Source organism: Corynebacterium meridianum, from assembly GCF_016342265.1.
Lineage (GTDB): Bacteria > Actinomycetota > Actinomycetes > Mycobacteriales > Mycobacteriaceae > Corynebacterium > Corynebacterium meridianum.
Genome location: NZ_JAEIOS010000013.1, coordinates 341,218 through 398,753 on the forward strand (window position 1 = coordinate 341,218; position 57,536 = coordinate 398,753).

Annotated in this window: 54 protein-coding genes and 4 tRNA genes (2 of these 58 only partly in view); 46 read left to right on the plus strand and 12 right to left on the minus strand. The window is 65.6% G+C overall.

What is annotated here, in order from left to right; genetic code table 11:
* Both JDV75_RS09380 and JDV75_RS09385 read left to right on the plus strand, forming a co-directional pair.
* On the plus strand, positions 1-913 hold the 3' portion of the coding sequence (locus JDV75_RS09380; RefSeq protein ID WP_198738970.1) for an iron chelate uptake ABC transporter family permease subunit. Its footprint begins 152 nt before the window's first position; the window shows 913 of its 1,065 coding nt (coding positions 153-1,065); its start codon lies off the left edge, out of view; its stop codon occupies positions 911-913.
* The gene (locus JDV75_RS09385; protein WP_198738971.1) at positions 913-1,704 is read left to right on the plus strand and encodes an ABC transporter ATP-binding protein; all 792 of its coding nucleotides are present in this window, start codon (positions 913-915) and stop codon (positions 1,702-1,704) included. The genes JDV75_RS09380 and JDV75_RS09385 overlap by 1 nt, the downstream gene beginning before the upstream one ends.
* Positions 1,705-1,710: 6 nt before the next feature.
* On the opposite strand, the gene JDV75_RS09390 is transcribed toward JDV75_RS09385, so the two are convergent.
* Positions 1,711-2,757, minus strand: a complete 1,047-nt coding sequence (locus tag JDV75_RS09390) for an HAD-IB family hydrolase (RefSeq protein WP_198738972.1) — start codon at positions 2,755-2,757, stop codon at positions 1,711-1,713.
* A 145-nt stretch (positions 2,758-2,902) separates the two neighbouring features.
* On the opposite strand from JDV75_RS09390, the gene JDV75_RS09395 reads away from it, so the two are divergent.
* From JDV75_RS09395 to JDV75_RS09430, 8 genes are all read left to right on the plus strand, one after another.
* Entirely contained in the window at positions 2,903-3,118 is a 216-nt protein-coding gene (locus JDV75_RS09395; RefSeq protein WP_198739115.1) for a glutaredoxin family protein, read from the plus strand.
* Positions 3,119-3,254: 136 nt separating this feature from the next.
* Complete coding sequence (locus JDV75_RS09400) at positions 3,255-4,637, plus strand: glutamyl-tRNA reductase (RefSeq protein WP_198738973.1); 1,383 nt, start codon at positions 3,255-3,257, stop codon at positions 4,635-4,637.
* Positions 4,638-4,768: 131 nt separating this feature from the next.
* Positions 4,769-5,674 (plus strand): hydroxymethylbilane synthase, encoded by a 906-nt coding sequence (hemC, locus tag JDV75_RS09405; protein ID WP_198739116.1) that lies wholly within the window; start codon positions 4,769-4,771, stop codon positions 5,672-5,674.
* A gap of 2 nt (positions 5,675-5,676) precedes the next feature.
* Positions 5,677-6,090: a hypothetical protein gene (locus tag JDV75_RS09410; RefSeq protein WP_198738974.1), complete on the plus strand. Its 414-nt coding sequence runs from the start codon at positions 5,677-5,679 to the stop codon at positions 6,088-6,090.
* A gap of 261 nt (positions 6,091-6,351) precedes the next feature.
* Positions 6,352-8,037: a bifunctional uroporphyrinogen-III C-methyltransferase/uroporphyrinogen-III synthase gene (locus tag JDV75_RS09415; protein ID WP_198738975.1), complete on the plus strand. Its 1,686-nt coding sequence runs from the start codon at positions 6,352-6,354 to the stop codon at positions 8,035-8,037.
* A gap of 101 nt (positions 8,038-8,138) precedes the next feature.
* The gene (gene hemB / locus JDV75_RS09420) at positions 8,139-9,152 is read left to right on the plus strand and encodes a porphobilinogen synthase (protein ID WP_336244322.1); all 1,014 of its coding nucleotides are present in this window, start codon (positions 8,139-8,141) and stop codon (positions 9,150-9,152) included.
* Between the two features lie 156 nt (positions 9,153-9,308).
* Entirely contained in the window at positions 9,309-9,857 is a 549-nt protein-coding gene (locus tag JDV75_RS09425; protein ID WP_198738976.1) for a hypothetical protein, read from the plus strand.
* Positions 9,858-10,107: 250 nt separating this feature from the next.
* Positions 10,108-12,639, plus strand: a complete 2,532-nt coding sequence (locus JDV75_RS09430; protein ID WP_198739118.1) for a heavy metal translocating P-type ATPase — start codon at positions 10,108-10,110, stop codon at positions 12,637-12,639.
* 25 nt (positions 12,640-12,664) lie between these two features.
* On the opposite strand, the gene JDV75_RS09435 is transcribed toward JDV75_RS09430, so the two are convergent.
* A complete protein-coding gene (locus JDV75_RS09435; protein WP_198738977.1) occupies positions 12,665-13,831 on the minus strand; it encodes an NAD(P)-dependent malic enzyme in 1,167 nt (388 codons plus the stop codon).
* 178 nt (positions 13,832-14,009) lie between these two features.
* Here JDV75_RS09435 and hemE point away from each other — a divergent pair, with 178 nt between their 5' ends.
* Both hemE and JDV75_RS09445 read left to right on the plus strand, forming a co-directional pair.
* Positions 14,010-15,083 (plus strand): uroporphyrinogen decarboxylase, encoded by a 1,074-nt coding sequence (gene hemE, locus JDV75_RS09440; protein WP_198738978.1) that lies wholly within the window; start codon positions 14,010-14,012, stop codon positions 15,081-15,083.
* Positions 15,084-15,204: 121 nt separating this feature from the next.
* Positions 15,205-16,629 carry a protoporphyrinogen oxidase gene (locus tag JDV75_RS09445; RefSeq protein ID WP_198738979.1) on the plus strand — a complete coding sequence of 475 codons (1,425 nt, stop codon included), beginning with the start codon at positions 15,205-15,207 and terminating at the stop codon, positions 16,627-16,629.
* Here JDV75_RS09445 and JDV75_RS09450 read toward each other — a convergent pair.
* The gene (locus JDV75_RS09450) at positions 16,626-17,489 is read right to left on the minus strand and encodes an Abi family protein (protein WP_232958380.1); all 864 of its coding nucleotides are present in this window, start codon (positions 17,487-17,489) and stop codon (positions 16,626-16,628) included. The genes JDV75_RS09445 and JDV75_RS09450 overlap by 4 nt on opposite strands.
* 265 nt (positions 17,490-17,754) lie before the next feature.
* On the opposite strand from JDV75_RS09450, the gene hemL reads away from it, so the two are divergent.
* From hemL to rfbA, 14 genes are all read left to right on the plus strand, one after another.
* The gene (gene hemL / locus JDV75_RS09455; protein WP_198738980.1) at positions 17,755-19,071 is read left to right on the plus strand and encodes a glutamate-1-semialdehyde 2,1-aminomutase; all 1,317 of its coding nucleotides are present in this window, start codon (positions 17,755-17,757) and stop codon (positions 19,069-19,071) included.
* Between the two features lie 37 nt (positions 19,072-19,108).
* Positions 19,109-19,711 (plus strand): histidine phosphatase family protein, encoded by a 603-nt coding sequence (locus JDV75_RS09460; protein WP_198738981.1) that lies wholly within the window; start codon positions 19,109-19,111, stop codon positions 19,709-19,711.
* Positions 19,712-19,713: 2 nt separating this feature from the next.
* Positions 19,714-20,316, plus strand: coding sequence for a TlpA disulfide reductase family protein (locus tag JDV75_RS09465; protein ID WP_198738982.1), 603 nt, complete (start codon positions 19,714-19,716; stop codon positions 20,314-20,316).
* Positions 20,313-21,134, plus strand: coding sequence for a cytochrome c biogenesis CcdA family protein (locus JDV75_RS09470; RefSeq protein ID WP_336244324.1), 822 nt, complete (start codon positions 20,313-20,315; stop codon positions 21,132-21,134). The genes JDV75_RS09465 and JDV75_RS09470 overlap by 4 nt, the downstream gene beginning before the upstream one ends.
* Positions 21,135-21,312: 178 nt before the next feature.
* On the plus strand, positions 21,313-22,911 hold the full coding sequence (gene resB / locus JDV75_RS09475) for a cytochrome c biogenesis protein ResB (protein WP_198738983.1): 1,599 nt from the start codon (positions 21,313-21,315) through the stop codon (positions 22,909-22,911).
* Positions 22,912-23,017: 106 nt separating this feature from the next.
* Positions 23,018-24,007, plus strand: a complete 990-nt coding sequence (gene ccsB / locus JDV75_RS09480) for a c-type cytochrome biogenesis protein CcsB (protein ID WP_198738984.1) — start codon at positions 23,018-23,020, stop codon at positions 24,005-24,007.
* A gap of 439 nt (positions 24,008-24,446) precedes the next feature.
* The gene (locus tag JDV75_RS09485) at positions 24,447-25,220 is read left to right on the plus strand and encodes a Rib/alpha-like domain-containing protein (RefSeq protein WP_198738985.1); all 774 of its coding nucleotides are present in this window, start codon (positions 24,447-24,449) and stop codon (positions 25,218-25,220) included.
* A 62-nt stretch (positions 25,221-25,282) separates the two neighbouring features.
* Positions 25,283-26,440: a Rib/alpha-like domain-containing protein gene (locus JDV75_RS09490; protein WP_198738986.1), complete on the plus strand. Its 1,158-nt coding sequence runs from the start codon at positions 25,283-25,285 to the stop codon at positions 26,438-26,440.
* Positions 26,441-26,458: 18 nt separating this feature from the next.
* A complete protein-coding gene (locus JDV75_RS09495; RefSeq protein WP_198738987.1) occupies positions 26,459-27,178 on the plus strand; it encodes a hypothetical protein in 720 nt (239 codons plus the stop codon).
* Positions 27,175-30,003, plus strand: a complete 2,829-nt coding sequence (locus JDV75_RS09500; RefSeq protein WP_198738988.1) for a Rib/alpha-like domain-containing protein — start codon at positions 27,175-27,177, stop codon at positions 30,001-30,003. The genes JDV75_RS09495 and JDV75_RS09500 overlap by 4 nt, the downstream gene beginning before the upstream one ends.
* A gap of 176 nt (positions 30,004-30,179) precedes the next feature.
* Positions 30,180-30,818, plus strand: coding sequence for a LysE family transporter (locus tag JDV75_RS09505; protein WP_198738989.1), 639 nt, complete (start codon positions 30,180-30,182; stop codon positions 30,816-30,818).
* Positions 30,819-30,848: 30 nt separating this feature from the next.
* Positions 30,849-31,853, plus strand: a complete 1,005-nt coding sequence (gene rfbB, locus JDV75_RS09510) for a dTDP-glucose 4,6-dehydratase (RefSeq protein ID WP_198738990.1) — start codon at positions 30,849-30,851, stop codon at positions 31,851-31,853.
* A gap of 28 nt (positions 31,854-31,881) precedes the next feature.
* Positions 31,882-32,520 (plus strand): dTDP-4-dehydrorhamnose 3,5-epimerase, encoded by a 639-nt coding sequence (rfbC, locus tag JDV75_RS09515; RefSeq protein WP_336244325.1) that lies wholly within the window; start codon positions 31,882-31,884, stop codon positions 32,518-32,520.
* Positions 32,517-33,386 (plus strand): glucose-1-phosphate thymidylyltransferase RfbA, encoded by an 870-nt coding sequence (gene rfbA / locus JDV75_RS09520; protein ID WP_198738991.1) that lies wholly within the window; start codon positions 32,517-32,519, stop codon positions 33,384-33,386. Before rfbC ends, rfbA begins: the two co-directional genes overlap by 4 nt.
* 39 nt (positions 33,387-33,425) lie before the next feature.
* Here the strand turns inward: rfbA and JDV75_RS09525 are convergent, their stop codons facing one another.
* Both JDV75_RS09525 and JDV75_RS09530 read right to left on the minus strand, forming a co-directional pair.
* On the minus strand, positions 33,426-33,827 hold the full coding sequence (locus tag JDV75_RS09525; RefSeq protein WP_198738992.1) for an ArsR/SmtB family transcription factor: 402 nt from the start codon (positions 33,825-33,827) through the stop codon (positions 33,426-33,428).
* A gap of 288 nt (positions 33,828-34,115) precedes the next feature.
* Positions 34,116-34,421, minus strand: coding sequence for a hypothetical protein (locus JDV75_RS09530; protein ID WP_198738993.1), 306 nt, complete (start codon positions 34,419-34,421; stop codon positions 34,116-34,118).
* 75 nt (positions 34,422-34,496) lie between these two features.
* Between JDV75_RS09530 and JDV75_RS09535 the strand changes: the two genes are divergently transcribed.
* Positions 34,497-34,817, plus strand: a complete 321-nt coding sequence (locus JDV75_RS09535; RefSeq protein ID WP_248096174.1) for a DUF4229 domain-containing protein — start codon at positions 34,497-34,499, stop codon at positions 34,815-34,817.
* A 25-nt stretch (positions 34,818-34,842) separates the two neighbouring features.
* Here JDV75_RS09535 and JDV75_RS09540 read toward each other — a convergent pair whose 3' ends face one another.
* The 6 genes from JDV75_RS09540 to JDV75_RS09565 form a co-directional block, all read right to left on the minus strand.
* Entirely contained in the window at positions 34,843-35,736 is an 894-nt protein-coding gene (locus JDV75_RS09540) for a 1,4-dihydroxy-2-naphthoate polyprenyltransferase (protein WP_198738994.1), read from the minus strand.
* Between the two features lie 56 nt (positions 35,737-35,792).
* Positions 35,793-36,965 (minus strand): o-succinylbenzoate--CoA ligase, encoded by a 1,173-nt coding sequence (gene menE / locus JDV75_RS09545; protein ID WP_198738995.1) that lies wholly within the window; start codon positions 36,963-36,965, stop codon positions 35,793-35,795.
* Between the two features lie 33 nt (positions 36,966-36,998).
* Positions 36,999-37,313 carry a hypothetical protein gene (locus tag JDV75_RS09550; protein ID WP_198738996.1) on the minus strand — a complete coding sequence of 105 codons (315 nt, stop codon included), beginning with the start codon at positions 37,311-37,313 and terminating at the stop codon, positions 36,999-37,001.
* Positions 37,314-37,554: 241 nt separating this feature from the next.
* The gene (locus JDV75_RS09555; RefSeq protein ID WP_198738997.1) at positions 37,555-37,830 is read right to left on the minus strand and encodes a hypothetical protein; all 276 of its coding nucleotides are present in this window, start codon (positions 37,828-37,830) and stop codon (positions 37,555-37,557) included.
* Entirely contained in the window at positions 37,827-39,095 is a 1,269-nt protein-coding gene (locus JDV75_RS09560) for an inorganic phosphate transporter (protein ID WP_198738998.1), read from the minus strand. Before JDV75_RS09560 ends, JDV75_RS09555 begins: the two co-directional genes overlap by 4 nt.
* A gap of 313 nt (positions 39,096-39,408) precedes the next feature.
* Entirely contained in the window at positions 39,409-40,350 is a 942-nt protein-coding gene (locus tag JDV75_RS09565; RefSeq protein WP_198738999.1) for a 1,4-dihydroxy-2-naphthoyl-CoA synthase, read from the minus strand.
* Positions 40,351-40,384: 34 nt separating this feature from the next.
* On the opposite strand from JDV75_RS09565, the gene JDV75_RS09570 reads away from it, so the two are divergent.
* The 6 genes from JDV75_RS09570 to JDV75_RS09595 all read left to right on the plus strand — a co-directional run bounded on the left by JDV75_RS09570 (position 40,385) and on the right by JDV75_RS09595 (position 46,700).
* Positions 40,385-41,467 carry an o-succinylbenzoate synthase gene (locus tag JDV75_RS09570; RefSeq protein WP_198739000.1) on the plus strand — a complete coding sequence of 361 codons (1,083 nt, stop codon included), beginning with the start codon at positions 40,385-40,387 and terminating at the stop codon, positions 41,465-41,467.
* Between the two features lie 38 nt (positions 41,468-41,505).
* Positions 41,506-43,149, plus strand: a complete 1,644-nt coding sequence (menD, locus tag JDV75_RS09575; protein ID WP_232958381.1) for a 2-succinyl-5-enolpyruvyl-6-hydroxy-3-cyclohexene-1-carboxylic-acid synthase — start codon at positions 41,506-41,508, stop codon at positions 43,147-43,149.
* Entirely contained in the window at positions 43,146-43,631 is a 486-nt protein-coding gene (locus JDV75_RS09580; protein WP_198739001.1) for a DUF3592 domain-containing protein, read from the plus strand. Before menD ends, JDV75_RS09580 begins: the two co-directional genes overlap by 4 nt.
* Positions 43,624-44,751, plus strand: a complete 1,128-nt coding sequence (locus tag JDV75_RS09585) for a glycosyltransferase (RefSeq protein ID WP_198739002.1) — start codon at positions 43,624-43,626, stop codon at positions 44,749-44,751. The genes JDV75_RS09580 and JDV75_RS09585 overlap by 8 nt, the downstream gene beginning before the upstream one ends.
* Positions 44,752-44,823: 72 nt before the next feature.
* Positions 44,824-45,990 carry a glycosyltransferase family 4 protein gene (locus tag JDV75_RS09590; protein WP_198739123.1) on the plus strand — a complete coding sequence of 389 codons (1,167 nt, stop codon included), beginning with the start codon at positions 44,824-44,826 and terminating at the stop codon, positions 45,988-45,990.
* Positions 45,991-46,010: 20 nt separating this feature from the next.
* The gene (locus JDV75_RS09595) at positions 46,011-46,700 is read left to right on the plus strand and encodes a demethylmenaquinone methyltransferase (RefSeq protein WP_198739003.1); all 690 of its coding nucleotides are present in this window, start codon (positions 46,011-46,013) and stop codon (positions 46,698-46,700) included.
* A gap of 4 nt (positions 46,701-46,704) precedes the next feature.
* Here JDV75_RS09595 and JDV75_RS09600 read toward each other — a convergent pair whose 3' ends face one another.
* Entirely contained in the window at positions 46,705-47,961 is a 1,257-nt protein-coding gene (locus JDV75_RS09600; protein WP_198739124.1) for a geranylgeranyl reductase family protein, read from the minus strand.
* Positions 47,962-48,226: 265 nt separating this feature from the next.
* Between JDV75_RS09600 and JDV75_RS09605 the strand changes: the two genes are divergently transcribed.
* The 13 genes from JDV75_RS09605 to rpoB all read left to right on the plus strand — a co-directional run.
* A complete protein-coding gene (locus tag JDV75_RS09605; protein WP_198739004.1) occupies positions 48,227-49,270 on the plus strand; it encodes a polyprenyl synthetase family protein in 1,044 nt (347 codons plus the stop codon).
* A gap of 96 nt (positions 49,271-49,366) precedes the next feature.
* Positions 49,367-49,448: transfer RNA gene (locus tag JDV75_RS09610), tRNA-Tyr, on the plus strand.
* A 234-nt stretch (positions 49,449-49,682) separates the two neighbouring features.
* Positions 49,683-49,755 (plus strand) — tRNA-Thr (locus JDV75_RS09615).
* 57 nt (positions 49,756-49,812) lie between these two features.
* Positions 49,813-49,884, plus strand: a tRNA-Met gene (locus JDV75_RS09620).
* 152 nt (positions 49,885-50,036) lie between these two features.
* Positions 50,037-50,109, plus strand: a tRNA-Trp gene (locus tag JDV75_RS09625).
* Between the two features lie 42 nt (positions 50,110-50,151).
* Complete coding sequence (secE, locus tag JDV75_RS09630) at positions 50,152-50,499, plus strand: preprotein translocase subunit SecE (protein WP_198739005.1); 348 nt, start codon at positions 50,152-50,154, stop codon at positions 50,497-50,499.
* 272 nt (positions 50,500-50,771) lie between these two features.
* A complete protein-coding gene (nusG, locus tag JDV75_RS09635) occupies positions 50,772-51,575 on the plus strand; it encodes a transcription termination/antitermination protein NusG (RefSeq protein WP_418884395.1) in 804 nt (267 codons plus the stop codon).
* 381 nt (positions 51,576-51,956) lie between these two features.
* On the plus strand, positions 51,957-52,394 hold the full coding sequence (rplK, locus tag JDV75_RS09640) for a 50S ribosomal protein L11 (RefSeq protein WP_198734977.1): 438 nt from the start codon (positions 51,957-51,959) through the stop codon (positions 52,392-52,394).
* Between the two features lie 115 nt (positions 52,395-52,509).
* Positions 52,510-53,226 carry a 50S ribosomal protein L1 gene (rplA, locus tag JDV75_RS09645; RefSeq protein ID WP_198739007.1) on the plus strand — a complete coding sequence of 239 codons (717 nt, stop codon included), beginning with the start codon at positions 52,510-52,512 and terminating at the stop codon, positions 53,224-53,226.
* Between the two features lie 442 nt (positions 53,227-53,668).
* Positions 53,669-54,190, plus strand: a complete 522-nt coding sequence (gene rplJ, locus JDV75_RS09650) for a 50S ribosomal protein L10 (RefSeq protein ID WP_198739008.1) — start codon at positions 53,669-53,671, stop codon at positions 54,188-54,190.
* Positions 54,191-54,289: 99 nt separating this feature from the next.
* Complete coding sequence (gene rplL / locus JDV75_RS09655) at positions 54,290-54,676, plus strand: 50S ribosomal protein L7/L12 (protein WP_198739009.1); 387 nt, start codon at positions 54,290-54,292, stop codon at positions 54,674-54,676.
* 173 nt (positions 54,677-54,849) lie between these two features.
* Complete coding sequence (gene pgfA, locus JDV75_RS09660) at positions 54,850-55,836, plus strand: cell envelope lipid trafficking protein PgfA (protein ID WP_198739010.1); 987 nt, start codon at positions 54,850-54,852, stop codon at positions 55,834-55,836.
* A gap of 339 nt (positions 55,837-56,175) precedes the next feature.
* On the plus strand, positions 56,176-57,536 hold the start of the coding sequence (rpoB, locus tag JDV75_RS09665) for a DNA-directed RNA polymerase subunit beta (RefSeq protein WP_198739125.1). Its footprint extends 2,137 nt past the window's final position; the window shows 1,361 of its 3,498 coding nt (coding positions 1-1,361); it begins with the start codon at positions 56,176-56,178; the stop codon falls past the right edge of the window.

Sequence of the window (57,536 nt, forward strand, 5' to 3'; positions counted from 1 at the left end):
CTGGCGCATTCTCCTCGGCCGCGGAACGGAGATCGAACGCACCATCGTCTGGGATCTGCGGCTGGGCAGGGCCGTCGTCGCACTGCTCGTCGGGGCGTGCCTCGGGTTCTCCGGAGCACTGACCCAGACCCTCGCCCGGAATCCGCTGGCCAGCCCCGACATCCTCGGTGTGACCCACGGCGCGAGTTTCGCCGCGGTCAGCGTCATCGCCTTCGCCGGTACCGGTGGAGTACTCGGGCGGGGGACTAGCCTGCTCCTCGGATCCATCGGGCTGACGCTCACCGCGGTGATCGGCGCGCTCGGGACGGCGGTGCTGGTGTGGTTCCTGGTCGGCCGGGAGCGCAACAACATGCTGAGTCTCGTGCTGATCGGCGTCGCCGTCTCCATGTTCCTGGGGGCGCTGAACACCTGGATAATCGCCCGCACCACCCTGGACCGGGCGGCGGCCGCGCAGCTGTGGCTCACCGGCTCCCTGAACGGCCGGGACTTCGCCCACGCCTGGGCGCCGGCCGCGGTCCTCCTCGCGGGGACGCTGGCCGCCGGGTGGCTCGCCTTCGTCCTCGGGGCACTGGCGTTGGGGCCCGCGACGGCACACACCCTGGGCCACCACGTCACGGCCGCGCAGGCCGCGCAACTGCTCACCGCGGTCGTGCTCGCCGCCGTCGCGGTCAGTGCCGCCGGCCCCATCGGCTTCATCGCCTTCGTCACGCCCCAGATCGCCCGGATCGCCGCGGGTTCAGCGACCCCGCCGCTCGTGCTGTCGGCGCTGACCGGGGCCGTGACGGTCGCGGCCGCCGATCTCGCGGCGCGGGCGCTTCTCCCGTGGGAGGTCCCCGTCGGGATCGTGACCGCGCTGGCCGGTGCCCCGGTGCTGCTCTGGATGATCGTCTCCCTCAACCGGAAAGGACACTGATGTCCCCGAACGGCGAATCCCGACTCCGGGCCCGCGGGTTGACCGCGGGGTACGGGGGCACGGAGATCCTGCACGGCATCGACACCGACATCCCCGCGGGGAGGATCACCGCGTTGATCGGGCCGAACGGGTGCGGGAAGTCGACGCTCCTGTCCTGCTTCTCCACGCTGCTGCCCTACCGGGGCGGTGTGCTGCTCGACGACCGCGATCTGCGTTCGGTGCCCAGACGGGAACGGGCGAGACTCCTCGCCCTGCTGCCGCAGCAGCCCACCGCGCCGGACGGGCTCACCGTCGCACAGCTCGTCGCCCGCGGCAGGCACCCGCACCAGACGTGGTGGAGCCAGTGGTCCACCCGGGACGAGGCTGAGGTCGGGCGTGCGCTGGAGACCACCGGCGTACCTGATCTCGCAGACCGGACCCTCGACCAGCTGTCCGGTGGCCAGCGGCAGCGGGTGTGGATCGCGATGACCCTCGCGCAGGACACCCCCACCCTCCTGCTCGACGAGCCGACGACCTACCTCGATCTCGCGCATAGCATCGACGTGCTCTCCCTGGTGCGGCGGCTGTGCGACGAGGAGGGTAAGACGATCGTCATGGTCCTGCACGACCTGAATCTGGCGGTCCGGTACGCCGACCACCTGCTCGTGATGGGGGAGGGGCGGATCGCGGCGACGGGTACCCCGGACGAGGTGATGGACGCCGACCTGCTGCGGAACGTGTTCGGACTCGAAGCCCGCGTCGTGCCGGACCCGGTTACCGGTGGGCCGATGATCGTCCCGGAACTGGCCTAGTGGTGGTCAGCTCCGCTTGACCCACTTCCAGCCGAGGACGCTGAACCCGGCCCCCACCAGGGCCGGGACACCGAAGGCCCGGATGGCCTTGCGCAGGCTGCGGTAGTCGCGGATCTCCCACCCGCGCTTCTCCGCCTCCTTGCGGAGTGCTGAATCCGGGTTGATGGCGACGGCGGTGCCCACCATCGACAGCATCGGGACGTCGTTGATGCTGTCCGAATACGCGGCGCAGCGTTCCAGTTCGAGTCCCTCGACCGCGGCGAGCGCGGCGACGGCGTGTCTCTTACCGGGGCCGTGGAGAATGTCGCCGACGAGGCGGCCGGTGAATTTCCCGTCCTTAACCTCCGCGACGGTGCCGAGTGCTCCGGTGAAGCCGTACCGGCGGGCCAGGATCTGGGCCAGCTGCACCGGGGTGGCGGAAACCAACCACACCTGGTGTCCCGCGGCCAGGTGGGTCTCCGCGAGCTCGCGGGTGCCGGGCCAGATCTTCTCGGACATGTGGGTGTCCACTATCTCCTCGCACAGCTCCACTAGCTCGGCGACATCGCGTCCCTTGATGAATTCGAGGGCCTGCTGCCGGCCTTCGGCGACGTCCTCGGCGTTCTCCGAACCGGTCACCCGGAACTTGACCTGCTTCCAGACCACGGGCAGGACCTCACCGACCCGGAAGTAGCGCTTCCGGGCCAGACCGAGGGCGAACACGAGGATCGACGCGCCCTGGATCAGGGTGTTGTCGACGTCGAAGAACGCCGCGGTGCCGGCATCCTGCTGGATGTCGGGATCCGGGGCGTTGACGTGCTTGGATCCGGCGGCCTCGAAGGCACCGGACACCGAGGCGATCCCGGAGGTGAAGTCCTCCAGCTCGAGGTCGAAGGCCTGTGCGATGGCCGCCGCGGCTGCGGCCTCACCGGCGGCACGCTGGGTCGACTCATCGACCGGGGGGAGCGCGGTGTCCTCCAGGAAGCGTCGCAGATTGCCTCGGGAGGCGGACCAGGTGGCGAGGAAATCCTCGGGGCTGCCGGGGATGCCGTCATCGGGGGTGGGAGTGCTCACGCGCGTCGGATGCCTTTTCGTCAGTGGAACGTGCAGTAACCTCTCCAATCGTAGGGCACCCGGCGGGGTGGCCGGGTGTCCGGTCGGGACGATCGACGACTGATCTCGGGATGGAGGAGCCGTGAGTGGGCACACAGTGGAGTTGATGGTGCGTGAGGGCTGTGGGTCATGTGTGCGTGTCGCGACACAGATAGGGCCCGTTGTGGGGGCAGCGGGAGGGGTGCTCGAGCTGCGGGACGTGGACACGGATCCGGAGCTGGCCATGGAGTACGGTGACCGGGTTCCCGTCGTGGTCATCGATGGTGAGGAGTTCGCCTGCTGGGAGGTCGACGACGAGGAGTTAGCGCAGGCTTTGTTGTAGTAACGGGACAAGCGGGCTACTTTTGAGCGAAGATGACGCGGGGTGTACCGCGGGGTCAACCTTTCGATTGATACCTAATCAAACGATGGTGTCCCACCAGTGGCAACAGAGCAGCGAAAGCAGTGAGGTGTACAGCATGAGCGTCCTCGTGGTCGGCATGTCGCACCGGTCGGCCCCCGTGGCTGTCCTCGAACAGGTCAGCATGAGCGACGACGTCGCGCGCGAGCGGGCGTCCCGGGCGCTGATCCGGCGGTCGTCGCTCTCCGAGGCGATGGTCGTGTCCACCTGCAACCGCGTCGAGATCTACTGCGTCACCAACAGCTTCCACACCGGCGTCAACGATGTCGTCGAGGTACTCCACGGCCTCTCCGGCGTTGACACGGATGTCCTGCGCCGCTCCCTGTACGTCCGCTACGCCGATGCCGCCGCCGAGCACATGCTCGTTGTCACCTCCGGCCTGGATTCCATGGTCGTCGGTGAGCAGCAGATCATCGGACAGGTCCGTGCGGCGTACTCCCAGGCCCGGGAACTCGGTACAGCAGGCCCCACGCTCCACGCCCTCGCCCAGTGTGCGCTGCACACCGGGAAGCGGGTCCACACCGAGACCGACATCGATGATGCCGGTGCCTCCATGGTCTCCTTCGCCTGCGCTGAGGCGATCAACCAGCTCGGACGCGACGGCCGTGATCGTCCGTTCGCGGGTACCACCGCCATGGTCCTCGGTGCGGGCGTCATGGCTTCCCTGGCGGCGACCCACCTCGGACGCCTGGGTGTCGAGGGTCTCGTGCTGACGAACCGCACCCGCAGCCGCGCCGAGATTCTCGCGGAGCACTCCCGTGAAGCCGGGGTACCGGCCCGGGTCGTGGACTTCGACGCACGCATCCCCGCTCTCGCGGACGTCGACATCGTCATCTCCGCCACGGGGGCGGACAACTACACCGTCACCGCAGCCGACGTCCCCACCGGGCGGGACATCACCTTCGTCGATCTCTCCCTGCCGCGCGACATCGACGACGCCGTCGCCGATCTGCCGGGTGTCCGGCTCGTCAACATCGAGCGACTGCACGAGGCCCGCCGCGACACCGACGACGACAGTCAGGCCCAGGCGATGCGCATAGTCTCCGAGGAACTGGAGTCCTACTCTTCAGCGCAGCGGATCCGCGACGTCGTTCCGGCCGTGGCCGCACTGCGTCGGCACGCCTCCGAACTCGTGGAGGCCGAGATGGAACGCCTCGTACAGCGGACACCGACCATGTCGGAACCGGACCGCGAGGAGGTCTCCCGCACCGTCCGCCGTGTCGTCGACAAGCTCCTGCACCAGCCCACGGTGCGGGTGAAGGAACTCGCGGCCCACTCCGGCACGGTCTCCTACGATTCCGCGCTGCAGGAACTCTTCGGCCTCACCCCGCCGCAGCCCGCCCGACCCGTGTCGGTCGCGGCCGTCGATCTGCCGGTTGGGGACACGGGAACCATCACCTCGGTCCGGGCCACCGTCGCGGACACCGTCGCCGGGGCCTGACCGGATTCTGGCGTTGAGGCCGGCGTCGTGGAACGCTGGAGTCCGAATCGACGGTGCCGTTCTCCGCAGGCGACCCACGACGACACGACGACACGGTGGCGCCGGAACGGCGCCGCAGAAAGGCAGCGGCAGTGACATTCCGCATCGGTACCCGTGGATCCCAGCTGGCTACCACCCAGGCAGGGACCATCCGTGATGCTCTCATCGCAGCCGGCTTCGACGCCGAGCTCACCATCATCACCACCCCCGGCGACCGCTCCCAGGCGCCGGTCGAGCGCATCGGGGTCGGCGTGTTCACCCAGGCGCTGCGTGACGCAATGGCCGCCGGCGACTGCGACATGGCGGTGCACTCGTTCAAGGACCTGCCGACCGCGCCCGATCCCCGTTTCCGGCTCGTTGTCCCCCCGCGCGCTGACGCCCGTGAGGCGCTCATCGCGCGCGACGGCCTGACGCTGAGGACTCTCCCCGAAGGGGCGCGGGTCGGCACCTCCGCCCCACGGCGGGTCAGCCAGCTCCGCAGCCTGCGTCCCGACCTCGAGATTCGCCCCCTGCGCGGGAACATCGACACCCGGATGGGCCACGTCACCGACGGCCGTCTCGACGCAGTCGTCCTCGCCTATGCGGGTCTCGAACGCACTGGCATGGGGGAGCGGGCGACCGAGGTGTTCGCGCCGGACGTACTGGTCCCCGCCCCGGCGCAGGGGGCTCTCGCGGTGGAGTGCAGGCAGTCCGATCCCGGGGCGGTCACCGCCATCGAGACGCTGATCGATCCAGCCGCGTCCGCGTGCGCCGCTGCCGAACGCCGTATCCTCGCCCGCCTGGAGGCCGGGTGCACCGCCCCCGTCGCCAGCCACGCCACCATCGACGGTGACCGGATCACCCTGAACGCGGGAGTATTCGCACTCGACGGCTCCGCCCGACTCGTCGTCTCCGGAACCACTGACGCCGACCGCCACCTCGAACTCGGCGACGATCTCGCCCGGCAGCTCCTGGACCGGGGCGCGGTCGACATCATGACGGCCGCCGAGGACGCCTGACCATGGTCCGGGTGGAGCTGACCGACACGGCGCTCACGGTGCGGTTGCACTGGTGGGAGAAAGCCGTGGCGAGGCGCAGCGACCTGACCGTTCCCAGGCGGGCGATACTCTCGGCACGCCCGCTGCACAACGCCGCCGCGGCGGTGGAGAGACCCGCGGGATCGAGCCTCTCCGGAATCGCCATCAACGGAGTGACCCGCTCCGGCACACTCACCGGACCGATGGCCCCCGGCGTTCGGGGCACCACCTCAACGTTCGCCGTCTGCCACGGCTCTGAACCGGGGATAGAGATCCTGCTCGACCACCCCACGGTGCAGCGCATCGTGGTCGCCACCCCGGATGCCGACCAGCTCCTCGCCCGACTGAGCGTCGACCGGGAACCGGCGGGTGACCTGTACGGTACGCACTCCCCCTGAACGGCTCGCTGGTTTCCAACCCTGCCGCCTATGCTTTATCGTTGTCCTGGTATGCGCTCAACGCCAACGGGCCGCCACTGACGACGTGACCCGGGGTCCGCCCGGTCCACGTGTCCGTCCCACCCGACGTGGTGTCCGGCCCGGGCGTTGCGGTCGTACCGGGGTATCTGGCACCGACCCCGGACCAACAGTTTCTGTCCGTCACGTGCGGCGTCCAGCCGGGCCGCGCCCGAGAACCCGAGCCTTGAAGAAAAGACACACATGAGCATGGCCCATCCGGCCCCCGAGGCCCCGGAACCCACGACGGGAAATGTCATCTTCGTCGGCGCGGGTCCGGGTAATCCCGATCTCCTGACCGTCCGCGCCCGTGAGGTACTCAGCCACACGGCGATCGCGTTGACCGACCCAGGGGTCCTCGGAGGTGTCCGCGAGATCGTGGCCAGCGAACTCGCCGTCCCACAGGCGAAGCTCGACGCCGCGGACGAGGCCTATGCCCGGCAGTGTGCGGAGGCGAAGGCCGCCGGTGCGCGCCGCAAACCGCCGCGTCCACCTGCACCGACAGCCGCGGAGATCACCGAGATCACCGATGCCGCCCCGGAGGACGTGGCCAAGCTCCTCGCCGAAGGTGTCGCCGATGGTTCCGACGTCATCCGGCTCGTCGCCGGGAATCCGCTGACCAGTGATTCCGTACTCGCCGAGATCAACGCCGTCGCTGCAGCGGGCCTCGAGTTCCAGGTCGTCCCCGGTATGTCGGTCCCCTCGACGGTTCCCGCCTTCGCCGGTATCGCCCTGGGCTCGACCTACACGGAGACCGACATCACCCGCGGCGACGTCGACTGGGCCCAGCTCGCCACCGCGCCGCAACCGCTCGTGCTGCAGGCAACCCGGGACCAACTGGTGACCGTCGCGAACGAACTCCTCGAACGGGGCATGTCCCCGCAGACACCGGTCTCGGTCACCGTGCACGGAACGACCCGGTTGCAGCGCACCCACGACACCACCCTGTCCACCCTGGGCAAACTCGACGGAGAGCTCCCCGGCCAGCTCGTCGTCTCCCTCGGTACCTCGGTGGACGACCGCTCGAAGTACTCCTGGTGGGAGAACAGACCGCTCTACGGATGGCGGGTTCTCGTGCCCCGTGCCAAGGAGCAGGCCGCACCGATGTCGACCCGACTCGCCAGCCACGGAGCCATCCCACAGGAGGTGCCCACGATCTCCGTGGAGCCGCCCCGCAACCCGGCGCAGATGGAACGCGCCGTCAAGGGCATCGTCGAGGGCCGCTACCAGTGGATCGTGCTGACATCGGTCAACGCGGTGAAGGCACTGTGGTCGAAGATGGCTGATTTCGGTCTCGACGCCCGCTCATTCGCGGGTGTCCGGATCGCCGCCGTCGGACACAAGACCGCTGCCGCGATCCGGGACCTGGGTATCACCCCGGAGCTCACCCCGCGGGCCAACAACCAGAACGCCGCCGGTCTGGTCGAGGTGTTCCCCGACTACGACTCCGATCTCGACCCCGTCGGCAGGGTCCTGCTGCCGCGCGCCGACATCGCGACGGAGACCCTCGTCGAGGGGCTGGTGGAACTCGGATGGGAGGTCGACGACATCGTCGCCTACCGAACGGTCCGGGCTGCCCCACCCAGCGCCGAGATCCGGGAGATGATCAAGTCCGGCGGTTTCGACGCCGTCTGCTTCACCTCCTCGTCCACCGTGCGCAACCTCGTCGGCATCGCGGGCAAACCCCACCAGCGGACGATCATCGCCTGCATCGGCCCGATGGCCGCAGCCACCGCCGCGGAGATGGGGCTCCGGGTCGATGTCCAGCCGGAGGTCGCCGGGGTCGCCGAGCTCGTCGATGCACTGGCCGCCCACGTCGCGGCGCTGCGGGCCGCGGGGCAGCTGCCGCCCCCGCGCAAGAAGCGTCGCTCGCGGCGGACGAACTCCTGATCCCACCCGCACCGGGCCATGCATGGCCCGCAGGTGGGGGAGTAGGACAGTAGGTGAGTCCCCTTCCCACACCCGCAAACCCTCCGAGAGGTCTGTTTCCCGTGACTGTTTCTTCCCGTCCGGTCCGCCGCCCACGGCGCCTGCGCACGAGTCCTGCGATGCGTGAGCTGGTCGCCGAGAACACGCTCCGCCCCGCGGACTTCATTCTCCCGATGTTCATCGCCGACGGCATCGACGAACCCAACCCCATCGGTTCCATGCCCGGGGTCGTGCAGCACACCACCGGTTCGCTCCTCGACGCGGTCGCGGAGGCCCGCGACGCGGGCATCCGCTGCATCGACCTGTTCGGGGTCCCCCGACCCGGGGACAAGGATGCCACCGGCTCCGTCGCCTGGCGGGCAGACGGCATCCTCAACCGGGGGGTCACCGCGGTCCGCGAACGTTTCGGCGACGAGATCCTCGTCATGGCCGACACCTGTCTCGATGAATTCACCGACCACGGGCACTGCGGTGTCCTCGCCGAGGACCGTTCGGGGCACACGATCGTCGACAATGACGCCACCGTTGAGCTGTACCGGAGGATGGCGGTATCCCAGGCGGAGGCCGGGGCCCACATCGTCAGCCCCTCCGGGATGATGGACGGCCAGGTCGCCGCGATCCGTGAGGCTCTCGACGACGCCGGTCACGGAGATGTCGCGATCATGGCATACTCCGCGAAGTACGCCTCCGCCTTCTTCGGACCTTTCCGGGAAGCCGTCGGTTCGTCCCTCGACGGCGACCGACGCGCCTATCAGCAGGATCCCGCCAACTTCCGGGAGTCCCTCCTGGAGGTCGAGCTCGACATCGACGAGGGTGCCGACTTCGTCATGGTCAAGCCGGCGTTGCCGTACCTCGACGTCCTGCGCGCGGTGGCCGACACCTCACCGGTGCCGGTGGCCGCCTACCAGGTGTCCGGTGAGTACGCGATGATCAAGGCCGCGGGTGCGAACGGCTGGGTCGACGCGGATGCCGTCATGATGGAGTCGTTGACGTCCATCAAGCGAGCGGGGGCCGACCAGATCCTCACCTATTTCGCGGTGGACGCGGCCCGCAGACTGCAGGAAACCAGAGGCTAGGTGGGCGGATACCGTCCCCCGACGCATGTCCCGTTCCCATCGGCAACTACCGTGGGGAGCAATCGTTCCGCAGGATCCCCGGCACCGTCGGTCACCGACGGCAACCGGGTTCCACCGACCGACCCAGAACACAATCCCCGACGACAGGACACCCGTATGACGCAGCAGCCCGGGCGACCCCACGAGAAACCGTCCCCAACCATCCCGGAATCCGCGCGACTCGCGGTCCAGCTGTGGTGGGCCATGATGGTCCTCGAGATCAGCCACCAGGTGTTCAACGTTGTGATCAGTCTCATCGACCCCTCCGAGGTCAAGGCCAACGCGGATTTCGGCGACACCGCCGGAGTCCCCGTGGACGCGGTGATCACCGTCGCCATCATCATGGCCGGTGTGCTGGGTATCGGCATCATGGTCATCCTCGGGTTCGCCGTGTACGGTTACGCCCGCAACAGCGACCGGAAGTGGTTGCGTACGCTGCTGGTGTTCTTCAGCGTCTACTTCGCGATCCGGGCGGTGGTCGTGTTCACGACGAGCCCCACAGGCACCGCTGTACCGACCGCGCTGTATGTCGTCGACGGGAGTCTGCAGATACTCGCGGCGGTCGCGGGTGTCCTCGGCCTGATCTTCAGCCGCCGTCCCGATGCCGTTGAGTGGCAGGAGAAGAACGACGGTGCCGGGAAGGAGCCGGGGACTCCGGGACAGTAACCGGGAAAACCCGTGATCCGCACGCCGATCCGGGTAGATTCGAACACCGAGGACCGTTCCACCCGGCGCGCCGGGTGTGTCCACCTTCCGACCGACACCAGGGAAAACCGTGACGCCGAAAAAGGATGACCCCACGACCGCCGACAACCCGATTCCCGAGGTCTTCGTCCAGGACAGCACCCCGGAGGAACTGAAGGAATCGGAGCGGCAGGTCGCCGAGGCGATCGCCGACGCGAAAGAGGCCGCCCGCATGGCAGGCCTCGGCGCCCGCAACGGGGACGAATCACTCCAGCTGCGACTCGCCCGTCGGTCCGGTGGCGGGTGGACCTCCTTCGCCCTCGAACTCGAGGGCGTGAAGTCCGCCGTGCACGTCACCGAGATCCAGCGCGCCCTCAACGACATCGAGGGAGTTCGCGCCAGCGTGATCTACCCGACGTCGACCGCGTGGGTGACCGTCCCGGACGACGTGAACCCGGAGGAGTTGATCCGCAGGCTCTCGGAGGTGGGGGTCAAGGCTTATCTGACCCGCTCATCCCTCCGGAGGCGCGCGGAGCGCCTCGAGATAGCCAACCGGCGGAAACGCCTCGCCCAGCACCGGCACTCCCGCTCGGGGCTGTCCATCCGGGGTCTCGGTCGTCGCCCCGGCCCGCGGACCCCCCGAGAGGTCGACCAGGACTCCCGGGACAAGGGACGCCTCCGGTCGGACGTCCGGACCCTCCCGCGGGAGGCGGAGCCCACCGATGTGCTCTTCACCGCACGGGCACTGCTCACACCGCTCCGGTTCATCGTCAGCCTCGCACTGACCATCCCCGTTCTCGTGATGAACTACTACCGGGAACTGCAGTTCGACTACTGGCAGTGGGTGTGTCTCGCGCTCGCGACGCCCGTGGTGCTCTGGGGCGCATGGCCGTTCCACCGGGCGATGGTCGCCGGTCTGCGCCGGGGTATGTCGGCCCTGGACGCCGCGAGCTCTGTGGCGATCATCTCCGCCTACCTGTGGTCGATCATGATGCTTTCGTTCACGAAAGCCGGCGACGTCGGGTGGACGTCATCCCCCGAATGGCTTGCGGTCAACCACTCCATCTTCTCCTCCGGCGAACTCTTCCTCGACGTCGCGTGCGGGTCGACGGTTCTGCTTCTGGCCGGACGCCTGGCCACCAGGTCCGGCAGAAACTCCCTCCTCGACGAGGAGGGCCAGAACATCGAGTCCGCCGTGTCCGAGGTCACCGTCGTGCGGAAGAACATGCGCAGCGGAAAACCGGTGAAGAAGGCCATTCCTCTCCAGGAGATCCGTGTCGGGGACGACATCATCGTTCCCACCGGAGAGGTCATCCCGTCCGACGGGCGGGTCATCGGCGGCGCGTCGACCATCGTGCCCGGCCTCATCGGTGGCGGCCGGGAGACGCTCGACGTCAAGGTCAACAGCGACGTCTACGCCGGCGGCATGAACCTCGGTGGACCCCTGAAGATCCGCGTGCAGCGCACCGGCTCCCGGACCCGTCTGGCCAGCATGCACCGGTGGATCGCGGAGGCATCCCAGTACCAGAACCGCTCCGCGCAGCTGGCAACCCGCTCCGCATCGCTGCTCGTGCCCTGGGCACTCAGCCTCGCCACCCTGGACTTCTTCCTGTGGTGGCTGATCAGCGGAAACCTGAATGCCGCATTCGCCACGGGCCTCGCCATGCTCGCCTGCGTCGGCCCCGTCGCACTGGCGCTGTCCACCCCGATCGCCATGCGCCTGGGCATCGAGACCTCCGCCCGGCGCGGCGTACTCATGCGCAACGCCGAGACCATGCGCCAACTCGACGAGGTCACCACCGTCATCTTCAACCGGGTGGGGACCCTCGCGAAGGGTGAGATGGCGCTCGAGACCATCACCACCGAGATGGGGGAGAACCCGGAGCTGGTGCTCCGCGTCGCCGGTGCGCTCGCCATGGAGAGCGACCACCCGGTGTCCAAGGCGCTCGTCCGGGCCGCGCGTGAGGCACGTGACTCGGGTGCCGGTGGCGACGAGGTCCCGCACTGGATCGAGGTCAATCACGTCCGGATCACCGACGGCGGCAACTTCTCCGGCCAGGTCGAGATCCCGATCCCCGACTCCGACGGCAACCTCGAGATGCGGACGGTCGACGCGGTGCTGTGGCGCCCGCGGGACCTGTCGGAGCTCGACGGTCGACTGGCGACCGCCTCCGTCGCCGGCGGCACCCCGCTGGTCGTCAGCTGGAAGGGAAAGGCCCGCGGCGTCATCACCCTCTACGACAAGGTCAAGGATGACGCGATCGACGCCGTCGCGGAGCTGGAGAACCTCGGTCTGGAGACGATGATGCTGACCCGGGACACCTATCCCGTCGCGCGTCGGTTCGCCGACAACCTCGGCATCTCGAAGGTGCTGGCGGGCATCGCCCCGGGCAAGAAGGACATCGCGGTGCGCAGCGTCCACGCACGCGGGGAGACCGTCGCGATGGTCGGCGACACCTCCGTCCTCGGCTGCCTCCGGGTCGCGGACATCGGGGTGCTCATGGGGTCGGCCGACGACCTCGACCACGACGAGGCCGACGTCGTTCTCCTGCGGGACGACGTCGAGACCGTGCCCGAGATGATCGTCCTGTCCCGTCGGGTGTCGGCCCTCGCGGACCGCAACATCATCCTCGCCTGGACCTACAACGGGATCGCGATGGCCGCCGCGGCCGCGGGTGTCCTGCACCCGATGGCGGCGACCGTCCTCATGATCGCCTCCTCACTCATCATCGAGTACCGCTCACAGCGGGTGCGGAAGTTCTAGCGGCCTCACCCCACCGGCGTCGGGGTCAGCCCTCCGCGAGCGCCGCAGCCTGCACCGCGGTGCTCACAGCGGGTGCGACCCGCGCATCGAGCGGCGAGGGGACGATGTACTCGGGGTCGAGACGCTCCGCCGCGATGTCCGCGATGGCCCTCGAGGCCGCGAGTTTCATCGCCGGGGTGATCCCCGTGGCCCGGGCGGCGAGCGCCCCCTGGAAGATGCCGGGGAAGGCGAGCACGTTGTTGATCTGGTTCGGCAGGTCGCTGCGTCCGGTGGCGACAACCGCTCCGTAGCGGTACGCGAGCTCCGGGGTGATCTCCGGATCCGGGTTGGCCAGGGAGAACAGGATGGGTTCCGGAGCCATGAGTTTGAGTGCGTCCTCACCGACGTGCCCACGGGACAGTCCGATGAAGGTGTCCGCCCCGGTGAGAGCCTCGGCCACACCGCCCGAGACACGGCGGGGGTTGGTGATGCGCGCGAGCTCCTGCTTCACGGAATTCAACGGGGTGCGGTCGGGATGGATGATCCCCCTCGAATCCAGCATCACGATGTCCCGGATACCCGCGTGGATGAGCATCTTCGCGCACGCGACGCCCGCGGCGCCGGCCCCGGAGATGACGACCTTCAGGTCCCTGAGCTTCCGGTCCAGGAGCGTGCACGCGTTACGCAGTGCGGCGGTGATCACGATGGCCGTGCCGTGCTGGTCGTCGTGCATCACGGGGATGTCGAGGGCCTCGATCAGGCGACGTTCCAGCTCGAAACAGCGCGGTGCGGAGATGTCCTCCAGGTTGATCGCGCCGAACGACGGGGCGATCGCCACGATTGTGGCGAACAGCTCGTCCACGTCGGTGGTGTCCAGCACGATGGGCACCGCGTTGAGCCCGGCGAACCGCCCGAACAGCTGCGCCTTACCCTCCATGACCGGCAACGCGGCTCGCGCGCCGATGTCCCCCAACCCCAGAACCGCACTCCCGTCCGAGATCACCGCGACGTTGCGGCCGGCCCACGTGTAGTCGTGGGAGAGCTCGGGATCCTCCCGGATCGCCTCGCACACCCGGGCCACACCGGGGGTGTAGGCGATGGACAGATCGTGGACGCTGTCCAGGGGCCGGCGGGACATCGTCCCGATCTTGCCGCCCTCGTGCGCCGCGAAGATCTCGGCGTCGGTCAGTGTCGCTGGATGGTGGTCGCTCATGGCTGGGTCCTCTACGATCCTCTGGCGGGGGAAATAAACGTGACGTCACCATTTAAACCTCCCAGGGGCGTGAAGGGGGGTGTTTCCCGTGCGGAGTGTGAGCGCATTCATACCTCCGCCCGGCCGCCGGGCCGGCCCGTCTGGCCTTCGGGAGAGAGGGTCAGGCAGGATGGGACGCATGACAGCATCCACCCCGGCGGCCCGCCGCACGCTCGACAACGCCCCCTTCCTCGACGCCGCCGCCGGCCGGACCCCCTCCCGTCCGCCGGTGTGGTTCATGCGCCAGGCGGGACGCTCGCTGCCGGAGTACCGGAAGGTCCGCGAGGGCATCGCGATGCTGGACTCCTGCTTCATGCCGGATCTTCTCGCCGAGATCACCATGCAGCCCGTCCGCAGGCACGACGTCGACGCGGCGATCCTGTTCTCCGACATCGTCGTTCCGCTCAAGGCCGCCGGCGTCGACGTGGAGATCGTCCCGGGCCGTGGCCCGGTGGTGGCACACCCGATCCGCAGTCGCGCGGACGTCGACGCGCTCCCGATCCTGGACCACGAGGTCGAACCCGTCGCCGCCGGCATCGACCTCATCCTGGATGAACTGACCGACACCCAGGCACTCATCGGCTTCGTCGGTGCGCCCTTCACCCTCGCGAGCTACCTCGTCGAAGGTGGGCCCAGCAAGAACCACCAGGTCACCAAGGCGATGATGCACGCCGACCCCGACACCTGGCACGCGCTCATGCGCCGCATCGTGCCCACGGTCACCGCCTTCCTCCGCACCCAGGTCACCGCCGGAATCGACGCCATGCAGCTGTTCGACTCCTGGGCTGGATTCCTCACCGAACGCGACTACCGGGACCACGTCCTGCCGTACTCGACCGAGATCCTGGCGAGCATCGCCGGGGAGATCCCGCGCATCCACTTCGGCGTCACCACCGGCGAACTACTCGGTTCCATGGCGGAGGCCGGCAGTGAGGTCATGGGCGTCGACTGGCGTGTACCCCTCGACGAGGCCGCCCGCCGCATCCACGCCACCGCCGGACCGAAGGTCCTGCAGGGCAACCTCGACCCCGCCCTCCTGTTCGCCGGGGAGCAGGTCGTCGAACGGGAGATCACCCGAATCCGGGCCGAAGCCACCGCCGCGATCTCCGCCGGGGACGCCACCGGACACATCTTCAATCTCGGACACGGAGTGCTCCCGGACACCGACCCCGACGCGATCACCGCCGCCGTCGCCGCGATCCACGCCGGATAGAAAAGACGCTCGCTCCACACGCCACGAGCCGCGGGAACCGTGGCGCGCCGGGGTACTAGGCTTGGGCGGGAAACACCCGAACACCAACCAGCACCCTTCCCACAGGAGCACTGTCTAACCCGTGAGCACCTCGTACGCCATCATCGGAGCCGGACTCGCCGGCCTCACCGCAGCCCGGGAGATCCACACCCTGGACCCCGACGCGCACATCGACGTCTTCGAGGCCACCGACCGCATCGGCGGCAAACTGCACACCGTCGCCTTCGACGCGGGACCGACCGACATGGGCGCCGAGGCATACCTCGCGTTCCGCGCCGACGCGACGGAGTTCTTCACCGAACTCGGCCTCGCCGACCGCATCGTGCACCCCGGGCCGCACACCTCGATGATCTACTCCGGTGGGCGACTCCACCCCCTGCCGCACGACACCGTCATGGGCATCCCCTCCGCCTCGGCGTCCCTGGGGGATCTCGTCGGGCAGGACACCCGCGCCCGGATCGACGCCGAGGGCGACGCACCCGGCATCGACTGGACCGTCGGCGCGGACACCAGCGTCGGCAGTTTGGTGCGCGCGCGCTTCGGCGACGACGTCGTCGATCACGTCGTCTCAGCACTCCTCGGCGGCGTGTACTCCTGCCCCGCAGATGAACTCGGACTGCGTGCCACCGTGCCGCAGCTCGCCGCGGAACTCGACGACCTCGCCGAGGCCGGGGAGAGAGTCACCCTGAGCCGTGCGCTGAAGAGCCTCGACGAGAAGAAGCGGTCCCGCAAGACCCTCACCCCGAAAGAGAAGCTCACCCCGGAGAAGACCCCCGTGTTCGGCGCGTTCCGCGGTGGATACGCCGAGCTCTACGAGGAACTCGCCGAACAGTCCGGGGCGGACATCCACCTCGACACCTTCGTCTCCGGGATCGTGCCCGGGGACGGGCGGTACCGGATCACCGGGGCCGGCGACACCGCCTACGACCGGGTACTGATCACCGTCCCGGCCCCCACCGCAGCAGTCCTCCTGCGCGACGTCGCCCCCGATGCCGCGACCGCAGCGCGGGCCGTGAAACTGTCCTCCTCCGTCGTCGTCGGCATGCGCTTCGACTCCGGTGACAGCCTGCCCGACCACTCCGGGATCCTCATCGCCGCCGATGAACCCGACATGCACGCCAAGGCGTTCACCTTCTCCTCGAAGAAGTGGCCGCACATCGGCGAACGGGGAGGGGCCTTCGTCCGAGCCTCCTTCGGCACCTTCGGCGACGACTCCATGCTGAAGATCGGGGAGGACGAACTCGTCGATCACGCCCTCGACGACCTGCAGAAAATCACCGGGTTCGACGGGCGCGCCGCCGGACTCTCCGAGATCTACACCCAGTACTGGTGGGGCGGGCTGCCCCGATTCTCCGACACCCACCTCGACACCGTCGCCACCGTGCGCACCGCGGTCGATGCGGTTCCGACCGTCGACGTCGCGGGCGCCTGGGTCGACGGTGTGGGCGTTCCGGCGGTCATCGCCGGAGCACGTGCGGCGGCGCGGCGGCTCGCGGGAGTGAACTAGCCCGGGATCTGCCACAACGGCAGGTCCCGCCAATTCTCGGGTGCACCGGTTCGGGTGAACGGCACCAGCTCATTGTGCGGAAAAGACTCCAGTACCAGAGGGATTCGGGTTCCGTCCGACAATCCGTACTCATGGTGCAGATACTGGATCAGTGTCAGTTGTCCGAACGCTCTGTTGCCCGATTCCCGGACAGGCCGCAGTCGGTGATCATCGTTGATCTTGGGTTTGATGTCATATACCCGGTTGAACATCCGGGAATGGTGAGCGCAGTAGTTGCGGACGATATTGAGTGACTTCAACCATGAACCGAACTGTGGGCCTGTCAGGTTCACCCGGTCCGAGATCCGGTTCTGCACCGCTCTCGGGGACATTGAGTAAAGGTGTGAGAGTCCACCCCAGTCCAGAACCTCCACTGTGGCCCACACGGGAAGATCACCGCCGTACTTGTTGCGGTGGTGGGCGACGAAATCCTCCCTGGATCTCGCTACGGTGCTCCTGTACCTATCCAGCCAAATGTCGTGTCTTGTGTCTGGTTTTCTCTTTGGAATCTGTCGTGCGGACGGCCCGAGCTTCGTGGCGCTGAGGTGTATGAGTGGGTCGATACTGCCGAGCTCGTGGCCGAGAGATGCGCGAACCGCCAGTTCAACAGTGCTCAGTTCATCGAAAACAGCTGCTCTGAGACGGGAGTCAAAGTCGTAGAGCTTCACCACCGTCTCAAAGGTTGAGCCTTCCTGAAACCGGTCGAGACTTCGTCCGTTGGCGCGGTTAAAGACCCGCAGTGGGAACCAGTATCCGGACAATCTGTAGTAGCTCACCTTGCGGAGGGTTGCAATTGCCTCATCCGTGTCGTCCACGTGCATGCCCCTGGAGACCAACAGCTCGAGCTGTGCCTCGTGTGAGCGGAAGGGCTTGGGGGCTGTATGCCGGAAATGTTACCCGCGAAAAACAAAGACCGGCCCTGGGCTCCCGTATGAAGCGGGCAGCGGAACCGGTCATGTTGAGGATCATGCTACCGCTGAGGGCTCTATGCAACAAGAGTCAAGTTATCCGCTGCGGAATGGTGTACTCCTGGCCAGGGGGCCCGTGCGACGTGGAGACCACGCAGGCACCGCCTACAATGGCCCCATGACTTCACGCTTTCCGACGTCCCAGAACACCGACGGCTCCGCACGCTGGTTCGAGCGTGCCCGTGCGCTCACCCCGGGCGGGGTGAACTCGCCCGTCCGGGCCTTCGGTTCCGTCGGCGGGCAGAGCCGCTTCATCGCCTCCGCCGAGGGCAGCCACCTCACCGACGTGGACGGCAACGACTACGTCGACCTGTTCTGCTCCTGGGGCCCGATGCTCATGGGCAACGCCCACCCCGAGATCGTCGCCGCCGTGCAGGACGCCGCCACCCGCGGACTGAGCTACGGCGCCCCCACCACCACCGAGGTCGAACTCGCCGAGCTCGTCGTCGAGCGCACGAGCGTCGACGAGGTCCGCCTGGTCAACTCCGGCACCGAGGCCACTATGTCGACGGTCCGACTGGCCCGCGGGTACACCGGGCGGCCGAAGGTGCTGAAGTTCGCCGGCTGCTACCACGGACACGTCGACTCGCTGCTGGTCTCCGCCGGCTCCGGCGTCGCCACGTACTCCCTCCCCGACTCGCCAGGGGTCACCGGGGCGACCGCGCAGGACACGATCGTCGTGCCCTACAACGACCTGGACGCCGTGCGCGCCGCCTTCGCCGAGAACGCCGGTGAGATCGCCTGCATCATCACCGAGGCCGCAGCCGGAAACATGGGCACCGTCGCCCCTGCCCCCGGCTTCAATGCCGCGCTGAAGGAGATCGCCCACGACGACGGCGCACTCCTGATCATCGACGAGGTCATGACCGGCTTCCGCACCTCCTACTCCGGTTGGTACGGCGTCGACGGGGTCTCCGGAGATCTGACGACCTTCGGCAAGGTCATCTCCGGTGGTCTGCCGGCGGCGGCCTTCGGCGGCCGCCGCGACATCATGGAACGTCTGGCCCCCGGCGGACCCGTCTACCAGGCGGGAACCCTCTCCGGAAACCCCGTCGCCGTGGCCGCGGGCATGGCGTCACTGCGTCTCGCCACACCGGAGATCTACGACACGGTGAATGCCAACGCCGACCGGCTCGACGCCCTCGTGTCCGAGGCCCTGACCCGCGAGGGTGTGGTCCACCACATCCAGCGCGCCTCCAACATGCTCTCCGTCCGCTTCGCCGACGGGGAGGGCCGGAACTTCGCGGACATGCAGGCCGCGGACACCTTCCGCTTCCCGCCGTTCTTCCACGCACTGCTGGACAACGGGGTGTTCGTCTCCCCGTCCGTGTTCGAGACCTGGTTCGTCTCCTCAGCGCTCACCGACGACGACTTCGCGCGTATCGAGACCGCCCTCATTCCCGCGGCGAAGGCCGCCGCCGCGGCCACCGCCTGATCCAGCCACAGCACCACACCACGACCGAAAGCGCCCCATGAGCACCACGATCGTCCACCTCGTCCGGCACGGAGAGGTCTTCAACCCCGAACGCATCCTCTACGGAAGGATCCCCGGATACCGGCTCTCCGCCAGGGGACGCAGCCAGGCCGCCTGCACCGCGGCCAGTTTCACCGGCCACGACGTCACGGTTCTCCGCGCCTCGCCCCTGCAGCGGGCTCAGGAGACCGCGGAGCCCTTCGCCCGGATCACCGGCTGCCAAATCGACACCGACGAGAATCTGCTCGAGGCGGGGAACCGGTTCGAGGGACTGCGGACCAAGGGGTGGCGGTCCCAGCTGTGGAACCCCTCCCGGTGGCCGCTGTTGGCCCGCCCGTGGGAACCGAGCTGGGGTGAGCCCTACACCGAGATCGCCGAACGGATGATGACCGCGGTGGAGAACGCGAGGCACGACGCCGAGGGACACGAGGCCATCCTCGTCAGCCACCAGCTGCCAGTCGTCTGCGTGCAGCGTACCGTCCGGGAACTGCCGCTGGCGCACCTGTCCCGTCAGTGCAACCTCGCCTCCGTGACCTCCCTGGTGTTCCAGGACAGGGAGATCAGCGACATCTACTACACGGAACCCGCGCAGGAGATCTGACGATGCCCTCCCGCCCCAGCCGCACACTCACCGCAGCACTGGTGGCCACGGCGATCCTGATCGCAGGCTGCTCCACCGACGACGGAGACACTCCCGCTGCCACGGTGGAGACGTTCCAGTTCGCCTCACCCGGCGGCGCCCTCGAGATCACCTATCCCGAGGAGGAACGCCGCCCGGTCACCCCGTTCTCCGGGGAATCGCTGAAGAACCCGGGGGAGACCATCAACCTGTCCGACTACGACGGCCAGGTCGTCGTCCTGAACGCCTGGGGCCAGTGGTGCGGACCGTGCCGCACGGAATCCGACGACCTCCAGGTGGTACAGGAGACGCTCGAGGGTCACGGGGGCACTGTCCTCGGGATCAACGTCCGGGACTACGCCCCGGAGATCTCCCGCGACTTCATGGCGGACAACGGGCTGACATACCCCTCCATCTACGATCCGCCGTTCAAGACAGCGGCGGCCCTCGGCGGCATCCCCGCCTCCGTGATCCCCACGACGATCGTCCTCGACAGGAAACATCGTCCCGCGGCCGTGTTCCTCCGGGAGATCACCGCCGATGACATCCTCGCGGTCACCGGACCGCTCCTGGAGGAGGCCCCGTGACCGAAGGTCTCATCCTGCTCGCGGACGCCGGGTTCGGTTCCCGTGTCGCCGATGCAGCGGTGTCCGGTCCGCTGCTGCTCGGCCTGCTCGCGGCGGCCCTCGCCGGGCTGGTGTCCTTCGCCAGCCCCTGCGTCGTCCCCCTCGTTCCCGGATACATGTCCTACCTCGCCGGCGTCGTCGGCGGGGAGATGGAGTACACACCCGACAGCGGTCCCCGCGTCGCCAGACGCGGTCGGTGGCGCGTCGCGGGCGCGGCGCTCCTGTTCGTCCTGGGGTTCACCGTCATCTTCGTCCTCGCCACCGCCACCGTGTTCGGTGCGATCAGCGCCCTGACCCTCAACGCCGAACTGCTCCAACGCATCGGCGGAGTGGTCACCGTCATCATGGGTGTCGCGTTCCTCGGATTCATCCGGCCCCTCCAGACCGAGCGGCGGATCCACCCCCGCCAGTGGTCCACCTGGGTCGGCGCGCCCCTTCTCGGCGGTGTGTTCGCGCTCGGATGGACCCCGTGCCTGGGCCCGACCCTCGCCGCGATCATCTCCGTCTCCGTCGGAACGGAGGGCATGACCGCTGCGCGCGGCGTCGCGCTCATCGTCGCCTACTGCCTGGGCCTGGGACTTCCATTCATCATCGTGGCACTCGGATCAGCCTCCGCCATGCGCGGTATCGGTTGGCTGCGGAGACACTCCCGCACCATCCAAGTCATCGGCGGAGTGACCCTGATTCTCGTCGGACTCGCACTCGTCAGCGGCCAGTGGGCGCACTTCATCAACTGGGTCCGGCAGTGGACCGTCGAATACGGCGGAACACTGATCTAAACGGCCCGGAACGTTACCGGTGAGGCCCGGTCGGTGGCACCCACCCCGGATGGTGCAGGTATTCAGATCCACGAATCAGGCCGCTGGTGTCGTCACTGGTAGATTGACACGTCGATGATCCATCCGGGGCCAGTCACCCCGGCACCCGTTTCCCTGTTGGAGGACGAAGACCCCGACGATGCTGACCACCCTCTCCAGGTATCCGCTCAAGGCATGGCGCTGGCTCACCAGCATGCGCACCGCCCTGGCCCTGTTGTTCCTCCTCGCGTTCGGCGCGATCCCCGGTGCCCTGCTGCCGCAACGCCAGCTCAATGAGCAGACGGTCACGGACTACATCGAGGCGAACGGCCGGGTAGCGGAGATCTACGACCGGCTCGAACTGTTCGACGTGTTCAGTTCCAGCTGGTACACCGCAATCTACGTCCTGTTGTTCATCTCCCTGATCGGCTGCATCCTCCCGCGCTCCTTCGAGCACTACCGTTCCATGCGCAGTCGGCCCGTGCGGACACCACGCAACCTGTCTCGGCTTCCGCACCACGGTTCCGGGCGGGTGAAAGAAGCGCCCGATGAGCTGATCGCCCGTGCTCGCGTCCTGCTCCGGGGGTGGCGTGTGGCGGAATACAATGCGGAGGAGGACCGCGCAGGGGCGAGGTCACTGTCCGCAGAGCGCGGATACGCACGCGAATTCGGCAACCTCGTGTTCCACCTCGGCCTGGTCGGAATCCTGTTCACCATCGGTCTCGGCAGGCTGGTGTACTACGAGGGACAGGTCATAGTCGTGGCTGGAGCGGACAACTCCCAGTTCTGCAACACCGCCTTCGCCAACTACGACTCCTACAGGTGGGGAACGCTGGTCGACGGCACCGACCTTTCCCCGTTCTGCGTGGAGGTCGAGGATTTCACCGCCGATTACCTGGCCAACGGCCAAGCGGAGATGTTCACGTCGAACATCCGCTGGGCGAAGGGTGATGACATCTTCAGCGACCCCTCGGACTGGGAGCCCTACACCCTCCAGGTGAACCATCCCCTGCGGATTGAGGGCGACCGGATCTATCTCCAGGGCCACGGATTCGCCCCCCAGATCACGGTGACCTGGCCGAACGGGGAGTCCCGCACCCAGATGGTGCAGTTCCGACCCGATGACCTGACCTACTTCCTTTCCTCCGGGGCGATGCGCTTCGATCCTCCAGCGGGCATGTATCCCGACCTGTTCGAGCGACGCCAGAACCAGATCGGAATACAGGGGCTCTTCGCCCCCACCGCCCAGTTCACCGGTGAAAACGGGGAACTCCTGAGCTCCGCGTTCCCCGCCATGCGTGATCCCGCACTCGCGATCGACATCTACCGCGGCGACACGGGACTCGACGCGGGCCGGGGACAGAGCATCTTCAGCCTCGACTCCGGACAGATCCACAGCGGTGCGATGCAGAAGATCGAGCGCGTGAATCTGTTGCGCGGGGAATCCGTGACCCTGGATGACGGCACGCGTGTGACGTTCGACGGCGCGAATGAGTTCGTCAACCTCCAGATCAGCCACGACCCGACCCAGCGGTGGGTTCTCGTCAGCGCCATAGCGATGCTCGGCGGACTCGTGCTCTCCCTCGCCGTGAAACGGCGCCGCGTCTGGGTGCGCGTCCGCAGCGACGAGAACGGGGAGACGGTCGTCGAGACCGCCGGGCTCTCCCGCACCGACAGCGCCGGATGGGGTGAGGAACACGGTCGATTCCACCGCAGACTGCTCGGTCTCCCGGAGGATGAAGGGGACGACGACGAGTGACTTCCCGGGTGGAACCGTCTGATTGAGGTAGCGTAAGCTGGACCTTTGAACAACTGTGGCGGCTTGAGCCACGGTCAGGAACATGTGACACCGAGAGTTGGATCTGATGCCCGTCAACAGCAACCTGGCGTATTTCTCCGATCTGTCGTACCGGACCGCGTTCGTGATCTACGTCATCGGTCTCGTCATCGCGCTCGTCTACTACATCCGTCGTTCAAGCCAGGTCGCCGCAGAGACCACCGGAGTGCGTGAGCGTGAACTGGTCGGTGCCGCCGGAACCGGGACGGTCGCCGGAGATCCGCCACCGCCACCTGTCGGGAATGCGGGGCCGGTGCACGGCGTCGACAAGCTCGGTGGAATGGTCCAGTCCATGCTGTGGCTCGGACTCATCCTCCAGGGGGCGTCCATCGTGCTGCGCGGCCTGTCGGCGGGCCGGTTCCCCTGGGGCAACCTCTACGAGTACATCTCACTCGTCACCTTCCTCACCATGGCGATCGCCGCACTCGTGATCCAGCGGAAGGACCTGCGTGCCATGTGGCCCTGGCTGCTGGTACCCGTTCTCATCCTCATGTTCTACGGCGGAACGAAACTGCATGTCGCCTCGGGGCCGGTGGTTCCCGCACTCCGGTCGTTCTGGCTGCCGATCCACGTGTCGATCGTGTCCTTCGGTGCCGGAATCTGCATGCTCTCCGGTGTCGCGTCGATGCTCTACCTGTTCCGCCAGGCACAGCCCAAGGGGGAGGAACGCGGCAGGATCGGCGAGATTCTCCGGCCGCTTCCCGGTGCCGACACCCTCGATCGGATCGCCTACCGCGCCGCCACCTGGGCGGTCCCGGTATTCGGTCTCGGGGTCATCCTCGGTGCCCTCTGGGCGGAATCCGCCTGGGGGCGCTTCTGGGGCTGGGACCCGAAGGAGACGATGTCCTTCGTCACCTGGATCCTCTACGCCGCGTACCTCCACGCCCGTTCGACACCGAGCTGGCGCAAGGCAGCCCCGTGGATCAACATCGCGGGCCTCGCGGCGATGGTCTTCAACCTCTTCTTCATCAACCTGGTGACCGCCGGCCTGCACTCCTACGCGGGCCTGGCCAACTGACACCCTGATCGGATACCGAAAACCCTCCCCGTCGCGGGAGGGTTTTTCTGTGGAGGGGGATGAGACTCAAGATGAAACCAGAGACGGCGCACCTGAACGGAGGGAGATATCTGCGAATCTTGATCATGCTCTAAATAAATGGAGCTATCTATGGGTATTGGAATTGATGAAATCACCCCCAAATCCAACGGTATATATTGCGGGCGAGCGGCTCCTAATTCCCAATAGTGCACCGAAACGACATTTGAGGCACAAAAATACCAATGCACAACCTTGCCAAAAAGTGTCCTCGGAGCAGGTACTACTTTCGAGAATTAGAATCCACCCCTCCCGTTGTCATGGGTCTACTTTGGGAGGGGCAACTACCTTCGTTTGGTGTGCCCGTCACGGTATTAAGCCTCGTTAACCGGCGCACCTCGATACCCCCAGGAGAGTGCGAATGAAACGACCGAATTCAGGATTCCGGGCAATGGGGACCTCCAGGGTCAGCCGTGTGAAATACATCGCGGCAGTGGCGTCAGTAGCGCTACTGGCTCCCACCATCGTGGTGGTCCAACCTCCTTTGGTTGGTGCAATCGCGAACGCCGACGAAGTAGAGGGGAACGGTAGTCGGGCAGACCTTGTCATACCCTGGTACGGGCAGACCGTGGCGGGCGTCGGGGTTGACGTGACATCGTGCATCGGTATGGACGATCCGCTGACGCCTGAGTATCAGGAAGACTATTCGGCCAGTCGCTTCGGTGTCGTCTCCTTTAAACTTGGCGATGGCGCACCTGAAGGGGCGGAGGTCGACGACTACGGGACGGTCACACTCACCGCAACGTCTGATCAGCTGGGAACACTCGTCGAGGTTCCGGTGGTACTAACATATGATGACGGTTCAACCGGAGAGGCGGCGGCAAGTTTCGACGTCGCCAAATTCAGTGAGTACTATGATCTCCGGTACAGCGATACGCACATCGAGAATCCGATGCTTCCCAGCGGGGTGCCACTGAGGTTCCTGACCCATGACGGAACGCCCCGCTACGGTGAAGCGGCACTGGAGTCCGTTGAACTGGCTGAGCCGGTAGACGGAATAGTTGTGCACTCCAATGGGTCGATAGTGGTCCAGGCAACCTACGGCCAGTACGGGAAAACAATTGAAGTTCCCCTCAACGTCACATATGTGGACAAGTCTGCTGAGAGAATCAATGTTGCACTGACGATTGACTGACGATTGCAAGTGCGGAAGAAATCGCAGTCAGCTACCTCGGAACGAAATCGGCACTCGTCGGAATGCCGGTAACTATTCAACTCGAAGGCACCGGCACCTACGGGGGGCCGAAATACGGCTCAGAACTCGTAACCGTTTCGATCCCCGAGGATGACTCGGATATTACCCTGAATGCCGAAGATGGAACGGCCGCGCTCACGTGGACTCCCACCGCCGATGACCTAGATAAAACCAGAACTGTTCCGGTTACTTTTTCTGCTGAGAGAAGAGTAATTCGCGTAGTTGATGCCGTATTCGAAGTACGTCCCGCAACTGAAGTCTTATCGTTTGACTATTATTCTGCGGGACGGTTGATTTATGGCGGTTCCGGAGAATTTGGTCCTACATGGACCTACCTGTTTTACAGCAGTGGTTTAGATGAAGCAGGCGTCACCTATAGGCTTGACCGCGAAAAGACTACGGAGGGTATCTCAATTGATGTCCAAAGTGGGAGAGTAATGGCGGAACCGGAACTCACAGAAAAGACAAATGAAGCCACTTTTGCTGTCATCGCAACACTTCCAAATGGCGAAGAGGTCCATTCGGAAGTTAAAACGTTGACTATCTTGTCGATTGCTGAAGCAATTGACATTCGGTATCCGGATGAAGTGCTTCAGTTGGATCCGGGAAAGTCTGGAAAGCTCGAACCAAATGAGGAACCAAGCGGTTACTGGACCGGTGACCAACCCGAAAAAATCGTCGCAAGCTACAACTTGGTCGATTCGCCCGACGAGAGATTATCAATCGATGAATCCACGGGCGTCGTCACACTGGATGCCTCGGCCAGTGATGATGAGGGATTCGTTCTTGCGAACGTGGAAGTTTCCTACGTCGATGGAACAAAAGAGCGGTCCGGAGCCGCCTTCGTAGTAGGAGATCCTCCGCAAGATGCTGATCAATACCGTGTTAACACCGACGAAGTAACCGGGTATACAGGTCAAACTGTACAGATCTATGAAATTGAGGTCGAAAAAACCTACGGTCACGATCTGCAAAGGTGGCAGATATTGCAACTTCTTGAAAGTTGCGAGTTTCACGAAGGTGCTGAGTGGGAGATATCCAATCAGCCCGATAAAAGCTGCTCGGGCGGCGGAATAGAGGTACTTGGAAACGCGGAAGGAGATTTCGCTACTCCAGCTACGTTGACATTCAAAGATGGCTCAAAATTCGAATTTGAGTAATCCGTCAAAGTAACTTCAATGAAGGACGCTCTCGACCCGTATATCGGTGAAATTGAATTCGCTGTCCCGGGGGAGACTTACTCAAGGTACTTGCAATTTGAAGGTCCGTACATGAATACCCCGGATTCGGATCGTTATGTTGTCGATCTGAAAGAACCACCAGCGGGCGGTAAGAGCTACGGATTCAACAGTCTGGATTCAGTGTCTTACACTCCGAAACTGTCTGAAGCAGGCTCCGATATCGACATCCCGGTCGAGGTCATCTACGCCGATGGCACGAGTGAAGAGATTTCTTTCAAGCTCCATGTCATTGGCACAGCTGACTTGGACGGTTTTAGGATGGCCTACGGGGAGAGTAATTCCTATAGGGGCCTGGAGGCAAGTATTTCTCCACGCTTCTACAGTGGCTATGAACTTGTTGACCTGGATACAGTGCCTGAGGGTGCCGAATTTTCTCTTGAGCCGGGGTACTCGGAGGGGCTGAGGATAGACCCCAGGACTGGCATTTTTTCCTATGTTCCAAGTGGAGATGCCGAATTTGGTTCAGTGGTGGAGGGTAGTGTCATTCTCGCGATCTCGGGTCGAGATTCCAAGGTATCTTCTTTCAAATTTACCGTGAGGAAATTTGCCGGTCTCTCGTGGGGGGGGACGAGAGTGTTTCAGCGATCCTCGGGGTTCCGGCCACAACCAAGGTTGAGCCGAAGTTCTATGGAACACCGACTGATTATGATTCGATGATTCGGGAGTTGGCCCTTTCGGAGAACGCTCCGAAGAACGCGACCATCGACCCTGAAAGCGGCGAGGTGACATTCGACCCTTCGGGATTGGAAACCGGTGACTCAGCGGCGGTACCTGTGGAGGTTGTCTACGCTGATGGTTCCATTAATCGAGCGATAATCACGTTCAAATCGGTAAACCAAGCGGATTATTCGGGTTTGAACTATTCCACCCGAGAAATAGCCGTTCCCGGAGAAGTTGCTGTATCTTCTGTGCCTTCGTACACACCGATAGATTCTGCTGAAGTCCCAGTATTCTCCGTGCCTGATGCGGCTGTACCTGGGACTGAGGTGGATTCCGACGGCCGGGTTTCGATGCCCGTCCCCGACGACTATGTCGGCGGGCTCATAGGTACGATTGTCACGGCGACTTTCCCGGACGGCAGCGCCACGACAGTTCCCGTTCGATTCCGCGAAGTTCCGGACGAATCGAGGATAAGTGCTAGCTACCCCAGCAACACCGCGAGTCCCGGAGAATCGGTTCATTCCAGTGTCTCTTTCGCATTGGACTACTATCGATACATCGATGCTCCCGATGGAACCAGCTACAGGTTGGGCGGGGGCGCGCCCGAAGGAGCTACGGTCCAGGATAACGGAGACGTTGAGTTCACCGTGCCGGCTGATTCCGACAGGGGCATTGAGATTTACATTCCTGTAGTGGTCACTCTCCCCGAGGGGAGGGAGATAGAGACTCAGGTGAAGATCTCCGTTTCCTACTTCGGTGGTGCCTACGTCGCCTACAGCCCTGTCGTTGGAATCGAGCCCGGAACTACGGTTTCCACCGAGATGCCGAAAACTGTCGGAGAATATTCCGGAACCCGACGATTTGAACTGGCTGGTCGGGTTCCCGATGGCGTTTCCATCGATTCTGAGACTGGTGTCGTAAGTTTGGATGTCGGAGAAGATACTCCTAAGTTCCTCGGCGTTGATGTAAAGATTGTTTACGAGGACGGAAGTGTCGGTCGGAGTACGGCTCGTTTCTCCCGGTTGGAAGTATACAGATTTACGACTCTGTACTACCGGATTGTGGAAACGGAAGTCAAGAGAGGGCAGATTTTCCGAAGTGGTTCTCCTGTTCAAGTTTTCTCCCGTGATGCCTCCTTTGTCGATGTTCCAGCGGGTACTGTTTTCCATAAAGTGGGTCGTTGGCCATCCTGTGCGGAGCTTGACACAGATACCGGGGAGGTTACTGTTTCGCCGGACGAAGACGCTACAACCGGAAGCTACACACTCTCGGTGCGTGCTGAATATCCGTCCGGTGGTGAGAATGTAGGAGTTATCCTCTACATGATTTCGGAACGTGAGGTTGCGGAGCCGGACCGGGATATCTCAACAGTTTCTGATGAGTACGATGTCTACTACGATTCCGTTTTTGCTGGAGATACAGAATCAGATGTCGTGTCCGGAGTTCCGATGGCGGATAAAGTTGCCACCTCAGAGCGTGAGAGAATCCAGATTTCTTCGGCGGATGCAGTGAGGTTTGTGCCGGGGGAAGGGGCACCTAGCAGTGTTGAGATTGATCCCGATACCGGAAAAGTCACCCTCCGGCTGGGAGTCGATGACGCGGATAGTGTGGTCAATATTCCCGTGGCCGTCTTCTATCCTGACGGATCCGAGGATTTGGCCTATGTCGAGTTCCGAATTGGTTCTGCGCTTCCCAGGGAAGTACCTACCGCTGAAGACTATGTTGTCCAGTGTTCTCCTGAAGACGTGCGGTACCTTGGTGGACGGGTGATTCGAATTGGTAGGACGAGTTTCGAAAAGAATGGCGAGGCTACAGTGCGGATCCCTGCCGGTACCCGGTTCTCGTATTTGGGAACAGATGAGAATGTAAGGGTGAATGGAACCACCGGCGCGATAACTATCCGTCCGGATTCTTCTGAGGTCGGTACCGTCATGGAGGTCCCGGTCAGAATCAACTTCTCCGACGGTACTTTCGATGATGTGACGGTGACCTTCAACATCACCGAAGAGGCTGTTTTGGCAGACAGGGATAGATTTGACCCTGTTTATCGCCCCGTTACCGCTGCTGCCGGAGAACCCGCCACCGCGACGATTGAGTTCCCCGGTGACGTTGCCGCTGTCGGGTATGTCGTTCGGCTCGGAAATGGTGCCCCGTTTGGAGCTGAGGTTGCAGACGGCCAACGTGTGGTTTTCACACCTCGGCTCGCCGTTGACGGCCGAACCATCACGGTTCCGCTGGTCGTGACCTATGCAGATGGGACATCAGAGGAACTCAGTGCGGTGTTCCACGTCGGGTTCACGCCCGAACCCGAACCCAGCCAGCCGGTCCCCGGCGCGCCGGTCGTTGAGGACGCGGATGTGTATAAACCGGTGCTTGTGCAGGTCGTGTTCACTGATCCTGATTCCGGTAATCCGGTCGACGTTCCCGCCGGGGCTACTTTCACCGTCGGTGATTCCGCACCTGACGGAGTTCTCGTCGATCAGGATGGTTTGGTCACCTACACGCCGACTGAGAGTGACGCCGGCATGAAGGTGGAGATTCCCGTTCTGGTCAGTTTCGACGCTGGTACGGATCCACGGGTTGTGAAGATCGAGATCGAATTCTCTGCGGCAGATCCAACGTCGGAGCCCACCTCGGAGCCGACGAGTGAGCCCACCGAAACCCCGGACGTGGATCCGGAGGGCAGTTCTTCAGGAGGCGCCATCATCCAGGTCACCCGAGTCCTCTCGGTACTGTTCCTGATCGCGGTTCCGTTGATCGGGTGGCTGACAACCACCAGACAACTGAACGCCTTGTTCAATGCGCTCGGTATCAGACGATGAGAATGTACCGGTGATCGTCGGGTAGTTTCCTCAGGTAGGAGGTAAACCCCCGGGGGTTTCCTGGTTTCTCAAGACTGCTGGCAGCTGCGCGGTGTCTCGGATCAGGTGGAACGTCGTGGGTGCCGTAGGGTGTCCCGGGTAGTCCGACAACTCTATGAATCAGGAGTAATCCCTCTGTGCTGTCCGCTGTCCTTGCACTGACCGTGGTGTCCGGTGTTCTCATAGCGGTGCCCGGTCCGAGCATCGTGTTCCTCGTGGGTCAGGCACTTGCGGTGGGGCGGCGCCCTGCAATGGCCGGGGTCATGGGGAACAGTCTCGGAATCGCGTTCACGGGGGTTCTCATACTAACTGCGGTGGGGACGATTGCGGCGAGGACGACGAGTTTCCTCACCATCCTCCGTTGGGTTGGGGTGGTGGTGCTGATCGCTCTGGGATTGGTCTACATTCGCGCCGCCTGGAGATCACGTCGGCAGCCGGAGAGCCTCGATATTCCCGAGTTCGGGCCGGAAAGCAACGGTGCGCGGGCGGCATTCCTCTCCGGTCTACTCGTCGGCGCATCGAATCCGAAGGTGATCGTCATGTTCGGCACGATCATCCCCGGGTATCTGCCTGCCGACGCCGATCCTCTGCCGGGGTTGGTGATTCTCAGTCTGGTCCCCATCATCACCGGTTTCTTCATCGATGCCGCCTGGGTGGAGGCAGCGGCCCGGGTCCGCGGCTGGCTCACCGGATCCAACGGCGGAATGATGTGGATCCAGGCGACCGGCGGCCTCCTGCTTCTTCTCATGGCCGCGTTGGTCGCCGCGGGTCATTGACACCCTGTTTCCGGCACTAGAATCTGCGGCATGAGAATCCTCGTCACCGGTGGTGCCGGTTTCATCGGCTCGAACTTCGTCCGCCGTACCCTGGACAGCCGCCCCGATGCCAGTGTCACCGTCCTGGACGCGATGACCTACGCCGCCAATCCCGCGAATCTCACGGGTCTGGATCCCGCGCGGTTCGCGCTGCTGAAGGAGGATATCCGTGCGGCGGATCTCGTCGACGAGCTGGTCGCCGAGTCTGATCTGGTGGTGCATTTCGCGGCGGAAAGTCACAACGACAATTCACTGCGGGACCCTTTCGCCTTCGTCCGGACGAACGTCGAGGGGACCGTGACACTCGTGGAGGCCGCGGCGCGGCACGGGGTACGGTTCCATCACATCTCGACCGATGAGGTGTTCGGCGATCTGGATCTCGACGATCCAGCCAGGTTCACCCCGGAGACTCCCTACAGTCCCTCCAGCCCGTATTCGGCGTCGAAGGCGGCGAGCGATCACTTCGTGCGGGCCTACGTCCGCTCGGCGGGACTTGAGGCCACGATCAGCAACTGTTCCAACAACTACGGTCCGCGTCAGCATCCGGAGAAGTTCATCCCACGGCAGATCACCACACTCCTGGAAGGGGGAACCCCGCGGCTCTACGGCGCCGGTGACAATGTGCGGGACTGGATCCACGTCGACGACCACAACGATGCGGTCTGGACGATCATCGAACGCGGTGAGATCGGTCGGACCTACCTCATCGGTGCGGACGGGGAGCGGTCGAATCGCGCGGTGGTGGGCGATCTCCTGGAGATCTTCGGTCGCGGGCGCGATGACTTCGTTCATGTCACCGACCGTCCCGGGCACGATCGTCGCTACGCCATCGACGCCTCCTCGACGTTGGCTCTCGGGTGGGAACCCCGCTACACGGATTTTCGGTCGGGTCTCGAGCAGACCGTGGGGTGGTACCGGGCGAACCCGGGATGGTGGCGGGAGACGCGCGCCTCGGCCGAGGAGAAATACGCCATCACCGAGGAAGTCATCGGCTAGCTGCGTGGCGCGTGGATAGACTGGGGCTATGCCTATGCCTGCACCGCACCCCGATCTGCCAGAGATACTCATCGATGATCCCCGTGTGTTCCCCGATGCACGCGGGAGTTTTCACGAATGGTTCTCCGCCGTCCGATTCGAGGCTCACACCGGCTATCCGCTTGACCTGCAGCAGGCGAACCTGAGTGTGTCCCGGCCCGGGGTGGTGAGGGGATTGCACTTCGCGGATGTTCCGCCCGGGCAGGCGAAGTGGGTGACGTGCGTGCACGGGCGGATCATTGATGTGGTGGTCGACATCCGCGTCGGCTCGGACACCTTCGGCAGGCACGTGGCCGTCGAACTCGATGACGAGAACCGGCGCTGCCTCTATATTCCGGTGGGGTTCGCCCACGGGTTCGCCGCAGTCACCGAAGCGACGGTCGTGTATCTGACTTCCGCCGGGTACAACCCGGAGGTCGAGCACGGCATTGACCCCTTCGATCCGGAGCTCGGCATCGAGTGGCCGGTGGTGACGGGAGAGCGGATCGTTTCCGACAAGGACATCGCCGCGCCGTCCCTGGCCTCCGCCCGGGAATCCGGGATACTTCCCGATGTCGGGGACTGCCTCGCCCACGAGTCCGAGCTGAAGAATGGCTGGGCGTTGGCGAATGAGGACGCCGGACTGTGAAGGGCATCATCCTCGCCGGTGGGACCGGTTCGCGCCTGCATCCGATCACGCTGGGCGTGAGCAAGCAGCTCGTCCCCGTCTACGACAAGCCGATGATCTACTATCCGCTCTCGACGCTGATGCTCGCCGGTATCGACGACATCCTGATCATCACCACCTCCGCGGACCGGCCCCAGTTCGAGCGGTTGCTCGGCGACGGCAGCCAGTTCGGCATCCGGTTGAGCTTCGCGACGCAGACCGCCCCGAACGGTCTGGCGGAGGCGTTCATTCTCGGGGCGGAGCACATCGGGGATGATTCGGTAGCGCTGATTCTCGGGGACAACATCTTCTACGGTGCGGGGTTGGGGACCCAGCTCCGGCGGTTCACGGATCCGGTGGGTGGGGCGATCTTCGCGTACTGGGTGGCGGACCCCTCCGCCTACGGGGTGGTCGAGTTCGACGCCTCCGGCCGTGCGCTGGCGCTCGAGGAGAAACCTGCGGTACCGAAGTCGCACTACGCGGTACCGGGGCTCTACTTCTACGACAATGATGTCGTTGAGATTGCACGGGGGTTGACGCCGAGCGCCCGGGGGGAGCTGGAGATCACCGACATCAACTCCGCCTATCTGGAACGTGGGCGGCTGCAGGTTCAGGTGCTGCCCCGGGGTACGGCGTGGCTGGACACCGGGACGGTTGACCTCCTCATGGCCGCGGGGGATTTCGTGCGTACCATCGAGCAGCGGCAGGGGCTGAAGATCGGTTGCCCGGAGGAGGTCGCCTGGCGGATGGGGTATCTGGATGACGCTGAGCTCGCGGAACGGGCGCAGTCGTTGCGGAAGTCCGGCTACGGGGATTATCTGCTGCAGACGCTGCAGCGGGGTAGATGAACCGCCGTCTTCCGTTGCGGAAAGCTCTGGGGCCGGCTCTCAGAGCTCGTGGATCAGGGAGTGGACCCGGTTGAATTCATCGGAGTTGACGGTGTAGTAGGCCCATTTTCCGCGTTGCTCCCGGTTGACCAGCTTCGCGGCGGCCAGTTTCTTCATGTGGTGCGTTATGGTCGGCGCGGAGACCTGGAGGGCGACGGACAGCTCGTGGGAGCAGATCTCGGTGGTGTCGCTCTCCGCGATGAGGTAAAGAAGTTTCAACCGTGTCGGATCCCCCAGCGCCTTGAACAGCTCGCTGGCGCGTTCGCTGAGTTCAGGGGGGAGTGCCCGGACAGCGTTGTCGCCCGTGAAATCCGGGCGTTCGTCGACGGCGATACCTCCGGAGGTGGGGGCTGCCTGATGGTGGCCCGGTTCTCCGCTCGTGGGGTCGGTCGGCTGTTTCATGAAGGGCATGCTGCCCAATATAGCGTAACTGTGGGTAGCCTAATAACTGCTGGTCCGTGCCGTTTTGTTCAAGATGGATCGGGTAGAGACCGGGATCACTCTTTGGTTGGTCGGGTGCCGTTCGACTGTTTCCGGCGTTCGGTCTCGGTTCGTGGATGTCCCGAAACCGGGGGTGTGCTGGACCTATGTGGTCGAGAGTCGGAATCCCTGAATCCACCTTGATTCAGGGGTGGTGGGTCGGTGGTCCCATTGGGGGGACTGCGGCGCAGGGTCCGCGAGTGACCAAAGTCACTCGCGGGAGGAGTCCGGATTGTCGGATCCGTCGCCTTCTTTCGGCGTTTCCGGTCGCTGCGTGTACTTCTCCCGTGCCCGACGCATGCGTTCCTCTTCCTCGCGGGCGGCCTGCTCGGCGGCTCGGCGTTCCTTGAAACGCTGCTTCTTGATGCTCCAGAGGAAGTCATCGTCGTCGTCCGGCCCCTTGATCTGTGGTTGCGCCGGTGTCGTGCGGTAGCGCTGGCGGCTTCCGGGGCCGAAGGCCTTCCACACCAGAACGATGACGACGATGATCAGGAGCAGCAGTATGAGACGTCCCACAGGGGATTCCTTCCGACAGGGTTTACCCCAACAACAATACGGGCCCCGTACCGGCGTTTAGTAGTGTCGGTGGATGTGAGTGAAAATGCCGTCAATGATGCCCCGGAACTCGACCGGGAACTACGTGGTCGCGTCCGACGGGACATGGTGCTCTACGGCCTCGCCCGGTTGGGGCTGTTCCTTCTGCTGACCGTGATCATCCAGGGGCTGGCTGTTCTGATCGGTGCACCGGTGCCCCTGGTGATCTCATCGCTGCTGGCGCTGCTGGTCGCGTTCCCGCTCTCGATGTTCGTGTTCCGGTCCCTGCGTCTCCGGGTGACCCGGAACCTGGCGGTGTGGAACGCGCAGCGGCGGGCGCACAAGGAGTGGGTAAAGAAACAGCTGGCCGCCCGCTGAGTCTGCGGTTCCCGGGAGAGGCCGTTCAGCTGAGCGTCAGTGCGATCGCCGTGACTGTGGACCACAGGAGCATGGCCTTCCCGGTGGCTCCGAGGACCGGAATGAGGTCCCGTCCGGTCCGTCCCCGAACCATCGGCTCGGCGGCCACGACCGACACCGGTAGCGCAATGAGCGCGGCGAGTGCCGGAAGGTGTGCGGCGGCGACTGCGAGGCTCAGCAGGTAGGGAGCCCCGGCGAGGAGGACCCAGACGCGGCGGGTCTCCCGGTCGCCGAGTCGGACCGCGAGGGTGATCTTTCCGCTGGCGGCGTCCGTCGGAATGTCCCGGAGGTTGTTGGCCAGGTTCACCGCGGAGGAGAAACAGCCCACCGCGACCGCGGCAGCCAGTCCGGTCCACGTGATCCGGCCGGCCTGTGTGAATTCGGTGCCGAGAACCGCCACGAGGCCGAAGAACACGAAAACGGCGGCCTCGCCGAGGCCCCGGTACCCGTAGGGGTTCTTGCCTCCTGTGTAGAACCACGCGCCCGCGATGCACAGCGCCCCCAGGAGTATCAGCCACCATGCGCTCGTCGCGGCGAGAACCAGGCCGAACGCACCTGCGACACCGAAGGCACCGAAGGCGGCGGTCCGGACGTGCTCGGGACGGGCTAGCCCGGATCCGGTCAGCCGGAGTGGCCCGGAGCGGTCGTCGTCGGTGCCGCGGATGCCGTCCGAGTAGTCGTTGGCGTAGTTGACCCCGATGATGAGTGCGAGGGCGACCACTGCGGCGAAGATCGCCTTCCATGCGACGAATCCGCCGGCTGCGGCGGCAGCTCCCGAGCCCACGATTACGGGGGCGAATGCGTTCGGCCAGGTGTGGGGGCGGGCGCCCTCGATCCAGTCCGTGGGTCGGGGTGACGGGGTGGTGGTTGAATCAGCCATGTCACCATCTTGGCTGACCACCGTGCCGTCTGTTCAATCGGTGTCCCGGTCCGCGTTCACCGTTCCCGTGCGGCGAACAGCCTTCTCACGGCGTCACGGTCGGGTTTCCCGGGGCCGGTGGTCGGCATCGTCGCCAGATGGCGGATGTCCTTCGGTAGTTGCCACCTGGGCAGGTCATCGAGCCCCTCGACAACCTCACACGGTTCGATCGAACCGGTGTAGGCCGCCACCACGGCCTGTCCGAGGCGGGGGTGGGGGATGCCGACGACACAGGCCGAGTCGATTCCACCGATGTCGAGCATCGCGTTCTCGATGATCCCGGGATCCAGTTTCAGCCCGCCGGAGTCGATGATGTCGTCCAGGCGTCCGGTGACGGTGAGTGTGCCGTCGGTGATCTCCCCACGGTCCCGTGTGGCGAACCAGCCGGGTTCGGCGAAGGAGTCGTCGTCCGGGGGAGCGGTCCGGTAACCGGCCGCGATCATCGGCCCGCCGAGGTGGATGCGACCGTCGCTGACCCTGAGCCCGGCTCCGGGTACCGGGCGTCCGTCGTACACGCAGCCACCGGTGGTCTCGGAGGAACCGTAGGTGGCGACGACGCGGATTCCGAGGCGGTCGCATGAGTTCCGGAGATGGCGGGGGAGGTGCCCGCCGCCGACGAGAATCGCATCGAACCTGCGGAGTGCCTCGATGCCGGTGAGGGTGTCCAGGGCCTTGGCCAGCTGCATCGGGACGAGAGCGGTGTAGGCGGGTAGCCCCTCCGACGCCGAGACCGTGGACATCCGGGTGGCCAGGTCGGCGAAGGCATCCACGTGGAATCCTGTGGAGACATCGAGACATACCGGTTCGGTCCCGGCGACCAGTGCCCGGACCAGAACCTGCAGACCCGCGATGTGGTGCCCCGGCATCGCGAGGAGCCAGTGGCCTTCACCGGACAACGCCGAATGGGTGGAATCCGCCGCGGCGACGAGATTTGCCGGGGTCAGGAGGGCTCCCTTCGGGGTGCCCGTCGAGCCTGAGGTGGCGACGACGACCGCGATCCCCGGGGCCACGGGTTCTCCGCAGCGTTGGGAACGGATCAGCAGATCCGCCCGGTCCCGGTCCGCGCGCTCCGGTCCCGCCGGTACCGGAAGCCAGGTGACGTTTCCGGCGATCGCCTCGGCGAGATCGGGGAGTATCGCCGCGGGGTCGTCCGGTGGGACGGGGAGCGGACGCAGGATTCGGGTGCTCATGGGAGCAGATTCTACGTCCCGGTGCAGTGTCGCTTAACCGGCATTGAGTCCGAGCGGCTCAAGGACCTCGTCGCGCAGGTGGGAGACGGTTTCTTCGCTGGGGCGCAACCCGTGGAGGATGACCCAGGCCAGTTCGACGTCCTCTCTCGTCGCCGGGGTCATTCCGGCGTCGATGAGATACCAGACGAAGATGTCGTCATCCTCCTTGAGCAGTTCCCGGACCCGGACGGGTTCAGCGAGGACGGTCAGGGGAGCGGGTACCGGTGCGGGTACCGGGCGCAGCCAGTTGAGGACCCGATTGGCGATGCTGCGGAACGGGCTCGTGGCGGACACGTGGAGCAGGGACATTGTGCCGCCTCCTTTCTTGGGGGGATCGCGGGGATTCGCGTGAACTGTGCCGCCGGGCCTTTTAGTGGATGGCTCATGATGGTGGGGCGCAGAATTAGTTGGTGAGTAACAATGATTGATGAGACTAGCGATCTGTGGGCGGTGGTGCAACCCCGACGCGCCGGACCGGGATGGGAAAAGCGTGGCCCCGGCGCACAGGAACTCTGCGTGCCGGGGCCGTTGGGTTCGGAAGCTGGTGGTGTCAGTGCGTCTCGGTACCGAAGACGTCGAGGCCGAAGGTGTCGTGGAGAACACCCTTGGTGATCCACATGATGCCGAGGATGATCGCCCCGATGATCACCGCGAAACACAGGGCCGCGAGTCCTTTCCGCCAGGCGGGGACCACCTGTGTCGTACTGTTGGCGGCGGGCACGGACAACCGGATGCCGACCGCGAACAGTGCCGGAAGTCCCGCTCCGAGGACGAGCCCCGCGAGAATCACCTGCAACAGGTCGGAGATCAGGGTGGCTACGCTCATCGGACGTTCCTCTCTGCACTGTCGATCGACCGGGTGCCGACGGTGTCGGCCGGACTCAACGGGTCCTCGCGATCGGGGATGATCGCCACGGGCGGCGCGACGCGGTTGGTCGTGGCGTCCCAGTCGGCGTTGACGTTTCCGGAGTTGACCGGGGCGCGGCGGGACCTGGCGAAGATGAGGCCGGCGAGTGCGACGAGTATTGCGAATGCGAGGATGACCCCCACGAGGTCGTCTGTGGCGAGACCCACCGTGTGTGCGAGCAGCCACGTCAGTCCACCGACGAGTGCCGCCGCGGGCAGGGTGATCATCCAGGCGACGGCCATGCGACCGGCGACGCTCCAGCGGACCTCCGCGCCCTTTCGCCCCAGTCCGGAGCCCATGATCGATCCGGTTGCGACGTGGGTCGTCGACAGTGCCATTCCGAAGTGGGAGGAGGTGAGGATGATCGCGGCCGAAGATGTCTCGGCGGCCATTCCCTGCGGTGAGTCGATCTCCACCAGACCTTTGCCGAGGGTGCGGATGACCCGCCAGCCCCCCATGTAGGTGCCCAGTGCGATGGCGATGGCGCAGGAGAACTTGACCCAGAACGGGATGTCCGCGTCCGCTCCGAGGCTGCCGGTCGCGACGAGCGCGAGGAAGATGACGCCCATGGTCTTCTGCGCGTCGTTGGTGCCGTGTGCCAGGGAGACCAGGGAGGCGGAGCCGATCTGTCCCCAGCGGAAGTACCGGTTCTTGTCGTTCTCGGCGACCGGCCGGGTGAACCGGTACACCAGGGAGGTGCCGACCGTGGCTACCAGGCCGGCGACGACCGGCGCGCAGAGCGCGGGGACGACGACCTTCGCGAGGACGCCGTTCCAGGCGACGCCCTGCATACCCAGGGAAGCCACCGCCGCGCCGATGAGACCACCGACGAGGGCGTGTGAAGAAGAGGACGGGATTCCGAGCAGCCAGGTGAGCAGATTCCAGACGATGCCGCCTATCAGTCCGGCGAAGACGACGAGGAGCAGCTGGTGCGCCTGTCCAGGGTCCGCGAGGTTGAACTGGTCGAGGTCGACGACCCCCTTCGCCACCGTCGTGGCGACCTCCACTGAGAGAAACGCACCGACCAGGTTCAGAACGGCCGAGAGGGTCACCGCCACCTTCGGGCGGAGCGCCCCGGTGGCGATCGATGTGGCCATGGCGTTGCCGGTGTCGTGGAAGCCGTTGGTGAAGTCGAAGGCGAGGGCCGTGACAACCACGATGAGCAGGATGATCAATTCGGTCACACCAAAGGAGTATGCCGCAGATCTGCCCCTGTTATGAAGAAAAAAACAGGTGATCGGAAGGCTCGGAGAGGGGATGTCCGGCTATTCTGCACGAATGGGGGTATTCAACTGTAGTTTTCTTACCCGATGGATGACGTTTCCCCATTGTTTCACCTGCGTTTACCGCGTAGTGGGGTGTGGCAGGTGCGGTCAAGACGGCCAGGGCCGGTCACCGCAGCGGGCCGGAATCGGAAAGATGAACTTTAGGTGAATTTTACCGATCTGCACGTTCGTGTCCGGCCACATCCGGCGGCTCCCGAACACAGGTGAGTGATCAATAGTAGTACGGGAACGCCGACCAGTCGGGGGCGCGCTTCTCCAGGAAGCTGTCCCGGCCCTCCACCGCTTCGTCGGTCATGTACGCCAGTCGCGTCGCCTCCCCGGCGAATACCTGCTGCCCCATCAACCCGTCATCGGTGAGGTTGAACGCGAACTTGAGCATCCGCTGTGCGGTGGGGGACTTCCCGTTGATCGCCCGGGCCCACTCCACGGCGGTGTCCTCCAGCTCCCCGTGGTCCGCGACCTCATTCACCGCTCCCATCTGCCGCATCCGCTCCGCGTCATACGTCCGTCCGAGGAAGAAGATCTCGCGGGCGTACTTCTGGCCCACCTGCTTCGCGAGGTACGCCGAACCGTAGCCGGCGTCGAAGGAGCCGACGTCCGCGTCGGTCTGCTTGAACCGCGCCTCCTGGCGGGAGGCGATCGTCAGGTCGCACACGACGTGCAGGGAGTGCCCGCCGCCCGCGGCCCACCCGTTGACCACCGCGATGACGACCTTGGGCATCGTCCGGATCAGGCGCTGAACCTCCAGGATGTGCAGGCGGCCCCCCTCGACCTTCTCCCGCTCCGCGTCCACGGTGTCGGCGGTCTCGCCTTCGGCGTACCGGTATCCGGACCGTCCCCGGATACGTTGATCCCCACCCGAGCAGAAGGCCCAGCCGCCGTCCCTCGTACTGGGTCCGTTGCCCGTCAGCAGGATGCACCCCACATCGGGGGAGCGGCGGGCGTGGTCGAGTGCCCGGTAGAGCTCGTCGACGGTGTGCGGCCGGAACGCGTTGCGTACCTCGGGCCGGTCGAAGGCGATGCGCACGATACCGTTCACCCGCCCCTCACCGACGTGCCGGTGGTAGGTGATGTCGGTGAAGTCGAAGCCGGGGACCTCGCGCCACTGCGTCGGGTCGAAGGGATTGTCGGTGCTGTATTCCGGTGTGTCCATGGGGACAACGGTAGCGTCTCGTATCCTGGTCACCATGCCATTCACCCACGCTCCCCTGGACAACCGCCTCGTCGAACTCGTCGCGACCCTGGACGCCGACGAGCTCATCGGCCGCTCACGCACCGTCGCACTGCCCATGCGGGTACGGTTCCGGGGGATCACGCGCCGGGAGGCCCTGCTCATCCACGGGCCTGTCGGGTGGGGTGAGTTCGCGCCCTTCCGTGACTACGCTCCGGAGGAGGCCGCGGCCTGGCTGGCCGCCGCGATCGAGATGGCGTATCTCGGGGCGCCGACCCCGGAACGGGACCGTATCGAGATCAACGCGACGGTTCCCGCCGTGGCGCCCGACGAGGTGCCGGGTGTCCTCTCCCGGTTCCCGGGCTGCCGCACGGTCAAGGTGAAGGTGGCAGAACCCGGGCAGACCCTCGACGACGATGTAGCCCGGGTCTCCGCCGTCCGGGAGGCGGTCCCGAATGCGCTGGTCCGAGTCGATGCGAACAGGGGATTCACCGTGGACCGGGCGCTCGACGCGGCCCGTGCGTTCGGTCCTCTCGACTACTTCGAACAGCCCTGCGCCACCACCGCGGAACTGGCGGAACTGCGTCAGCGACTGGTCCGGTCCGGGATCTTCTGCCGGGTAGCCGCCGATGAGTCGATCCGGCGTGCAGGCGACCCCTTCGCCGTACTCGAGGCCCGGGCTCTCGATGTCGCGGTGGTCAAGGCGGCACCGCTCGGGGGAGTGCGTCGGCTGCTCGACATCGCGGAGAAGATCGCTGCGCACGGGGTGTCCGTCACCGTCGCCAGTGCCCTGGACACCGCCGTCGGCCTGAACGCCGGGCTCGCCGCGGCGGCGGCACTGCCCGGGCACACCGACGATGATGAGATCGACGTCCCGCCCGCACCCGCGGGACTGGGAACCTGTGGTTTCTTCATCGACGACGTCGTGGATCCAGCCACAGCCGGTCGGGTCATCGTCGACGGTCAGCTCTCCTGCGCCCCGGTGGAACCGGACCCCGATCGACTCGCGGGGCTTGCTGCGGACCCCGACACCGTCGACTTCTGGCGCACCCACCTGCAGAAGTCCCTGGAATGCCTGAAACTTCAGGTAGGTGCGTGAGAAACGGGTCGGGTGAACCCGATTAGACTCTGCAGATCATGACCGCCCCCGCCACCGCAACCGCCGCCGCGATCGCCGCGGAACTCGCCGCCGCCGGGATCCGGGACGTCATCGTCTGCCCCGGATCCCGCAGCGCCCCACTGGCTCTCGCCGTCGCGGCACGCACCGATCTCACGCTCCACGTACGGCTCGACGAACGCTCCGCCGCGTTCCTCGCCCTCGGGATGGCGCGGGTGGACCACCGGCCCGCTGCCGTGATCGTCACCTCGGGGACCGCGGTCGCGAACTGTCTCCCCGCAATGGTGGAGGCCCGGCACAGTGACCTCCCGTTCGTCGTACTCGCCGCGGACCGCCCCTCCCGGCTTGTCGGTACCGGGGCTTCGCAGACCATCGACCAGCGCGGCATTTTCGGGACATTCTCCGAGTGCGTCACGATCGACGCCGGGGCCGAGGCTCTCCATGCGGCGGCGGTCACCCGACGCGCACTGACACATGACCGTGTCCACCTCAACGTCGCATTCGACACACCGCTCGTCGACCCGGTGCCCCCGGTACCGGTCGAGCTGCGTCCGGGGCAGCCTCCGCGTCGCGGGCACCACCGGGACTGGGGTACCGCGCACCTCGACCTGGCGCGGCCCACGCTCGTGATAGCCGGAGACGGTGCCTGGCCGGTGGAGGAACTCGCCGGCGTCCCAACCATCGCCGAGCCCACCGCCCCCGCCCCGGATAGGCCAGTGCATCCTGCGGCCGCCGGACTCTTCGCCCGTGAACAGGTGTCGTCGGAGGGCCACGTCCTGCACACCCGCCCCGAACAGCTGGTCGTCATCGGACACCCCACCCTGCACCGTGACGTCCTGGAGCTGATGTCCGACCCCGGCATCGAGGTGACCGTGCTCACCCGCTCCGACGGGTACACCGACCCGACGGGGAACGCGCACCGGGTGGCCAGTCGGGTACGCGTCGAAGGCCAGCCCACGAAGCAGTGGTTGAAGCTCTGTGAAGTAGCGGGGCAGCAGGCCGCAGATGCGGTCCGTGAGATTCTCGAGGGCGGGGACCTGAGTTTCACCGGCCTCCATGTCGCGGCCGCGGTCGCCGACGGTCTCGCGGTCGGTGACACCCTCTTCGTCGGGGCGTCGAATCCTGTCCGTGACATCGCGTTGGTGGGGCTTCCCTTCGACGGTGTCGCCACCCACGCCCCGCGCGGAGCCGCGGGCATCGACGGCAGCGTCTCCCAGGCGGTCGGTGTCGCCCTGGCAACGCAGGCCCGGGACCGGACGGCGCCCCGCGCCCCACGCACCGTCGCACTGCTCGGTGACGTGACCTTCCTCCACGACTCCGGGGGCCTGTTCATCAGTGCCGGTGATCCGCTGCCGAACAACCTCACGATCGTCGTGGCCAACGATGATGGGGGAGGAATCTTCGAGACCCTGGAGTCCGGGGCCCCTGAACTCCGGGACAACTTCGAGCGCGTGTTCGGCACCCCCCACGGAGTCGACATCCCCACGCTGGCCACCGCCCACGGATGGGAACACCGCACGGTGGACAATCTCGCCGACCTCATCCGGGAACTCGAGGAATCCATCGAACTCCCGCATCCGCCACTCATCATCGAGGCACGGACCACCCGCTCCACCCGGCGGGAAATGCACGACGCGCTGTCGGGCCGGGTGGTCGGCAGGTGACCCGCAATCCGCTCCGCGCGGCACTCGCCCGCGTGCCCCGCGACCGGGCACGCCGTCGCCAACACCAGCTGGTGATCCTGTTCTGGGTGTCCGCGATGCTGATGGCCCTCGCCATGATCGTCGGTCCCTGGTTGAACGACCGGACCATCGCCGCCGATCGGGCACAGGCCTACGCGACGGTCACCGACGCAGGCTGGTGGCGGACGACCGTCGAGTACCGCGACGAGAGCGGACGTCTCCGAGCACCCGAGGGGGGTGTGCTCTACCCGGGGGATCTGGCTGAAGGCAGTGGAGTCTGGGTGGACTACGACCGCTCGAAGCCCGACCTGGTGAAGGTCTCCGGCAGGGACTTCCGGCACGCCATTCCGCCGGCCCTGGTCACCGCGCTCGTCGCCAGTGTCCTGGCTGCGGCCGCCTGGCGGCTGATCGCGGTGATGGACCGCCGGCGCGCCCGTCGTGGGGAGGAGCCCGCCGGTGTCTGAGCAGGGTCTCCGGGTCGCCGTCGTAGCCGAGTCCTTCCTCCCCAACGTCAACGGCGTCAGCAACTCCGTGCTCCGGGTGCTCGAGCATCTGTCCGCGCACGGGCACGAGGCGATCGTTATCGCGCCGGGTGCGCGGGACTTCGAGGAGGAGGTCGTCTCCTACGCGGGTTTTCCCGTGGTGCGGGTGCCCACCGTGATGATCCCGCTCATCAACTCTCTGCCCGTCGGGGTTCCCGTCCCGCTGGTGCACAGGGCACTGCGTGACTTCGGGCCCGACGTGATCCACCTCGCCAGTCCGTACGTCCTCGGGGCCGCCGGTGCGTTGGCCGCCCGCAGGCTCCGGATACCGGCGCTCGCGGTCTACCAGACCGATGTCGCGGGCTTCGCCCTCCGCTACCACCTCCGGCTGCTGATCTCCGCCTCCTGGCAGGTCACCCGGATGATCCACAACTCCTGTGCCCGGACCCTCGCGCCGTCCACTGCGGCGATCACCGAGCTCACCGACCACGGGATCCGGAACGTTCACCGGTGGGGCCGGGGCGTGGACACCGAACGTTTCAACCCAGCCCACCGGTGTGACCGACTGCGCCGCTCCTGGGACCCGACCGGTGAGCGGCGCATCGTCGGCTACGTCGGCCGGCTCGCCGCGGAGAAGGGCGTAGATCGGCTCGCATCCCTGTCCGGGCGCGATGATCTCCAGCTCGTGATCGTCGGCGACGGACCCGAGTACGGTGCGCTGAGCGAGGCCCTGCCGGGGGCGGTATTCACCGGTGCGCTCGGGGGAGAGGACCTGGGGCGCGCCTACGCCAGCTTCGACGTGTTCGTCCATCCCGGCGAGTTCGAGACGTTCTGCCAGACGATCCAGGAGGCCCAGGCCTCCGGTGTGCCGACCATCGGACCCCGTGCCGGTGGCCCGGTGGACCTGATCACCCCGGGCGTGACCGGCGAACTGCTCGAGGTGGCCACGTTCAGTGCGGACCTGCCCGCGGCGGTGGACCGTGTCCTGGCCAACCGGGACACCATGTCAGCCACCGCCCGCCGGGCCGTGGAAGGTCGGACCTGGCCGGTTCTCTGTGCGAAACTCGTGGATCACTACCGGCAGATCCTGCGGCACCGATAGTTACGGACATCGTCATTCTCCCGTCACCCGCACGTGACCTCACCGTCCACCGGAGCGTCCATCATCGGGGACATGCGTGTAGCCATCGTCGCCGAGTCCTTCCTCCCCAACGTCAACGGTGTCACCAATTCCGTGCTCCGGGTGCTCGAGCACCTGAACCGCCACGGTGACGACGCCCTCGTCATTGCGCCGGGTGCGCGGGACTTCGAGGAGGAGGTCGTCTCCTACGCGGGTTTCCCCGTGGTGCGGGTGCCCACGGTGATGGTCCCGCTCATCAACTCCCTGCCCGTCGGGGTCCCCGTCCCCGCCGTCAACCATGCCCTGCGTTCCTTCCGTCCTGATGTGGTGCACCTCGCCAGCCCGTTCGTCCTCGGGGCGGCGGGGGCGTTCGTCGCCCGGCAGCTGAAGGTCCCCGCGGTCGCGGTCTACCAGACGGATGTTGTCGGGTTCGCCGAGAAGTACCACCTGTCGGCCCTGTCGACCGCCGCGTGGGAGTGGACGCGCCTGATCCACAACTCGTGCGCCCGCACCCTCGCCCCCGCGACGCCCGCGATCGAGGCGTTGAGGTCCCACGGCATCTCCGACGTTCACCGGTGGGGCCGGGGCGTGGACACCGAACGTTTCAACCCAGCCCACCGGTGTGACCGACTGCGCCGCTCCTGGGACCCGACCGGTGAGCGGCGCATCGTCGGCTACGTCGGCCGGCTCGCCGCGGAGAAGGGCGTAGATCGGCTCGCATCCCTGTCCGGGCGCGATGATCTCCAGCTCGTGATCGTCGGCGACGGACCCGAGTACGGTGCGCTGAGCGAGGCCCTGCCGGGGGCGGTATTCACCGGTGCGCTCGGGGGAGAGGACCTGGGGCGCGCCTACGCCAGCTTCGACGTGTTCGTCCATCCCGGCGAGTTCGAGACGTTCTGCCAGACGATCCAGGAGGCCCAGGCCTCCGGTGTGCCGACCATCGGACCCCGTGCCGGTGGCCCGATGGACTTGATCACCCCGGGCGTGACCGGCGAACTGCTCGAGGTGGCCACGTTCAGCGCGGACCTGCCCGCGGCGGTCGACCGTGTCCTGGCGGGGCGGGAGGAGATGTCCGCCGCGGCGCTCGACCGGGTCGCGGGCCGCACCTGGGAGAGCGTCTGCGGCGAACTGCGCGGATACTATTCCGCGGTTCTCGCGGATCAGCGCCGGCCCGACCGTTCCGCCGGGGTGCGGCCCGGGGCATGGGCACGGTGGCGCTAGTCGTCGCGTAGCCTTGACCCGTGGTCAAGGCATCCCTGGAAAAGAATCCCGACGAGGTCGCGCGGATGTTCGACGCCGTCGGCGCGAAGTACGACATCACGAACACGGTGCTCTCCCTCGGACGCGACCGTCACTGGCGGCGCCGTACCCGGCAGCGCCTGGATCTCCGCCCCGGCGAACGGGTCCTGGACCTCGCCGCCGGAACCGCCGTGTCAACCGTCGAGCTGGCCCGCTCCGGTGCCTGGTGCGTGGCCTGTGACTTCTCATCCGGCATGCTCGCCGCGGGGGCGCACCGCGCCGTGTCCAAGGTCGCCGGCGACGGCCTCGCCCTGCCCTTCGCCGACGGGTCCTTCGATGCGGTCACCATCAGCTTCGGACTCCGCAACTTCGCCGACACCCGGGCCGGGCTCCGGGAGATGGCCCGCGTGACCAGGCCGGGCGGGCGGCTGACGATCGCCGAGTTCTCCACCCCGGTCGTCCCCGTGTTCGCTCAGGTGTACAAGGAGTACCTGATGCGGGCGCTGCCCGCCCTGGCCCGGCTCGTGTCCTCCGACCCCTCCGCGTACGAATACCTGGCTGAGTCCATCCGCGCCTGGCCCGACCAGGAGCAACTCGCACGGGAGATCGCCGCCTCCGGCTGGACCGAGGTCGGCTGGCAGAACCTCACCGGAGGGATCACCGCCCTCCACTCCGCCGTGAAGCCCGTCTAGGGGATCACTCCCAGAGGACCGCGTCGGAACCCCTCAGCCGGTAGAAACCCCCGGCGGCGGCACGCCACGCCCGGGCAACCACATCCCGGTCACCGTCGGTGACGAGGTTGCCCATCAACCGTGCGGTGGCGCGCATGAGGAGGCCCGCCTGCGGGCCCCGGAAACCGAGCGGCCCCACCGTCGGAAGCAGATTCGGGTAGGTCAACAACCGGGCCGCCGTCCGGGCCAGCAGGAACGCCTCCCCGTAATTCTCCCGCAGCACCCGGGGCCACACCACCGTCAGGTCCCGTCGCGGATCGATCAGTTCTGCCGCGAGGCGCGCGGTCTCCAGCCCGTAGTCGATGCCCTCGCCGTTGAGCGGGTTCACGCACGCTGCGGCATCGCCGATCAGCATCCAGTTCGGTCCCGCGACCCCACTCACGGCACCTCCCATGGGCAGGAGGGCGCCCGCCACGTCGGTCTCGGGCCCGAGGTGCCACTCCTCCCGTTGGAGCCCCGCATAGTGGGAGAGGAGTTTCTTCGTGTTGACCTTCGCGGGACGCGCCGTCGTCGAAAGCGCCCCGCAGCCGATGTTCACGTGTCCGTCGGCCAACGGGAAGATCCATCCGTAGCCGGGTTGCGCGACGCCCGCCCGGTCCCGCAGTTCCAGGTGGGAGTGGATCCACTCCTCGTCGGAGAACGGAGTGGTGCAGTAGGCACGGGCGGCGATCCCGTACACCTCACCGCGGTGCCACACCCGTCCGAGCAGCTTTCCGAAGGGGGAGCGGACGCCGTCGGCGACGATGACCGTGGCGCACCGAATGACGCGCTCACCGTCCGGTGTGCCCAGGGTCACCGAGTCCAGTCTGCCGCGCCGGATGGAGAGATCGACGGCGGGACACTGTTCCCGCACTGTCACGCCCGCGGTGGCGCGGGCGCGTTCGAACAGGAGCGTGTCGAGCTCGGTACGACGCATCGCGGATCCCTCTCGTCCGAACGCGGACGGGGGCCACGGTGCGGTAACGTCACCGCCGAAGCCGTGCAGCTTGAGACCGCGGGACCGGTAGCCGCCGGCGATCTCCGGCCCGAGTCCCAGAAGCTGCAACTGGTGCATCGCACGGGGGGTGAGGCCGTCGCCGCAGGTCTTGTCACGTGGAAAACGGGCTGCGTCGACGAGGAGCACGCTGAAACCACGGTTCGCGGCGTGAATCGCGGCGGCGGCCCCGGCGGGGCCACCCCCCACCACGAGGACGTCGGTTGATGCGGTCCGGGACCGGGAGATACTCACCGCCCCATTGTCGCACTTCCGGGAGCCGGTGGGTTTTCACCCCGGAGTGTCCGGCAACCGCCCGCGTCGGCTACGGTTGATCCCGGGTCCGCCCGGACCCGCGGGGTTCGTCGCGCGGGAACGTGGCATCACCCCGGCAACATCCACGGTGACGGTGCCGGACGACGTCGCCACCCGAAACCGGAACCGGTCCCAGCACACCACTCCAATCCGGCGGCCGGTCCAGCCCGCCGCGAGAAGACAACGAGGACAACGACGCATGAGTAACGGCCGCACCGTGTCGCACGGTCCAGGCGACCACGAAAAGACGTTCTCCCGGGGAACGTCCGTGAACCTGGGAGACGAGCAACTCAACGAGGCGATCTCCTCCGGCATGCGTGAGGTCGAGGAACTTCTCGCCACGGAACTCACCGTCGGCGAAGAGTTCGTCACCGACAAGGTCCGCTACCTCGCTGCGGCCGGCGGGAAACGCTTCCGCCCCATGTTCGCGCTCCTCGCGTCCCAGTACGGGGCGAACCCGGCAAATGCGGACGTCATCAGGGCGGCGGTCGTGGTGGAGATGACCCACCTTGCCACCCTGTACCACGATGACGTGATGGATGAGGCGGACAAACGCCGGGGGGTGGATTCCGCGAACTCCAGGTGGAGCAACTCCATGGCGATTCTCGCGGGCGACTACCTGCTGGCCCGTGCCTCCCGGATCATGGCGCAGCTCGGGGTCGACACCGTCGCCCACTTCGCCGCCACCTTCGGCGAGCTGGTCACCGGGCAGATGCGGGAAACCGTCGGCCCCGGTGACGGGGATCCGATCGAGCACTACCGGGCGGTCGTCCGGGAGAAGACCGGCGTGCTCATCGCCTCCGCGGGATTTCTCGGTGGGCTGCACGGTGGTGCGACCCCCGAGCAGATTGATGCACTGCACCGCTTCGGGTACGCCATCGGCACGGTGTTCCAGATCGTCGACGACATCATCGACATCTACTCCGACACGGACCAGTCGGGGAAGACCCCCGGGACGGACCTCAAGGAGGGTGTGTTCACGCTGCCCGTCCTCTACGCGCTGGAGGAGGAGGGGGCCGTGGGAGATGAATTGCGTGCCAGGCTCACCGGGCCGGTCAGCGACGACGACGAAGTGGCGACCGTCCTCGATCTCCTGCACCGTTCCACCGGCAGGGAGAAGGCGTTGGCGGACGTCCACCGCTACGTGGAGCTCGCCGAGGCCGAGCTGGCGAAACTCCCGCAGAACGACACCACCGCGGCGCTCCGCACCCTCACCCGATTCACGGTGAGTCGCGTCGGCTGATCCATCCTGGGTCGGAAAATGTCTGCTGACGTGCGGACTTGCGCGCTGCCACCGGCGCCGTAGTAGAGTGTTCAATGCACCGCGTGAGCGGCGCACGCCAGGTTGCCCGAGCGGCCAAAGGGAGCGGACTGTAAATCCGTCGGCTATGCCTACGTTGGTTCGAATCCATCACCTGGCACATCAGGGAGGCCCGTTCCGGTCCGTATCTTCCACGAAGATGCGCCGGGACGGGCCTTTCGTTTTCTCCGGGTTTCCGGGGGTGGGGTGTTTCCGTGTCCCGCGTGTCCATGACAGCCCCGCGAAGGTTAAAAAACTGCTCTGAGCAGCTGATTTGTGTACTCTGGTGGGAACGGGTTAATCTTTGTGAGGCTTCAACGGAGCGGGCACACGCCGTACGGTTCCAAGAGGCTGTGCCCCCTTAGCTCAGTCGGCAGAGCGTTTCCATGGTAAGGAAAAGGTCGACAGTTCGATTCTGTCAGGGGGCTCTGTTGTTTTTCCCGCCGGGGTCTTCTACGGTCGCGGTCGTGGAGAAGTGGCCACATGGCGGTGTAGCTCAGTGGTAGAGCAAACGACTCATAATCGTTGTGTCGCGAGTTCAATTCTCGCCATCGCTACCGGGATATCGATCCACCGTCCGGGTACCCCAGGGTGCCGGGGCGGTTTTCTCTGGTATCCCTGCGGATGCCCATTGTGACGGAGGCCGGTGTATTCATCGGCCCTCGCACGTCTGGTAGGGTAGTCGCGTACTGCAGAACGCAGTGCATGAAGGGGCGTAGCTCAACTGGCAGAGCAGCGGTCTCCAAAACCGCAGGTTGCAGGTTCAAGTCCTGTCGCCCCTGCAACACACTTTATGCACACGCAGATCCGAGGAGCACCGCACCGTGACCGACGAAAACAAGTCGAAGCCGACAGGTTCGGCGCGTCCGGCCGGTAAGCGACAGGTGGCGGGGGTGGCCACCACGAGCAGTGACTCATACGCCGCCAAGAAGGCCCGCGATGCCGTCGCCGTATCCGGCGGGGACAACGAAAAGTCCGGTCTCGCGTCCCGCGGCGGTAGTTTCCTTCCCGAGGTCGTCCGGGAGATGCGGAAGGTTATCTGGCCCACCGCCAAGCAGATGTTCATCTACACGATCATCGTGCTCATCTTCCTGATCGTGCTGACCGCGCTGGTGTCCGGGGTCGACTTCCTCGCAGGGCTCGGAGTTGAGAAGGTACTCACGGCCGACTAGAATTCCGTGCAAGAACACTTTTCACGCAGTATCCCGCCCGACCTCACCAGGTCCGGCGGGATATTTCATGAGGTGGTCGGCGTAGAATGTAGCGGAAAGACCCCACCGGGCCCGACCCGCATCTCCGTCCCCACCCGATCGAAAACCCAATGGAGTACACCCAGATGAGCGACGAGAACACCATCCCCGAGAACGCCGACGAGGCCGCCACCCCCGAGCAGCCGGTGCAGGAGGCGGATCTGCAGATGACGGAGGACTCCGGCGAACCGGACCTGGGTGACGTCACCTCCGAGGATGCGGTCGCGGAAACGGACGGTGCGGAACAGGCCGAAAACGCCGCGGATCCGACTGACGTGGCCTCCGCTGCGGCGGCACTCGGAGATGACGGCGGGGCCGCCGCGGAGCAGAACGAGGAAGAGGCTGCGCTCGCCGAGTACAAGGCGTGTCTCCGTAAGTTCCTCCGTGAGCTGAAGAAGCTCCCGGGCCAGTGGTACATCATCCAGTGCTACTCCGGCTACGAGAACAAGGTGAAGACCAACCTGGACATGCGTGCCCAGACCCTGGAGGTCGAGGACTCGATCTACGATGTCGTCGTCCCGATCGAGGAGGTCATCGAAATCCGCGACGGCAAGCGGAAACCCGTCAAGCGGAAGCTCCTGCCCGGATACGTCCTCGTCCGCATGGACATCAACGACCGCTCCTGGTCCGTTGTCCGCGACACCCCGGGTGTGACCAGCTTCGTCGGCAACGAGGGCAACGCCACCCCGGTCAAGCACCGTGACGTCGCGAAGTTCCTCATGCCGCAGGAGACCACCCCGGTAGAGGGCGAGGAGGGGGCGGCCGATGCCTCCGGCGAGAAGCTCGTCGCTCAGCCCTCCCCGTCCGCGGGCAGGCATGTCGAGGTCGACTTCCAGGTCGGCGAAGCCGTCACCATTCTCACCGGTGCGTTGGCCTCGGTCTCCGCGACGATCTCCGAGATCGACGCCGAAGGTGGCAAGCTGAGGGCGCTGGTCTCCATCTTCGGTCGGGAGACCCCGGTGGACCTCACCTTCGACCAGGTGGAGAAGCTCACCTAGGGCGTTCCATTACCACCGCATACAACCCGTCCGTCACGGCTGCCAGGCCACCGGGCGGGTTTTGTGTACTTCCGCAGGGTCAGGTAGTCTGGCTCGTTGCGTGTGCCCGGATCGCAGCTCCCGGAGGTCGGAGACGGCGGAGGAGCTGAGGAAGGGGACACGTCGACCCGGAAAGCCTGTGCATCCGTGCACAGGGCTCCGGGAACACCACACACATCAATCCCCGGTGGCCGGGTTACACCTTCAACGCAGTCGGAACTGCGGGTGGGGCCCGGCATCCGGACGACGACGGTGGTTGTGCGTGACCCGAACGGAACGTTCCCGTCACGCCCGCCCACGGACATCGGCCGCCGCCGTCGGTAACAAGGAAGAGGTACAACGATGCCCCCGAAGAAGAAGAAAAAGGTCACCGGCCTGATCAAGCTGCAGATCCAGGCGGGACAGGCCAACCCGGCCCCGCCGGTCGGCCCCGCCCTGGGTGCCCATGGTGTCAACATCATGGAATTCTGCAAGGCCTACAACGCCGCCACCGAACAGCAGCGCGGCAACGTGGTCCCCGTCGAGATCACCGTCTTCGAGGACCGATCCTTCGAGTTCAAGCTGAAGACCCCGCCGGCGGCGAAGCTGCTGCTGAAGGCCGCAGGCCTGCAGAAGGGCTCCGGCGTCCCGCACACCCAGAAGGTGGGCAAGGTCACCATGGCGCAGGTCAAGGAGATCGCGGAGACCAAGAAGGAAGACCTCAACGCGAACGACATCGACGCCGCGGCGAAGATCATCGCGGGCACCGCCCGTTCCATGGGTATCGAGGTCGAGGGCTAGTAACCCGTCCGCTCCGTTCCCGGGACACCGGGAGCGGAGCATGTGGGAGGGCCCGCTTCGGCCCGCACCACAAATTCCCACCCGCTTTTCACCATCTGAAAACTAAGGAATCACAATGAGCAAGCAGTCCAAGGCATACCGCGCCAAGGCCGAGAAGATCGACGCGGGCCGTATCTACGTCCCGATCGAGGCCGCCCGTCTGGTCAAGGAGACCTCCTCCGACAACTTCGACGCCACCGTCGACGTCGCCATCCGTCTGGGCGTCGACCCCCGCAAGGCGGACCAGCTCGTCCGCGGCACCGTCTCCCTGCCGAACGGCACCGGTAAGACCGTCCGCGTCGTCGTCTTCGCCGCAGGCGAGAAAGCGACCCAGGCCGAAGAAGCCGGCGCCGACATGGTCGGAACCGACGAACTGATCGAGAAGATCCAGGGCGGTTGGACCGACTTCGACGCCGCGATCGCCACCCCGGACCAGATGGCCAAGGTCGGCCGCGTCGCCCGCGTCCTCGGCCCCCGTGGCCTCATGCCCAACCCGAAGACCGGCACCGTGACCATGGACGTCGCGAAGGCCGTCACCGAGATCAAGGGCGGCAAGATCTCCTTCCGCGTCGACAAGGCCTCCAACCTGCACGCCGTGCTGGGTAAGGCCTCCTTCGACGCCGAGAAGCTGGCGGAGAACTACGGCGCTCTCATCGACGAGCTGCTGCGCCTCAAGCCCTCCTCCTCGAAGGGTGCCTACCTGAAGAAGGTCACCATCTCCTCCACCAACGGCCCCGGTATCCCCGTGGACAACACCGTGGTGAAGAACTACCTCGACGAGCCCCAGGTCTAGGTCAGCTGACCTGACCGCCGGGTCGACCGGAGAGCCCCGCCTACCGTCCTCCGTGACGGAACGCGGGGCTCTCCGCGTCTCCGGTCCGCCACCCTCAGGGGAGTGCCCGGGGAGCGTACCCACGGGGGAGTAACCACCCGTGATTTGACCTGCCGGGTCCGCGTGCCTAGACTGGCCCATCGAAGTTTGAACGGCGCGTTTCTCAACGCGACGAGCTCAAGTTTCACCGAAGACCGTCGGTCATCCCCGTAAAGGGGATCGAAGGTTTCCGCCCCGCGGAACGGCCCACGCAGGAGACACTTGGAGCCTCCCTCTTTCCAGAGGTGTGCCCCCCGTGCTCTTGCACGGGGCTTTGTCATGTCTCCACCGTTCACACGGTCGGAGGCGCGGCGGAGTCCCGGCGGATCAGACGACCTACACACATGAGGAAGGAGGCGAAGTAATGGCTAACGCAAAGAACGTCGCCGCAGTGGCTGAACTCAAGCAGCGCTTTGAGTCCACCAACGCCGTCGTGCTCACCGAGTACCGCGGCCTCTCCGTGGCTCAGACCACCGAACTGCGTCGGGCTCTCGGCTCGGATGTCACCTACTCCGTCGCCAAGAACACCATGATCAAGCTGGCTGCGAAAGAAGCCGGCGTCGAAGGTCTTGATGACGTCCTGACCGGTCCCACCGCAATCGCCTTCATCAAGGGCGAGGCTGTTGACGCAGCCAAGGCGATGAAGGACTTCGGCAAGGACAACAAGGCGTTCGTGGTCAAGGGTGGCTACATGGACGGCGAATTCCTGAGCGCGGCTCAGGTTGAAGCCATCGCCGAGCTGGATAACCGCGAGACCACTCTCGCGAAACTGGCGGGCGCCATGCAGGGCAGCTTGGCAAAGGCCGCAGGCCTGTTCAACGCACCGGCTTCCCAGATCGCACGCCTCAGCGCTGCGCTCCAGGAAAAGAAGCAGGGCGAAGAATAAGACGACTCCTGCCGCACGGCACGAGACGTACAGAGTTAGACCACAGCACAAACTTTTCGGCCCGGTGCGTCCGGGCCACCAACTGAAAGGACTGCCACCATGGCTAAGTTCACCAATGACGAGCTCATCGAGGCCTTCAAGGAAATGACCCTCATCGAGCTCTCCGAGTTCGTGAAGCTCTTCGAGGACACCTTCGACGTCACCGCCGCCGCTCCGGTCGCCGCCGTCGCCGCCGGCGCCCCCGGTGCCGCTGCCGCCGCTGAGGAGGAGAAGGACGAGTTCGACGTCGTTCTCGAGGATGCCGGCGCCAAGAAGATCGGCGTGATCAAGGCTGTCCGTGAGATCGTCTCCGGCCTGGGTCTGAAGGAAGCCAAGGAGCTCGTCGAGTCCGCTCCGAAGGCGATCCTCGAGGGTGCGTCCAAGGACGACGCTGAGGCTGCCAAGACCAAGCTCGAAGAGGCCGGCGCCAAGGTCTCCCTGAAGTAATCCCCCGGGATTCACTTCCTCCACCGCGTGACGGTGGCACCCGAACGGCCCGCAGATTTCCTTCTCCACGGAAATCTGCGGGCCGTTTTTCGTGTCCCGAGGCATGATCGATGACTGATAGGACGCCAAAACCGATCTTCATCACCGACCGGTGCGCGGGGTAGCATCGGGTCATGCTTGCGAAGTCGCGTATTTTTTCGGTGCTGATCCTCGGTCTGGGGGCCGCACTGGTCACCTGGGGGCTGGTGTCACCGTACTTCTTCCATGACGACGGCAGACTGCCGCTGACCCTTCAGGACACCACGCTGACGGTGCGCGACGAGAATGCCCGGACCACGTTGAACCCCGGTCCGGGTGAGATCGTGCAGGCGGCGGTCATCCGCCAGCATCACGTCGAGCTCCTCGACCCCGCCGATGCGGAGACCGTGACCGTGCGGATCGGATCCACGATGATGCGTGAGGCCAACGAGGACGACATCGAGCGCCTCGTCGATGCCTCCGTGTGGAGTTTCGTCATGGACCGGACAACCGGCGAAGCTGTCGGCCCGGCGACGATGACGTCCCAGCTCGGTATCCCGCCGACCCAGGTGCCCATGACCGGACTCTGGGCGAAGTTCCCCTCCGACCCCGCGAAGACGACCTACGAGGTCTTCGACGCCACCCTGCGGGGGGGTGCGCCCGCAGTCTACAAAGACACCGTCGAACGTGGTGGACGACAGCTCAACGTCTACCGGCAGACGATCGAACCGACGAACCTGGCCACGCGGTACGCGGACATGTTCAACACCACGACGTTCGAGACCGCGGACGGCGGCACCGAACCTGGCTACCTGTTCTACTCGGCCGACCGCGACTGGTACGTGGACACCGAAACGGGACTGGTCGTGGACATCCACGAGAACCTCGAGACCTACTACGGGACCCGGGACGGGGAACGCCGCGAGCAGGTTCTCGTCTTCCAGGGAGCCGGGACGGATGAATCCGTCGATCGGCTCATCGCGCAGGCCGAACGGATACCGGACGGGTCCGGACAGCGCACGATCACCACCGTGCTGCTGGTTCTCGGTACCCTGCTTCTGCTCGTCGGACTGATCGGGGCGCTGTCCGGCGGCCGCATCCTCCGCGGGAGGAGATCGTCCGGGGCGACGGAGAACCTGTGACGACGCACCGCACGGGAGTTGGCGGGGCCGGGTGGCCGGCGATCTGTTAGGGTGGCGCCGGAAGGTGCCTCTCGGGGCCCGGTCGCGCGACTCCCGGTTCGGTCGCACGCGGGACCTGAAAATGGTGCTTTACAGGCGGAAGAAAATGGTATAGGCTAGCTCGTTGCGCTGGAATCTCTTTCCGGTTATCCTGTCCGACCTTGGCCAGACCGGTTGAAAAACCCGGTTTGACAAGGTCATTCAGTGCTATCCGGAGATGATTGGTTCCACAGCAGACCACATGCTAAAAATTCTAGCGGAACGGGCCCACCATCGTCGTGGGTGAGCCCACCGCGTGAGGTGCTGGAAGGACGCATCTTGGCAGTCTCCCGCCAGACCAAGTCAGTGACCGAAATCCCCGGAGCTCCGCAGCGTTACTCGTTCGCGAAGATCACCGAGCCCATCGAGGTGCCCGGTCTTCTCGACCTGCAGCTCGAGTCGTTCGCATGGCTCGTCGGAACGCCCGAGTGGCGTGAACGCACCCAGGCCGAAGCGCCTGAGGGTGCCCGAGTGACCAGTGGACTGGAGGACATCCTCGAGGAACTGTCCCCGATCCAGGATTACTCCGGAAATATGTCCCTGTCCCTGTCCACGCCACGCTTCGAAGAGGTCAAGAACTCTATCGATGAGTGCAAGGACAAGGACATCAACTACTCCGCTCCGCTGTACGTGACGGCGGAGTTCGTCAACAACGAAACCGGAGAGATCAAGTCCCAGACCGTCTTCATCGGCGATTTCCCGATGATGACCGACAAGGGCACCTTCATCGTCAACGGCACGGAGCGTGTCGTCGTCAGTCAGCTGGTCCGTTCGCCCGGTGTGTACTTCGACCAGACCATAGACAAGTCCACCGAGCGGCCCCTGCACGCCGTGAAGGTCATCCCCTCCCGTGGTGCATGGCTCGAGTTCGACGTCGACAAGCGCGACACCGTCGGTGTCCGCATCGACCGGAAGCGCCGTCAGCCCGTCACCGTGCTGCTGAAGGCACTCGGCTGGACCACAGAGCAGATCGTGGAGCGCTTCGGCTTCTCCGAGATCATGATGTCGACCCTTGAGGCCGACGGTGTCTCCAACACCGACGAGGCCCTGCTGGAGATCTACCGCAAGCAGCGTCCCGGCGAGCAGCCCACGCGCGATCTCGCGCAGTCGCTCCTGGAGAACTCCTTCTTCAACGCCAAGCGCTACGACCTGGCCAAGGTCGGACGCTACAAGGTCAACCGCAAGCTGGGACTCGGCGGCGACAACGAGGGCAACCTCACGCTGACAGAGGACGACATCGCAACCACGATCGAGTACCTCGTCCGGCTGCACGCCGGCGAGACCTCCATGAAGTCGCCCGCCGGAACGACCATCCCGGTCGAGACCGACGACATCGACCACTTCGGCAACCGTCGTCTGCGTACCGTCGGTGAGCTCATCCAGAACCAGGTCCGCGTCGGTCTGTCCCGCATGGAGCGCGTCGTCCGTGAGCGCATGACCACCCAGGACGCCGAGTCGATCACACCGACGTCGCTGATCAACGTGCGCCCGGTCTCCGCGGCGATCCGCGAGTTCTTCGGAACCTCGCAGCTGTCGCAGTTCATGGACCAGAACAACTCCCTGTCCGGTCTGACGCACAAGCGGCGTCTCTCCGCGCTCGGCCCCGGTGGCCTCTCCCGTGA

Excerpts from the sequence above, each read along its gene's own strand:
- resB (WP_198738983.1), top strand. The coding sequence starts at position 21,313 with ATGCTGACCACCCTCTCCAGGTATCCGCTCAAGGCATGGCGCTGGCTC.
- JDV75_RS09590 (WP_198739123.1), top strand. The coding sequence starts at position 44,824 with ATGCGTGTAGCCATCGTCGCCGAGTCCTTCCTCCCCAACGTCAACGGT.
- rplK (WP_198734977.1), top strand. The coding sequence starts at position 51,957 with ATGCCCCCGAAGAAGAAGAAAAAGGTCACCGGCCTGATCAAGCTGCAG.
- JDV75_RS09385 (WP_198738971.1), top strand. The coding sequence starts at position 913 with ATGTCCCCGAACGGCGAATCCCGACTCCGGGCCCGCGGGTTGACCGCG.
- JDV75_RS09415 (WP_198738975.1), top strand. The coding sequence starts at position 6,352 with ATGAGCATGGCCCATCCGGCCCCCGAGGCCCCGGAACCCACGACGGGA.
- rfbC (WP_336244325.1), top strand. The coding sequence starts at position 31,882 with ATGCCTATGCCTGCACCGCACCCCGATCTGCCAGAGATACTCATCGAT.
- menD (WP_232958381.1), top strand. The coding sequence starts at position 41,506 with ATGACCGCCCCCGCCACCGCAACCGCCGCCGCGATCGCCGCGGAACTC.
- JDV75_RS09485 (WP_198738985.1), top strand. The coding sequence starts at position 24,447 with ATGAAACGACCGAATTCAGGATTCCGGGCAATGGGGACCTCCAGGGTC.
- JDV75_RS09410 (WP_198738974.1), top strand. The coding sequence starts at position 5,677 with ATGGTCCGGGTGGAGCTGACCGACACGGCGCTCACGGTGCGGTTGCAC.
- JDV75_RS09465 (WP_198738982.1), top strand. The coding sequence starts at position 19,714 with ATGCCCTCCCGCCCCAGCCGCACACTCACCGCAGCACTGGTGGCCACG.
- rplL (WP_198739009.1), top strand. The coding sequence starts at position 54,290 with ATGGCTAAGTTCACCAATGACGAGCTCATCGAGGCCTTCAAGGAAATG.
- JDV75_RS09500 (WP_198738988.1), top strand. The coding sequence starts at position 27,175 with ATGATTCGGGAGTTGGCCCTTTCGGAGAACGCTCCGAAGAACGCGACC.
- JDV75_RS09430 (WP_198739118.1), top strand. The coding sequence starts at position 10,108 with ATGGCAGGCCTCGGCGCCCGCAACGGGGACGAATCACTCCAGCTGCGA.
- JDV75_RS09490 (WP_198738986.1), top strand. The coding sequence starts at position 25,283 with ATGCCGGTAACTATTCAACTCGAAGGCACCGGCACCTACGGGGGGCCG.
- JDV75_RS09460 (WP_198738981.1), top strand. The coding sequence starts at position 19,109 with ATGAGCACCACGATCGTCCACCTCGTCCGGCACGGAGAGGTCTTCAAC.
- JDV75_RS09425 (WP_198738976.1), top strand. The coding sequence starts at position 9,309 with ATGACGCAGCAGCCCGGGCGACCCCACGAGAAACCGTCCCCAACCATC.
- rplA (WP_198739007.1), top strand. The coding sequence starts at position 52,510 with ATGAGCAAGCAGTCCAAGGCATACCGCGCCAAGGCCGAGAAGATCGAC.
- rplJ (WP_198739008.1), top strand. The coding sequence starts at position 53,669 with ATGGCTAACGCAAAGAACGTCGCCGCAGTGGCTGAACTCAAGCAGCGC.
- hemL (WP_198738980.1), top strand. The coding sequence starts at position 17,755 with ATGACTTCACGCTTTCCGACGTCCCAGAACACCGACGGCTCCGCACGC.
- JDV75_RS09400 (WP_198738973.1), top strand. The coding sequence starts at position 3,255 with ATGAGCGTCCTCGTGGTCGGCATGTCGCACCGGTCGGCCCCCGTGGCT.
- JDV75_RS09450 (WP_232958380.1), bottom strand. The coding sequence starts at position 17,489 with ATGCACGTGGACGACACGGATGAGGCAATTGCAACCCTCCGCAAGGTG.
- JDV75_RS09555 (WP_198738997.1), bottom strand. The coding sequence starts at position 37,830 with ATGAGCGTAGCCACCCTGATCTCCGACCTGTTGCAGGTGATTCTCGCG.
- JDV75_RS09550 (WP_198738996.1), bottom strand. The coding sequence starts at position 37,313 with ATGTCCCTGCTCCACGTGTCCGCCACGAGCCCGTTCCGCAGCATCGCC.
- JDV75_RS09540 (WP_198738994.1), bottom strand. The coding sequence starts at position 35,736 with ATGGCTGATTCAACCACCACCCCGTCACCCCGACCCACGGACTGGATC.
- JDV75_RS09570 (WP_198739000.1), top strand. The coding sequence starts at position 40,385 with ATGCCATTCACCCACGCTCCCCTGGACAACCGCCTCGTCGAACTCGTC.
- JDV75_RS09435 (WP_198738977.1), bottom strand. The coding sequence starts at position 13,831 with ATGAGCGACCACCATCCAGCGACACTGACCGACGCCGAGATCTTCGCG.
- ccsB (WP_198738984.1), top strand. The coding sequence starts at position 23,018 with ATGCCCGTCAACAGCAACCTGGCGTATTTCTCCGATCTGTCGTACCGG.
- JDV75_RS09525 (WP_198738992.1), bottom strand. The coding sequence starts at position 33,827 with ATGAAACAGCCGACCGACCCCACGAGCGGAGAACCGGGCCACCATCAG.
- hemE (WP_198738978.1), top strand. The coding sequence starts at position 14,010 with ATGACAGCATCCACCCCGGCGGCCCGCCGCACGCTCGACAACGCCCCC.
- JDV75_RS09605 (WP_198739004.1), top strand. The coding sequence starts at position 48,227 with ATGAGTAACGGCCGCACCGTGTCGCACGGTCCAGGCGACCACGAAAAG.
- JDV75_RS09395 (WP_198739115.1), top strand. The coding sequence starts at position 2,903 with ATGGTGCGTGAGGGCTGTGGGTCATGTGTGCGTGTCGCGACACAGATA.
- pgfA (WP_198739010.1), top strand. The coding sequence starts at position 54,850 with ATGCTTGCGAAGTCGCGTATTTTTTCGGTGCTGATCCTCGGTCTGGGG.
- JDV75_RS09495 (WP_198738987.1), top strand. The coding sequence starts at position 26,459 with ATGAAGGACGCTCTCGACCCGTATATCGGTGAAATTGAATTCGCTGTC.
- menE (WP_198738995.1), bottom strand. The coding sequence starts at position 36,965 with ATGAGCACCCGAATCCTGCGTCCGCTCCCCGTCCCACCGGACGACCCC.
- JDV75_RS09565 (WP_198738999.1), bottom strand. The coding sequence starts at position 40,350 with ATGGACACACCGGAATACAGCACCGACAATCCCTTCGACCCGACGCAG.
- rfbB (WP_198738990.1), top strand. The coding sequence starts at position 30,849 with ATGAGAATCCTCGTCACCGGTGGTGCCGGTTTCATCGGCTCGAACTTC.